Origin of the sequence: Pseudomonas sp. NBRC 111140 (genome assembly GCF_001320885.1) — a bacterium.
Lineage (GTDB): Bacteria > Pseudomonadota > Gammaproteobacteria > Pseudomonadales > Pseudomonadaceae > Aquipseudomonas > Aquipseudomonas putida_P.
On sequence record NZ_BCBQ01000037.1, the window covers coordinates 1 to 53800 of the forward strand.

Annotated in this window: 51 protein-coding genes; 25 read left to right on the forward strand and 26 right to left on the reverse strand. The window is 62.8% G+C overall.

All coding sequences use genetic code 11. The annotated features are described in order from the left end of the window. Positions 1 to 211: 211 nt before the first annotated feature. Positions 212 to 1108 (forward strand): formate/nitrite transporter family protein, encoded by an 897-nt coding sequence (locus tag APH42_RS14090; RefSeq protein WP_060493561.1) that lies wholly within the window; start codon positions 212 to 214, stop codon positions 1106 to 1108. A 3-nt stretch (positions 1109 to 1111) separates the two neighbouring features. On the opposite strand, the gene APH42_RS14095 is transcribed toward APH42_RS14090, so the two are convergent. Continuing rightward, positions 1112 to 2203 carry an MBL fold metallo-hydrolase gene (locus APH42_RS14095; RefSeq protein WP_012273822.1) on the reverse strand — a complete coding sequence of 364 codons (1092 nt, stop codon included), beginning with the start codon at positions 2201 to 2203 and terminating at the stop codon, positions 1112 to 1114. Positions 2204 to 2332: 129 nt separating this feature from the next. Here APH42_RS14095 and APH42_RS14100 point away from each other — a divergent pair, with 129 nt between their 5' ends. Then, positions 2333 to 3406, forward strand: a complete 1074-nt coding sequence (locus APH42_RS14100; protein ID WP_060493579.1) for a diguanylate cyclase — start codon at positions 2333 to 2335, stop codon at positions 3404 to 3406. Between the two features lie 51 nt (positions 3407 to 3457). After that, positions 3458 to 6043 (forward strand): EAL domain-containing protein, encoded by a 2586-nt coding sequence (locus tag APH42_RS14105; protein ID WP_060493562.1) that lies wholly within the window; start codon positions 3458 to 3460, stop codon positions 6041 to 6043. A 19-nt stretch (positions 6044 to 6062) separates the two neighbouring features. Here APH42_RS14105 and APH42_RS14110 read toward each other — a convergent pair whose 3' ends face one another. Both APH42_RS14110 and APH42_RS14115 read right to left on the reverse strand, forming a co-directional pair. Beyond that, positions 6063 to 6392, reverse strand: coding sequence for a DUF2025 family protein (locus tag APH42_RS14110; protein WP_060493563.1), 330 nt, complete (start codon positions 6390 to 6392; stop codon positions 6063 to 6065). A gap of 119 nt (positions 6393 to 6511) precedes the next feature. Further along, positions 6512 to 7426 (reverse strand): LysR family transcriptional regulator, encoded by a 915-nt coding sequence (locus APH42_RS14115; RefSeq protein WP_041166778.1) that lies wholly within the window; start codon positions 7424 to 7426, stop codon positions 6512 to 6514. A gap of 113 nt (positions 7427 to 7539) precedes the next feature. On the opposite strand from APH42_RS14115, the gene APH42_RS14120 reads away from it, so the two are divergent. Further along, positions 7540 to 8298 carry an SDR family NAD(P)-dependent oxidoreductase gene (locus tag APH42_RS14120; protein ID WP_060493564.1) on the forward strand — a complete coding sequence of 253 codons (759 nt, stop codon included), beginning with the start codon at positions 7540 to 7542 and terminating at the stop codon, positions 8296 to 8298. 41 nt (positions 8299 to 8339) lie between these two features. On the opposite strand, the gene APH42_RS14125 is transcribed toward APH42_RS14120, so the two are convergent. From APH42_RS14125 to APH42_RS14150, 7 genes are all read right to left on the reverse strand, one after another. Further along, positions 8340 to 9206 (reverse strand): HlyD family secretion protein, encoded by an 867-nt coding sequence (locus APH42_RS14125; protein WP_060493565.1) that lies wholly within the window; start codon positions 9204 to 9206, stop codon positions 8340 to 8342. A gap of 12 nt (positions 9207 to 9218) precedes the next feature. After that, a complete protein-coding gene (locus APH42_RS14130; protein WP_012273829.1) occupies positions 9219 to 9425 on the reverse strand; it encodes a DUF1656 domain-containing protein in 207 nt (68 codons plus the stop codon). Then, positions 9412 to 11400: an FUSC family protein gene (locus APH42_RS14135; protein ID WP_060493566.1), complete on the reverse strand. Its 1989-nt coding sequence runs from the start codon at positions 11398 to 11400 to the stop codon at positions 9412 to 9414. Before APH42_RS14135 ends, APH42_RS14130 begins: the two co-directional genes overlap by 14 nt. 216 nt (positions 11401 to 11616) lie before the next feature. Beyond that, entirely contained in the window at positions 11617 to 11733 is a 117-nt protein-coding gene (ccoM, locus tag APH42_RS30680) for a cytochrome c oxidase subunit CcoM (RefSeq protein WP_012273831.1), read from the reverse strand. 136 nt (positions 11734 to 11869) lie between these two features. Next, the gene (locus APH42_RS30145) at positions 11870 to 12031 is read right to left on the reverse strand and encodes a hypothetical protein (RefSeq protein ID WP_003254864.1); all 162 of its coding nucleotides are present in this window, start codon (positions 12029 to 12031) and stop codon (positions 11870 to 11872) included. Positions 12032 to 12097: 66 nt separating this feature from the next. After that, positions 12098 to 12427: a hypothetical protein gene (locus tag APH42_RS14145; protein ID WP_012273832.1), complete on the reverse strand. Its 330-nt coding sequence runs from the start codon at positions 12425 to 12427 to the stop codon at positions 12098 to 12100. Positions 12428 to 12490: 63 nt separating this feature from the next. Then, entirely contained in the window at positions 12491 to 13186 is a 696-nt protein-coding gene (locus APH42_RS14150; RefSeq protein WP_012273833.1) for a M949_RS01915 family surface polysaccharide biosynthesis protein, read from the reverse strand. 162 nt (positions 13187 to 13348) lie between these two features. On the opposite strand from APH42_RS14150, the gene rapA reads away from it, so the two are divergent. Next, complete coding sequence (rapA, locus tag APH42_RS14155) at positions 13349 to 16195, forward strand: RNA polymerase-associated protein RapA (RefSeq protein WP_012273834.1); 2847 nt, start codon at positions 13349 to 13351, stop codon at positions 16193 to 16195. Between the two features lie 283 nt (positions 16196 to 16478). Beyond that, the gene (locus APH42_RS14160) at positions 16479 to 18743 is read left to right on the forward strand and encodes a bifunctional diguanylate cyclase/phosphodiesterase (protein WP_060493567.1); all 2265 of its coding nucleotides are present in this window, start codon (positions 16479 to 16481) and stop codon (positions 18741 to 18743) included. Here APH42_RS14160 and APH42_RS29220 read toward each other — a convergent pair. Together APH42_RS29220 and APH42_RS14170 are read right to left on the reverse strand one after the other, a co-directional pair. Continuing rightward, positions 18643 to 19530, reverse strand: coding sequence for an NAD(P)-dependent oxidoreductase (locus APH42_RS29220; protein WP_012273836.1), 888 nt, complete (start codon positions 19528 to 19530; stop codon positions 18643 to 18645). The genes APH42_RS14160 and APH42_RS29220 overlap by 101 nt on opposite strands. A 165-nt stretch (positions 19531 to 19695) precedes the next feature. Continuing rightward, positions 19696 to 20007: a DUF2288 domain-containing protein gene (locus APH42_RS14170; protein ID WP_012273837.1), complete on the reverse strand. Its 312-nt coding sequence runs from the start codon at positions 20005 to 20007 to the stop codon at positions 19696 to 19698. A gap of 359 nt (positions 20008 to 20366) precedes the next feature. Here APH42_RS14170 and APH42_RS14175 point away from each other — a divergent pair, with 359 nt between their 5' ends. The 8 genes from APH42_RS14175 to nhaA all read left to right on the forward strand — a co-directional run bounded on the left by APH42_RS14175 (position 20367) and on the right by nhaA (position 29280). Beyond that, a complete protein-coding gene (locus APH42_RS14175) occupies positions 20367 to 21482 on the forward strand; it encodes a branched-chain amino acid ABC transporter substrate-binding protein (RefSeq protein ID WP_060493569.1) in 1116 nt (371 codons plus the stop codon). 185 nt (positions 21483 to 21667) lie between these two features. Next, a complete protein-coding gene (gene livH / locus APH42_RS14180; RefSeq protein WP_003254876.1) occupies positions 21668 to 22591 on the forward strand; it encodes a high-affinity branched-chain amino acid ABC transporter permease LivH in 924 nt (307 codons plus the stop codon). Next, positions 22588 to 23844 carry a high-affinity branched-chain amino acid ABC transporter permease LivM gene (locus APH42_RS14185; RefSeq protein WP_012273839.1) on the forward strand — a complete coding sequence of 419 codons (1257 nt, stop codon included), beginning with the start codon at positions 22588 to 22590 and terminating at the stop codon, positions 23842 to 23844. The genes livH and APH42_RS14185 overlap by 4 nt, the downstream gene beginning before the upstream one ends. Then, entirely contained in the window at positions 23841 to 24608 is a 768-nt protein-coding gene (gene livG / locus APH42_RS14190; RefSeq protein ID WP_012273840.1) for a high-affinity branched-chain amino acid ABC transporter ATP-binding protein LivG, read from the forward strand. The genes APH42_RS14185 and livG overlap by 4 nt, the downstream gene beginning before the upstream one ends. Continuing rightward, on the forward strand, positions 24609 to 25310 hold the full coding sequence (locus APH42_RS14195) for an ABC transporter ATP-binding protein (protein WP_003254879.1): 702 nt from the start codon (positions 24609 to 24611) through the stop codon (positions 25308 to 25310). It begins immediately after the preceding gene. 106 nt (positions 25311 to 25416) lie between these two features. Next, complete coding sequence (locus APH42_RS14200; protein WP_012273841.1) at positions 25417 to 26091, forward strand: COG3650 family protein; 675 nt, start codon at positions 25417 to 25419, stop codon at positions 26089 to 26091. Positions 26092 to 26194: 103 nt separating this feature from the next. Beyond that, a complete protein-coding gene (locus APH42_RS14205) occupies positions 26195 to 27802 on the forward strand; it encodes an NAD(P)/FAD-dependent oxidoreductase (RefSeq protein ID WP_060493570.1) in 1608 nt (535 codons plus the stop codon). A 302-nt stretch (positions 27803 to 28104) separates the two neighbouring features. Continuing rightward, positions 28105 to 29280, forward strand: a complete 1176-nt coding sequence (gene nhaA / locus APH42_RS14210) for a Na+/H+ antiporter NhaA (RefSeq protein WP_012273843.1) — start codon at positions 28105 to 28107, stop codon at positions 29278 to 29280. 69 nt (positions 29281 to 29349) lie between these two features. Here nhaA and APH42_RS14215 read toward each other — a convergent pair whose 3' ends face one another. Further along, on the reverse strand, positions 29350 to 29814 hold the full coding sequence (locus APH42_RS14215; RefSeq protein WP_009684613.1) for a glycine zipper 2TM domain-containing protein: 465 nt from the start codon (positions 29812 to 29814) through the stop codon (positions 29350 to 29352). A 147-nt stretch (positions 29815 to 29961) separates the two neighbouring features. On the opposite strand from APH42_RS14215, the gene APH42_RS14220 reads away from it, so the two are divergent. After that, positions 29962 to 30195 carry a hypothetical protein gene (locus tag APH42_RS14220; protein ID WP_012273844.1) on the forward strand — a complete coding sequence of 78 codons (234 nt, stop codon included), beginning with the start codon at positions 29962 to 29964 and terminating at the stop codon, positions 30193 to 30195. 114 nt (positions 30196 to 30309) lie between these two features. Here the strand turns inward: APH42_RS14220 and pdxH are convergent, their stop codons facing one another. The 5 genes from pdxH to dinG form a co-directional block, all read right to left on the reverse strand. Beyond that, positions 30310 to 30957: a pyridoxamine 5'-phosphate oxidase gene (gene pdxH / locus APH42_RS14225; RefSeq protein ID WP_012273845.1), complete on the reverse strand. Its 648-nt coding sequence runs from the start codon at positions 30955 to 30957 to the stop codon at positions 30310 to 30312. A gap of 18 nt (positions 30958 to 30975) precedes the next feature. Next, positions 30976 to 31953, reverse strand: a complete 978-nt coding sequence (locus tag APH42_RS14230; RefSeq protein ID WP_012273846.1) for an OmpA family protein — start codon at positions 31951 to 31953, stop codon at positions 30976 to 30978. A gap of 99 nt (positions 31954 to 32052) precedes the next feature. Then, the gene (locus APH42_RS14235) at positions 32053 to 33198 is read right to left on the reverse strand and encodes a serine hydrolase domain-containing protein (protein WP_060493571.1); all 1146 of its coding nucleotides are present in this window, start codon (positions 33196 to 33198) and stop codon (positions 32053 to 32055) included. Between the two features lie 109 nt (positions 33199 to 33307). Further along, positions 33308 to 35542, reverse strand: coding sequence for a beta-galactosidase (locus APH42_RS14240; RefSeq protein WP_060493572.1), 2235 nt, complete (start codon positions 35540 to 35542; stop codon positions 33308 to 33310). 79 nt (positions 35543 to 35621) lie between these two features. Beyond that, complete coding sequence (gene dinG, locus APH42_RS14245; protein ID WP_012273849.1) at positions 35622 to 37766, reverse strand: ATP-dependent DNA helicase DinG; 2145 nt, start codon at positions 37764 to 37766, stop codon at positions 35622 to 35624. 98 nt (positions 37767 to 37864) lie between these two features. On the opposite strand from dinG, the gene APH42_RS14250 reads away from it, so the two are divergent. After that, positions 37865 to 38329: a CopD family protein gene (locus APH42_RS14250; protein ID WP_060493573.1), complete on the forward strand. Its 465-nt coding sequence runs from the start codon at positions 37865 to 37867 to the stop codon at positions 38327 to 38329. Between the two features lie 71 nt (positions 38330 to 38400). Here APH42_RS14250 and APH42_RS14255 read toward each other — a convergent pair whose 3' ends face one another. From APH42_RS14255 to APH42_RS14270, 4 genes are all read right to left on the reverse strand, one after another. Then, positions 38401 to 39159, reverse strand: coding sequence for a hypothetical protein (locus APH42_RS14255; protein ID WP_060493574.1), 759 nt, complete (start codon positions 39157 to 39159; stop codon positions 38401 to 38403). After that, a complete protein-coding gene (locus tag APH42_RS14260) occupies positions 39152 to 39427 on the reverse strand; it encodes a DUF1145 domain-containing protein (protein WP_012273852.1) in 276 nt (91 codons plus the stop codon). The genes APH42_RS14255 and APH42_RS14260 overlap by 8 nt, the downstream gene beginning before the upstream one ends. Positions 39428 to 39525: 98 nt before the next feature. Continuing rightward, positions 39526 to 40245, reverse strand: coding sequence for an OmpA family protein (locus APH42_RS14265; protein ID WP_060493575.1), 720 nt, complete (start codon positions 40243 to 40245; stop codon positions 39526 to 39528). Between the two features lie 89 nt (positions 40246 to 40334). Then, positions 40335 to 41027, reverse strand: a complete 693-nt coding sequence (locus APH42_RS14270; RefSeq protein WP_060493576.1) for an OmpA family protein — start codon at positions 41025 to 41027, stop codon at positions 40335 to 40337. A gap of 159 nt (positions 41028 to 41186) precedes the next feature. On the opposite strand from APH42_RS14270, the gene APH42_RS14275 reads away from it, so the two are divergent. Genes APH42_RS14275 through APH42_RS14290 form a run of 4 tightly spaced genes read left to right on the forward strand, consistent with a single transcriptional unit; the run spans position 41187 to position 42844 of the window. Then, on the forward strand, positions 41187 to 41681 hold the full coding sequence (locus APH42_RS14275) for a DUF6231 family protein (protein WP_012273855.1): 495 nt from the start codon (positions 41187 to 41189) through the stop codon (positions 41679 to 41681). A gap of 2 nt (positions 41682 to 41683) precedes the next feature. After that, complete coding sequence (locus APH42_RS14280) at positions 41684 to 42160, forward strand: YchJ family protein (RefSeq protein ID WP_012273856.1); 477 nt, start codon at positions 41684 to 41686, stop codon at positions 42158 to 42160. A 2-nt stretch (positions 42161 to 42162) separates the two neighbouring features. Further along, positions 42163 to 42639: an LEA type 2 family protein gene (locus APH42_RS14285; protein ID WP_012273857.1), complete on the forward strand. Its 477-nt coding sequence runs from the start codon at positions 42163 to 42165 to the stop codon at positions 42637 to 42639. 7 nt (positions 42640 to 42646) lie between these two features. Then, positions 42647 to 42844, forward strand: coding sequence for an SEC-C metal-binding domain-containing protein (locus APH42_RS14290; RefSeq protein ID WP_009684590.1), 198 nt, complete (start codon positions 42647 to 42649; stop codon positions 42842 to 42844). 30 nt (positions 42845 to 42874) lie between these two features. Here APH42_RS14290 and APH42_RS14295 read toward each other — a convergent pair whose 3' ends face one another. The 4 genes from APH42_RS14295 to APH42_RS14310 are packed head-to-tail and all read right to left on the reverse strand — an operon-like array spanning position 42875 to position 46480. After that, complete coding sequence (locus APH42_RS14295; RefSeq protein ID WP_012273858.1) at positions 42875 to 43777, reverse strand: pyridoxal-phosphate dependent enzyme; 903 nt, start codon at positions 43775 to 43777, stop codon at positions 42875 to 42877. Then, on the reverse strand, positions 43774 to 44985 hold the full coding sequence (locus tag APH42_RS14300; RefSeq protein WP_012273859.1) for an MFS transporter: 1212 nt from the start codon (positions 44983 to 44985) through the stop codon (positions 43774 to 43776). Before APH42_RS14300 ends, APH42_RS14295 begins: the two co-directional genes overlap by 4 nt. Next, positions 44982 to 45770, reverse strand: coding sequence for an alanyl-tRNA editing protein (locus tag APH42_RS14305; protein WP_012273860.1), 789 nt, complete (start codon positions 45768 to 45770; stop codon positions 44982 to 44984). The genes APH42_RS14300 and APH42_RS14305 overlap by 4 nt, the downstream gene beginning before the upstream one ends. Next, on the reverse strand, positions 45767 to 46480 hold the full coding sequence (locus tag APH42_RS14310; RefSeq protein WP_041166578.1) for a serine O-acetyltransferase: 714 nt from the start codon (positions 46478 to 46480) through the stop codon (positions 45767 to 45769). Before APH42_RS14310 ends, APH42_RS14305 begins: the two co-directional genes overlap by 4 nt. Positions 46481 to 46652: 172 nt before the next feature. On the opposite strand from APH42_RS14310, the gene APH42_RS14315 reads away from it, so the two are divergent. From APH42_RS14315 to APH42_RS14335, 5 genes are all read left to right on the forward strand, one after another. After that, complete coding sequence (locus tag APH42_RS14315) at positions 46653 to 47993, forward strand: PLP-dependent aminotransferase family protein (RefSeq protein WP_060493577.1); 1341 nt, start codon at positions 46653 to 46655, stop codon at positions 47991 to 47993. Between the two features lie 103 nt (positions 47994 to 48096). Beyond that, the gene (locus APH42_RS14320) at positions 48097 to 50538 is read left to right on the forward strand and encodes a penicillin acylase family protein (protein WP_012273863.1); all 2442 of its coding nucleotides are present in this window, start codon (positions 48097 to 48099) and stop codon (positions 50536 to 50538) included. 135 nt (positions 50539 to 50673) lie between these two features. Beyond that, positions 50674 to 51690, forward strand: coding sequence for a ligase-associated DNA damage response exonuclease (locus APH42_RS14325; protein ID WP_012273864.1), 1017 nt, complete (start codon positions 50674 to 50676; stop codon positions 51688 to 51690). Continuing rightward, entirely contained in the window at positions 51687 to 53345 is a 1659-nt protein-coding gene (locus APH42_RS14330; protein WP_060493578.1) for an ATP-dependent DNA ligase, read from the forward strand. The genes APH42_RS14325 and APH42_RS14330 overlap by 4 nt, the downstream gene beginning before the upstream one ends. A gap of 116 nt (positions 53346 to 53461) precedes the next feature. Continuing rightward, positions 53462 to 53800 (forward strand): succinylglutamate desuccinylase/aspartoacylase family protein (locus APH42_RS14335; RefSeq protein WP_177336853.1); only part of this gene is annotated, 339 nt, incomplete at its 3' end.

The window sequence follows — 53800 nt, forward strand, 5'->3', positions numbered from 1 at the left end:
ACCACCGCTTTCTTTCGAAAGCTAACAACTTCAACAACTTACCGCTTGCCCCGAAGCGTTTGTCGCTGCGAGGAGGCGAATAATACGCGCTTTAAAATCAGAGTCAACACCTTGTTCTGAAAAAACTTTCCATCACCGTTTTGCCGCTACTCGGCAACTAATGAAAGCGTCGTGGATCTGTAAAGAAACACCCCCACGGAGCGTAGCGGCCATGAGCGATGCGCAGAGCGAGAAAACCCCCGGCCTGTCTGCAGACGAAGAACAGGAGGTCAGCCACAACCAGCCGCCAAGGGCGGCAGTGCTGCATGAGATCATTCGCAGCCAAGGTGACCAGGAACTGGAGCGCACCCTGGCCGCGCTGTGGTGGTCGGCACTGGCCGCCGGCCTTTCCATGGGGCTGTCACTGATGGCCATGGGGCTGTTCTACGCCCGCCTGCCAGAAGGCGACGGTGCCCAGGTAATCGCCAGCATCGGCTATAGCACGGGCTTTCTTGCCGTGATCCTGGCCCGCCAGCAACTGTTTACCGAAAACACGCTCACTGCCGTGCTCCCCGTCATGACCTCCCCTACTCTGGCCAACTTCGGGCGCCTGCTTCGTCTATGGGGCGTGGTGTTGCTTGGCAATCTGGCCGGCACCCTGCTGGTGGCCTGGGTGATGCTGGAACTGCCGATCTTCGACAGCAAGACCGATGTCGCCTTCTTGGAGGTCGGCCGCAAGGTAATGAAGAACGATATCAGCCAGATGTTCGCCAAGGGCATCGTCTCGGGCTGGATGATCGCCACAATGGTCTGGATGATCCCGTCGATGGAACACGCCAAGATCTGGATCATCCTGATGATTACCTACCTGATGGCCCTTGGCGATTTCACTCATATAGTAGTGGGCTCGGTCGAAGTGTCCTACCTGGTCTGGGCTGGGGATGAAACCTGGCGAAGCTTCTGGCTGGATTTTGCCCTGCCGACGCTGGCGGGCAACATCATCGGCGGCAGCTTCATCTTCGCCCTGATCAGCCATGCCCAAGTGCGCAGTGACAGCGGCAAGCCGCCCTCGCGACTCCTGGACGACGACCAGGCTCAGCCCTCGCCCCGCAGGGACGAGCACAAATGATACTCAGCGCGCCGCTACGGTTCGCTCATGCCCTTGGCCCCGCTGGCGCGCGGGCCGCGGCTGCCACCAGTTCTGCCCGGCATGCGGTGAGCCCAGGCTGACCCGTTCCCCCATCTGCGGTGTGCTCAGGCGCACCTGAGCCTCATTGGCCAACGCAACAATACGCTCGAAAGGCTCCTGCCAGCCATGGATGGACAGGTCGAAAGTGCCGTTGTGAATCGGCAGCATCCAGCGGCCGCGCAAATCCAGGTGGGCCTGCAGGCTCTGCTCCGGCTGCATGTGCACAGCGGGCCAGGCCACGTTGTAGGCACCGGTCTCTATCAGGGTCAGGTCAAACGGCCCGAAGCGCTCGCCAATCTGCTTGAACCCCTCGAAGTACCCAGTATCGCCACTGAAGAACACCCGCACATCCTCATCGACAATCACCCACGACGCCCACAAGGTCCGGTTACTGTCCAGCAAGCCGCGCCCGGAAAAATGCTGTGCCGGGGTGGCGACGAAACGTACGCCATCCACTTCGCTCTCCTGCCACCAGTCCAGTTGCCGCACCTTCGCCGGCTCCACGCCCCAGTTGATCAAGCGGTCGCCCACACCCAATGGCGCCAGGAACACCCCGGTGCGCGGCGCCAACTGGCGAATCGCCTGCTCATCAAGGTGGTCGAAGTGGTCGTGCGACAACACTACCGCCGCCAGCGGCGGCAGCTGGTCCAGCCCCAGCGGTGGCGCATGGAAGCGCAACGGGCCGGCCCACTGCACGGGAGAGGCCCGCTCGGCGAAGACCGGGTCGGTAATGAAGAAACGCCCACGCAATTTGAGCAATACCGTGGAATGGCCCAGGCGCCACAAGCTGTGGTCAGGGGCGTCGAGCACTTGCTGGCGGGTCATGGGCTGCAGGCTGATCGGCGTGGCTGGCCGGGTTTCTGGCGGTTTGCGCAAGAACAGGTACTTTAGCCCAATGCGCAACTTTTTCAGTACACCTTCCTGCGGCAACAATGCCTGGTTGTGAAAACGTCCGTCCCGCTGTGGCGCCGGCTCGCCGGCGGGGTTGGCCAAAGGAACCATCAGCAGTACTCCGAGCAACAGGAAAGCCTTCATGTTACCCCACAGTGATCGGATCAACCGTGAAATGGCTTGTAAGGTCATTTTTCGCCGATGAAACACTGTTCAACAATATTCATGCAAGTTATGCGATAAACGGCACCCCGGCAGAAGAACATGACCATGATGGACAACCGCAGCGGCAAAGGCCTTTCTTTCGTCAAGCGCATCTACCTGCCGCGTGTCATCGGCCTGGGCATCGGCCTGTTCAGTGTCATGGCGGCCATTGCGCCGCTGTCGCCACCCACCTGGGCATGTCTGCTGGTACTGTTCAATGGGCTGTTGTGGCCACACATCGCCTACCTGTGGGCTGCCCGCTCGGCAGCGCCGTACCAGGCAGAACAACGCAATTTGCTGCTGGATTCGCTAATGGGCGGGTTCTGGACCGCCGCCATGCACTTCAACCCGCTGCCCAGCGTGACCGTGCTGTCGATGATGACCATGAACAACGTCGCCGCCGGCGGCAAACGCATGGTCTTTCGCGGGGTGCTGGCGCAGCTGGCTGGCATGCTTGTCGCCCTTCTGCTGCTCGGCCCCGGCTTGCAACTGACCGCCACCCCCCTGCAGGTCTATGCCTGCCTGCCAATGCTCACGCTTTACCCGCTGGCCTTGGGCTGGGTGTGCTACCAGCTGGCGATCAAGCTGGGCGACCACAAGCGCCGGCTGAGCGCACTGAGCCTCACCGACAGCCTGACCGGGCTGCTCAACCACGGCGCCTGGAAAGACCTGCTGCTGCTCAAGTTCCAGGCCTGCAAGCAGCAACAGGGGCACGCGGTGATTGCCCTGATCGACATCGACCACTTCAAGACCATCAACGACACCTTCGGCCATGTGGTCGGCGACTGTGTCTTGCGCCAGCTCAGCGTCGAGCTGCGGCGCAACCTGCGCGAAGGCGACCAAGCCGGGCGTTACGGCGGCGACGAGTTCTGCGTGATCCTGCCCGATACCAGCGAAGCCCAGGCCTGTCATGCCATGGAGCGCCTGCGCGAGCAGGTTTCCAGCTACCGCAACCCACAGCTACCCCACTTGCGCATCAGCCTGAGTATCGGCCTGTCACCATTCGAGGCCGGCCTGGAGTCCCCGGAGCACTGGCTCGAACAGGCGGACAAGGCGCTGTACACCGCCAAGCACGCTGGCCGCGATCAAGTCAATTTTGCCCGCGCTGACGCTGCCGCGCTCAAGCTGGCCTATCCTGATTGAACCTCCTTCCTGACTGCCTGGCGGGAGGTTGCCTGAAGGAGCCGCTCGCGCATGGCCAGGACCGCCAACCTTCCACCCGCCAGCCCTACACCACGCTTTCAGGTGCGCCACCTGATTGCCGGTTTCAGCACAGTGTTCGGCCTGGCCTGCCTGGTCATTCTCGGAGCTCTGTTCAATATCGCGACCACGCTCGACCAGCAGGAGCGCCAACGCAGCGCCTTCCATGCAACCCAGGCGCTGGAACAACGGTTGCTCGCCTCGCGCCAGTTTCTGTCCAGCTATGCCGTATGGGATGCAGCCTTCGAGCACCTGGCAGGTGATGTCGACTGGCACTGGGCCTACGAAGAAAAAAATGTAGGTGAGTCGCTGTACAGCGCCAGCGGCTACGAAGGGGTGTTTGTGCTGGAAGACGACCGTACCACCTATGCCTTGTTCAAAGGCCAGCCCAGCCAGGCCGGCGCCAACACTTATATAGACGCACCGCTCCAGCCGATCATTGACCAGGCCCGTGCGGCGGCAATTGCGCGCGAGCAGGTCACCCACTTCGTGTTGTTCAATGGCTGGCCGGCCGTACTCAGTGCAGCGGCCGTGCGCCCTGACCGCGACGTCACCGACAGCGAGGTGAGCCAGGCGCCAGTGATGCTGTTCGTCGACCAGCTTACCGAAGAAAAACTGGCGCAGCTGGGCAAAGGTGCCGGCCTGACGGGCATGCACGTGGAGAAGGAAGATAAACAGCAGCATGGCCACCTGCGTATCGACCTGGGCGACACCGGCTATCACCTGTCCTGGAGCAGCCCGCTGCCTGGGCACCAACTCTTGTGGGCAGTATTGCCAGCTCTGTTGAGCGTGCTGCTGATACTCGGCTTGGTCATGCTGTACCTGTGCCGCCATGCCTTGCGCAGCTCACGAGCAGTCGGCCTGACCCTGCTCCACCTGCAACAGAGCAACCAGGCACTGGAGGCCAGCGAGCAACGTTTTCGCGCGGTAGCCGAGTCGGCATCCGACTGGATCTGGGAAACCGACCGGCAACAACGCCTGACCTACCTGTCGCAACGCTTTGCCAACGTCACCGGCTACCCGGTAGACGACTGGCTGGGCCACCCGCTCAACCAGCTGCTGGCCTGCGATACCACACCGTTGTCGCCCTGGCTGGACGTATTGACTACCGCCGACCCGCAGCAGTTGGCCAACCTGCGGTGCACCTACCGAGACCCGAATGGCCAAAACCGTTATTGCCGGATTTCCGCCCGCGCCATCTGGCACGACGGCAAGGCGCTTGGCTTTCGAGGAACGGCCAGCGATATAACCGACGAAGTCGACGCCCACGCGCGCATCCAGCACCTGTCGCTGCACGACCCACTGACCGGGCTGGCCAACCGCAACAAGCTGGCCAGGCACCTGGAACAGGCACTGCTTCGCGGCAATGACTCACCGCCGCTCACCCTGCTGCTGCTGGACCTGGACAACTTCAAGCCGATCAACGACTCGCTCGGCCATGCCGCTGGCGATGCCGTGCTACAAGAAGTGGCAACGCGCCTGCGCGACACCACCCGCGATGGCGACCTGGTCGCGCGCCTGGGCGGCGACGAGTTCATCCTGGTACTCGGCGGCATGGACAACCGTAGCGAAATCGACCGCTTCTGTGCGCGGCTGATTGGCCTGCTGCAGCAACCCATCATCTTCGACGGCCAGCAGTTGCACATTGGCGCCAGTATTGGCGTTGCCCAGACCCGCACTCAAGGCTTCGATGCCGGCGAGCTGATTCGCTGCGCCGACATTGCCCTGTACCAGGCCAAGGCCGACGGCAAGAACACCTGGCGCTACTTCGCTGCCGAAATGAACCAGCAAATCCAGTACCGTCGCCAATTGGAGAACGACCTGCGCCGGGCTTTGCGCAATCAGGAGTTCGTGTTGCATTACCAGCCGCGCTACCGCCTCGGCGACCTGCGCATCGTCGGAGTCGAAGCGTTGCTGCGCTGGCAGCACCCACAGGAAGGGTTGCTGGGGCCGGATACCTTCATCCCGCTGGCCGAGCAGAGCGACATCATCGTTGCGCTGGGCCGCTGGGTACTGCGCGAAGCCTGCCGTACCGCCCACGACTGGCCCAACGATGTTCTGGTTTCGGTGAACCTGTCGCCTGCGCAGTTCCTGCGCAGCGATGTGGTGGCCGACGTGCGCGAGATATTGCTGGACACCGCCTTCCCGGCCCAGCGTCTGGAGCTGGAAATTACCGAGAACGTGATGCTCAACGACATCGAGGGCGCGCTGGGCACCATGCTGTCGCTCAAAGAGTTGGGCGTGCGCCTGAACATGGACGATTTCGGTACGGGCTATTCGTCGCTGGGCTACCTGCGTACCTACCCGTTCGACAGCATCAAGATCGACAAGCGCTTCATCAGCGGCCTGAACAACAACGGCGGGAGCGACCGCGCCGTGGTCCAGGCCATCATCAATCTCGGTGAAGCGATGGGGCTGACAGTGACAGCCGAGGGTGTAGAGAGCGAACAGCAGCTCAAGGCGCTGGAAAAGGACCGCTGCCATGAAGTGCAGGGCTACTACATGAGCCGCCCGTTGGACAGTGCAGGGCTGCAGGCGCTGCTGCAGCAAACATCCAAAAACACAGCACAGCCCTTGTAGCAGCCGCGCAAGGCTGCTCCTACACGGGCTGCTGCAGGCTGCGCTCAGCGACGATTTCCGGCAGGTCGCCCCGGCGCAGGTAGGCGCGCAGCGGCTCGCCGATATTCAAGCGGTCATCCACATGCTGCTCCAGCAACAGCGCCAGCCGTTCGCGGCATAGCGCCATACGCTGCCCTTGCTCGGGCCGCCAGACGAACTCGCTGCAGGGGGTAATACTGGCATCGGCCACGTCCATGCCGAACGAGTCCTCGGAGAAACGCACGATATGAACGCCGCGCTTGTCGTGAAAACCGACAAAGCCCTTGAGCTGGTCGGCGGCGTTGCAGATATCCTGGGAACTAATGGCCATGACGTAACCTCGCAATGAAATCGGAAGATACGCACGCCTGGCGGGAATGGGTCGCCTCTGCCGGGCAACTCGCAGAGGGCAGCCTAACGCAAGTGGCCTTCCATGCGCCATGGCTTTGCTCAATCACTGACCACTGCATCGACCTGGGTGTGCAGCACTTCACCCAGCCACTGCATGAACGCCTGTACCCGGCGTGGCACATGCCGTTGCCGGGCATACAGCAGCGACACCGGCATGGCCGGCGCCTGCCAGTCTTCCAGCAGCGAAACAAGTTCGCCTCGCTGCAGGTGCTCGGCCACCCCCACCGCAGGCACCTGAATCAACCCCAACCCGGCCAGGCAGGCCGCCGAGTAGGCTTCGGCATTGTTGACCGTCACCACACCGGCCATGGCCTGAAATTGCAACTCACCGCCTTGCAGGTATTCGAAGCCGGCGCTGCGCGCACCCAGGGTGCGCACATAATGCACCAGCTGGTGATCGGCCAGGTCCTGCAGAGTACGCGGGACACCATAGCGAGCCAGGTAGGCGGGGCTGGCACAGTTGCGCATGCTCAGTTGCCCAACCGGCCGTGCCACTACATCCAGATCCTGCAATGCGCCAATGCGCATCACGCAATCAAACCCTTCGCGCAGCAGATCGACCTGGCGATCGGTGCAACTGAGTTCCACTTCCAGTCTCGGGAAGCGCTGCAGAAACTGCGGTAGCGCCGGAATGATGACCCGGCGCGCCATCATGGTTGGCAGATCGATGCGCAGGCGCCCGGCCAGCTCGGCATCATCGGCACTGAACAGGCTCTCGATCTCGTCCATGCCCGACAGCAGGTCCTTGCTACGCTCGTACAGCAAGGCGCCATCCTGGGTTGCCTGCACCCGGCGTGTGGTTCGGTTGAACAACTGCGTGCCCAGCAAGCGCTCAAGTGCCCTCACCTGCTCCGATACGGTCGAACGTGGCAACCCCAGGCTCTCGGCAGCCTGGGTGAAACTGCTGACCTCGCTTACCCGCACAAAGGTGCGCAACAACTCCAGCTTGTTCACCACGTGGCCCCTACTATTCGGTTAAAGCGAACAGTATTTCCATATTTTCAGGATTTAACAGCGACATACCGACCAATAACCTGTCCTCATTCACCCACCATGAGGTTTTCACCATGATCCGCAAAATTGCCCTGATCACCGGCGCCAGTCGCGGCCTCGGCCGCAACGCTGCCGAGCACCTGGCCGCACGCGGCATCGATGTCATCGGCACCTACAACAGCAAGGCAGATGAAGCGCACGCCGTGGCGGCCCGGCTGGAGCAGGCCGGAGTCAAAGCGGCCATGCTGCAACTGGACGTCAGCGACAGCAGCAGCTTTGCCGGTTTCGCCGAGCGCCTGGGCACGACCCTGCAACAACACTTTGGCCGCGAGCGTTTCGACTTTCTGGTGAACAATGCAGGGATTGGGTTGAACGTGCCGTACATCGAAACCACCGAGGCGCAATTCGACCAGTTGTTGAACATTCAGCTCAAAGGGCCGTTTTTCCTCACCCAGCGCCTGCTACCGCTACTGGCGGACAATGGCCGCATCGTCAACATTTCCACCGGCCTGGCGCGCTTTGCGTTGCCGGGGTATGCCGCCTATGCCGCGATGAAAGGCGCAATGGAGGTGCTGACCCGCTACCAGGCCAAGGAACTGGGCGCGCGAGGCATTCGCGTGAACATTCTGGCGCCGGGTGCGATCGAGACCGATTTTGGTGGCGGCGCAGTGCGGGACAACCCGCAGGTGAATGAGTACATCGCTGGCAACACGGCATTGGGGCGGGTGGGGTTGCCGGATGATATCGGGGCAGCGATTGCGCTGCTGCTGGAAGACGGCAATGGCTGGATTACCGGGCAGCGGCTGGAGGTATCGGGCGGGATGTTTCTCTGAGTTCGGCATCTTGGGGCCGCTTTGCGGCCCCAGGGCCTTCACTAGCGATCCTGATCCTCACGCACTTGCACACTCGCGGTCATCCCCGCACTCAGGGTCACCCCTTCCGGCACCTGATCCAGGCGAATCCTCACCGGTATCCGCTGAGCCAGCCGCACCCAGTTGAAAGTGGGTTCCACCTCCGGCAGCAACTGGCTGTCCGGGTTGCTGTTGCGGTCGGTGATGCCGCGGCTGATGCTCTCTACATGCCCCTGCATCGGCTCGCCCGCGCCCATCAGCCAAACTTTCACCGAGTCCCCCACGCCAATGCGCGGCAGCTTGGTTTCCTCGAAATAGGCCTGGATGTAAAAAGTTGAATCATCCACCAGGGCCATCACCGCTTGCCCGGTGTTCACGTAGTTGCCTTCGGCCAGACGCAGGTTGGTGATATGCCCGCTGCGCGGTGCCCGCACTTCACTGCGCGCCAGGTTGATCTTGGCCACCTGCAACTGCGCCTCAGCCTCGTGTAGCTCGCCACGCGCGATGGCGGCATTGATCTGGGCGTTTTCACGCAACTCGGCACTGATCGCCTCGGGCCCCAGGGCAGTTCGCCTGGCTGCCTCTCGCTCGCGCAAACGCAGTTGCTGGGCGCGAGTTTCAGTCACGGCGCTGGCCTGGTCGAAAGCGGCCTGGAAACGCTCACGGTCGATACTCATCAACAGGTCGCCGGCCTTGACCTGCTGGTTGTCATGCACTTTGAGTTCGCGCACCCAGCCGGACACATCAGGTGCGATTACCACCACATCGGCACGCACCCGGGCATCGCGGGTCCATGGGGTAAGCATGTAGTACTGCCACAGTTGGTAGCCGGCCAACACGGCCAAAGCCACCACACACAGGGTTACCAGAGTACGTACGGCCGCACGCATCGAAACACTCCTTTATAACGCTCCCAGCAGGCGCACCACCAGGAACAACACACAAACGAACAGCGCCGCGTCGAACAGCGCTTCGTGCCAGATCCAGCGCCCCAACGGTGTAGCCTGCACCACCAGGCGCAGCAGGCCGGTGAGCAGCAGCGCCAACAACACATAAAGCAGAAACGGGCTGAGCAGCACGCCGCCCACTTCCCACTCACGCAACCCCATGGGTTTCCTCCTGCCAGCGACACCACTTGCCCCAGCTTTTCTGCAACTGCAGCACCGCCCCCTCGGCCAGCCGTAGCGGGTCGCTGGCAGGCAGGCGGCGCAACGCAGCAAGGAACTGTTCACTGGCAGTATCCAGGCGCTGACCACGCCCGGCAGCCGGCCCTTTGGCCAGCACTGCCTCCACTTGTTGCAGGTACTCACGCTCGGCTAGCCCCAAGGGGGCCTGGGCGACAGCCAGACACATGCGCAGGTGCACCAGTTCGTCGCCGATATCCAGCCCGTGCAGGCCATCATCCCAGCGTTTGCGCTGGTCTTCCGGTAATTCGCTGGCATGCCGCGCCAGTTGCATCAGGCGGTCGGCCATGCGCCCGCCAAACCAGCTGTCGGCCCCGCGCAAATCGCGCCGGGTAAGGCGCACCAAGTCGCTTTGGGTTGCCGCGCGCAAGCGCCGCCCCAGCCAGGCCGGGTGGCGAAACACCAATAAACGAAAGGCCATGACCGCCGCCGATACCCCCACCAGCATCGCCAGGGCACTGTTCAGCAGGGTCGCCACGCCGAACTGCATGGCGTTAAGCGGCGACACCAGCACAATGAAGTGCAGGCAGTAAGAGGTGGCGGTGGCCCCGGTACGTGGGTGGGCCATACCCAATGCGCCCAGAAACAGCGGCACACCCATACCCAGGCAGAGCATGGCGAAGCTGCTCCATTGCGGGAGCAAGATCTGCCCGACCAAAAACGCCGCAGGTATCGCCAAAAAGATCCCCCGCAGAAAGCTCAGGCCAATTTGCGCACCATTCTCGCGGCTGGCGAACAGGCTGCAGACCACACAGGTCAGCACCAGGCCACCCGGCGCCGAAGGCCAGGCCGTGGCCAGCCAGAAGCCGCTCATGACCAGAAAGGCCAGCGCGCTACGCGAACCGAACAGCAAGGCCAGCGACCAATCACGGTGTGCAGCCAGACCCTGGGACACATCCTTGGGTGCCCTGCCAGCCTCCACATCCTCCAGCGCCTGGCTGGCAGCCATGGCGTAATCCAGCAGCAGGGCCATGCGCGCCAGGCAGAAGTGTTCCGACGGGCTGATCTGCTCATTGTGAGCGGCATCCCAAATGCGCTGGCGTAACAGCAACAGGCTGGGCTGATCGGGTTTGCCCAGCAGCGTGCGCACCTCCTCCAACCAGGGCGCCAGACGCCCGGCCTCCCGCTCATCCAGTTGCCGCCACTGGCGGCGCACCGAACGGGAGATGCGCAACAGCACCATCAGCTTCTGGCTAAGGCCGCGAATGGCACGGGCACGCTGGCGCCCGCGGTTGCCCTCGAACCAGGCATGCTCACGTTGACTGTCGATGGCAACGATGCGCCCCAGGCTGTCCAGCAGGCCTTTACGCGCCTCGTCCTCACCACCCAGCATGGCGCTGGCGGCTTGCAGGCCGTTCTGCAAAGCCTGCCGTGCTTGCCCGCCCAGTTGCTGCTCGACCCGCATGGGCCAGAGCAAGGCACTGCTGGCTGTAGCGCAGAAAATGCCCAGGCAAATCTCGGTGCAACGGGCCACGGCCTGGTCGAACACCTGCAGCGGGTGGTCGATGGCCGGCAAGGCAATGATCGCCGCGGTGTAGCCGGCCAACACGAAGGCGTAGGCCCAGGCGCTGCGCAACTGGGTGGACGCGGCGGTACAAAGCGCCAGCCACAAGGCCAGGCTAAGCAGAAACAGGCCAGGTGTCTGCGCGAACAGGCCAATTAACACTACCGACATGACGGTGCCGACCAAGGTACCCGCAAACCGCGCCAGGCCTTTCTGAACCACCATGCCCGATAGCGGCTGGGCGACGATGAAAGCCGTCATCAGCGCCCAAGCGGGTTGCTCCAGGCCCCAACGCATCGCCAGCCACAACGCCAGGCCACCACCGAGCAAAGTCTTGATGGCGAACTTGAGGGCGAGGCTGCTGGGGGCGAACAGGGCCTGAAGGGTGATGGGCACGAGGCGGACCTTGCGGGGGAATGGTCTTACTGAAACGATAGACAATGGTGAGCAGGATAAAGTGGAAACGATTAATTAGCTAGCTAATCATCTAAGCAACCCATCTCAGTCAACCTATGCCGACCCTTTCGCGCACAGGCAACACAAAAATTGCAGGCAAAAAAATGGGCGACCGAAGTCGCCCTAAATGCCTTGCGTGCTCGTATACCCGGAAGGTCAGCGCGGCTTGCGCTTTTTCGAGTCCTTCCAGATGAAAATGCCCAGACCGGCAAAGAAAGCGAACATCAACCCGACCGTTACCACACCGGCGATAACCACGTTGTCGAAGAACATGCTGGCCTCCCCATTCGTTTGCCGTTGTCCGATGGAGGGCAAGTTAACCAATGTGGGGACTGGGAAAATTGATCGGGGTCAATGGTGCCCGGGGCCGGGCACGCGAGGCGGGTGCAGGGTTGACCTGCGTCAAGTTTCAGCGCTTCTTGGGCTTGCCCTTGGGCTTCTTTTTCTTGCTGGTGCTCAACGGCAGGGCCTGCTCGAATGCGTTGCGCATCTCGTTCAGGCGTTTTTCCTTGAGGTCGTGGACGCGCTTGGCGCGTTCGGCATCGAAATCGATGAGGTTGTCTTGGCTCATGGGTGGCTCGACGATCAACTGAGAATTGCATGATGAAGCCAGCGGCAGGCGCTGACCAGCCCTGCGTCAGACTTCGATGTCCACCAGCAACCCCTGCCGTACATGCTCGCCCATCAATGGCGCCACTGGCACGGTGTTGTCGGCGTTGACCTCGTCACCCGGTAAGGCGTTGTACCGCTGCTGATCACCCTTTTGCCGACGTTGCTGCTGGCGACGCTGCTCGTCACGCAGCAACAGTGCCTGCTCCTGCGGGTCGCGCTGCTGCTTGAGGTCGATGGCACTTTCACCGGACGCAGGCTGGGCCGGCACCACAGGCTTGATGTCGGGGGTTGGCTTGACCGGGTCCTGTTGCGAGGTCACCGGGGCAGCACTGAGCGGGATGATCGGCGGCAGCATGGACGTTCTCCTATGCCCCATGTATCGGCAGGCGTGGGTTTACCTTGATGTTGTGGGCAACATTTACTCGGCTTCGTCGTCAGGCTCATCGTCGCCTGGCGGGCTGGCTTCGCTCCAAGGCCGCTTGTAAACCTGCTGCCAGACCGCGTCCATATGATCACGCAATACTTGCGGCGCGTTTTTCAGCGAGGCGCTGTCCTCGCGCTCGCCACCGACGGGGTCCTCGCCCGCCGGGGTGATCAGCGACTGGCCGGTAATGGTGTAGCTGGCCTGCCCTTCGCGCATCTCGATGGCGATGTCGTGCGGGTCGATACCGCCACCGCAGAAGGCATGGCTGGCCACGGTCACCTCGGCTACACCATCCTTGTTCAGGTCGCTGACGTCACTGACGTCATTGTAGAAGTCCACGTCCAGGTCCAGCCCCGGGCACGTGGTTTCCTGCTCGATCTGCCAACGCGCCTTGAAGGCGTCACTCTCAGCCGTGCGCCCGTACAAGGTGGCCTTGAGCACCACCTTGTCCACTTCCTGTTCGCTTTCCGGGTCGCTGGCCTGGCCATCGCTGCGGCTCAACACCAGTAGGCCTTCGCCGTCGCGATCACGAAAATGCACGCTCTTGATCGGCGTCTGTACGCCGAGTACCTCAAGCTGCTCCATCGGAATGGGGGGCAAGGTCTCGAAGTTTTTCTGCTCGCAGGCGCTCAGCAGCAGCAGGCTGCCCACGGCCATCGAAGCGCTGATCCAGCGATGCTTGGCAGACATGTTGATGCGAGGCCCTCGTCGGCTGCACGGTGCGAGACGATGAAACGGCTAGACTGACTTACTTCCTGTTGTCGTTCGGCACCTTTCGGTGCGTTCGCACTTTGGTCTGACCGGCCGATCCGTTAACATAATCGGCTTTTTCATCGCGGGAGTTCAGGCAGTATGGCGCAGCAGTATCAACCGGGGCAACGCTGGATCAGCGACAGCGAAGCAGAGCTCGGCCTGGGTACCATCCTGGCGCAGGATGGCCGCCTGTTGACCGTGCTCTACCCGGCCACTGGCGACACCCGCCAGTATTCCCTGCGCAATGCGCCGCTGACCCGCGTGCGCTTCTCGCCAGGTGACCAGATCACCCACTTCGAAGGCTGGAAGCTAACCGTCCGCGAGGTCGAGGACATCGACGGGCTGATGGTCTACCACGGCCTGGACGGGCAAAACCAGCCGCGTACCCTGCCAGAAACTCAGCTGTCGAACTTCATCCAGTTTCGCCTGGCCAGCGACCGCCTGTTCGCCGGGCAGATCGACCCGCTGTCGTGGTTCAGCCTGCGCTACAACACCCTGCAGCACACCAGCAAACAGATGCAGTCGGCGCTGTGGGGCCTGGGCGGCTGCCGCGCACAACCCATCGCCCACCAGTTGCACATCGCCCGTGAAGTCGCCGACCGCAGCGCTCCGCGCGTTTTGCTGGCCGACGAAGTGGGCCTGGGCAAAACCATCGAGGCCGGCCTGGTCATTCACCGCCAGCTGCTGTCTGGCCGTGCCAACCGCGTACTGATCCTGGTGCCAGAAAACCTCCAGCACCAGTGGCTGGTGGAAATGCGCCGGCGCTTCAACCTTCAGGTAGCCCTGTTCGACGCCGAACGCTTCATCGAAAGCGACGCCAGCAACCCGTTCGAAGACGCCCAGCTGGCGCTGGTAGCGCTGGAGTGGCTGGTCGACGACGAAAAAGCCCAGGACGCGCTGTTTGCCGCTGGCTGGGACCTGATGGTCGTCGACGAAGCTCACCACCTGGTCTGGCACGAAGACCAGGCCAGCACCGAATACAGCCTGGTCGAGCAACTGGCCCAGGTGATCCCGGGCGTGCTGCTGCTCACCGCCACCCCCGAGCAGCTTGGCCAGGACAGCCACTTCGCCCGCCTGCGCCTGCTCGACCCTAACCGTTTCCACGACCTGGCGGCCTTCCGCGCCGAGAGCGAGCACTATCGCCCGGTCGCCGAAGCGGTACAGGAACTGCTCGACGAAGGCCGCCTGTCGCCCAAGGCCCACGCCACCATCCAGGGCTTCCTGGGTGCCGAAGGCGAAGCCCTGCTGGCCGCGGTCAACGATGGCGACACCCAGGCCAGCGCGCGTCTGATCCGCGAGCTGCTGGATCGCCACGGCACCGGCCGCGTGCTGTTCCGTAACACCCGTGCGGCGATTCAGGGCTTCCCCGAGCGCCAGTTGCACCCCTACCCGCTGGCCACACCCGAGCAATACCGCGACCTGCCAGCCGGCGAGCACGCCGAGCTGTACCCGGAAGTCGCCTTCCAAGCCCAAGGAGAAGCGGCCGACGACGAGCGCTGGTGGCGTTTCGACCCGCGCGTGGATTGGCTGATCGACACCCTGAAGATGCTCAAGCGCACCAAGGTGCTGGTGATCTGCGCCCACGCCGAAACCGCCATGGACCTGGAAGACGCCCTGCGCGTGCGCTCCGGCATCCCGGCCTCGGTGTTCCACGAAGGCATGAGCATCCTCGAGCGCGACCGCGCCGCTGCCTACTTCGCCGATGAAGAGTTTGGCGCCCAGGTGCTGATCTGCTCCGAAATCGGCAGCGAAGGCCGCAACTTCCAGTTCGCTCACCACCTGGTGATGTTCGACCTGCCGGCGCACCCCGACCTGCTCGAACAGCGCATTGGCCGCCTTGACCGGATCGGCCAGAAGCACACCATCCAGTTGCACATCCCGTATCTGCAGGACAGCCCGCAAGAGCGTCTGTTCCAGTGGTACCACGAAGGTCTCAACGCCTTCCTCAACACCTGCCCCACCGGCAACGCCCTGCAGCACCAGTTCGGCCCACGCCTGCTGCCGCTGCTCGAGGGTGGCGAAAGCAAGGCCTGGGATGCCCTGGTGGCCGATGCCCGCGGCGAGCGCGAGCGCCTGGAAGCCGAACTGCACACAGGGCGTGACCGTCTGCTGGAGCTCAACTCCGGCGGTGCCGGCGAAGGCCAGGCGCTGGTCGAAGACATTCTCGAACAGGACGACCAATTCGCCCTGCCGATCTACATGGAAACCCTGTTCGACGCCTTCGGCATCGACAGTGAAGACCATTCCGAGAACGCACTGATCCTCAAACCAAGCGAGAAGATGCTCGATGCCAGCTTCCCGCTGGGCGACGACGAAGGTGTGACCATTACCTACGACCGCGCCCAGGCGCTGTCGCGCGAGGATATGCAGTTCCTTACCTGGGAACACCCTATGGTGCAGGGCGGCATGGACCTGGTGCTGTCCGGCTCGATGGGCAACACCGCCGTGGCGCTGATCAAGAACAAGGCGCTCAAACCGGGCACCGTGCTGCTGGAATTGCTGTTCGTCAGTGAAGTGGTGGCACCGCGCAGCCTGCAACTGGGCCGCTACCTGCCGCCGGCGGCATTGCGCTGCCTGCTCGACGCCAACGGCAACGACCTGGCATCGCGCGTGGCCTTCGAAACCCTCAACGACCAGCTCGAAAGCGTGCCACGCGCCAGCGCCAACAAGTTCGTCCAGGCCCAACGCGATGTACTGGCCAAGCGCATCAGTGGCGGCGAGGAGAAGATCCTGCCCATCCACGTCGAGCGCGTTGCCGAAGCCCAGCGCCGTTTGGCGGCGGAGGCAGACGAAGAGTTGGCCCGCCTCGTAGCCCTGCAAGCGGTCAACCCAAGTGTGCGTGACAGCGAAATCGACGCCCTGCGCAAGCAACGCGAAGATGGCCTGGCAATGCTGGAGAAAGCCGCCCTGCGCCTGGAAGCCATTCGCGTGCTGGTGGCTGGCTGACACCTTGGTGGCCTGACCAGCGTTCTGTAGGAGCAGCCTTTGCTGCGAAAGGGTCATTTGCCTTGCACATTGTTGCGAGGCATCCGGCCCCTTTGCAGCACAAGGCCCCTACAGCCACATCCCCTTCGTTTCTATGCCCTCTGGCGATTAATCCGATAACCAAATCGTACAAATCAATGTGCCATTAGTCAGGAAGGCTTAAATACTCCTTCCTATACTGCCTCTGGACAGTCTGCACAGGGTGGTTGCGCAGACGAGTGAAAACTCGATCAAGAGGCATTCCATGGAATGGCTGGGGCTGCAACTGTTCGCTGATCTTCCGGCAACCGGGCGCATCGTCATCGATTGTCGGCATGAACCGTTACTGGTTCTACTCGCCTACTTCGTCGCCAGCGCGTCCTGCTTCGCTACCCTCGACATGGCCGAACGCCAGTCACACAGCGACGACCCCACCGCACACCGGCAATGGAACATGCTCGGCGCCTGCTGCCTGGCCGGCGGCATCTGGGCCATGCACTTCATCAGCATGCTGGCCTTCCAGGCCCCGGTGGAAGTGCACTATGACGTCTCGCTGACCATCCTCTCGCTGCTCATTGCCCTGGGTGTCGCCTGGCTGGCCATGCACAGCCTCGAACGCAGCCAGATGCGCGCGTATCACTTTGTGCTTAGCGCTGCGCTGATTGGCCTGGGCATCATCCTGATGCATTTTGTCGGCATGGCCGCAATGGAAACCGGCGCCGTCCAGTACTACCAGACCGGCCTGCTGCTGGCCTCTGCCGCCATCGCCCTGCTCACGAGCCTGGCCGCGTTGTGCCTGGCTCACTATTTGCGCAATGGCAGCGGCACCCTGTACCAGGCCATGAAGTACGGCGCCAGCCTGCTGCTGGCAGGCGGTATCGTTACCACCCATTTCACCGCGATGTCGGCCATGACCCTGGTCATCCCGGCCGATACCGCACTGCGTCTGCCGTCTGGCGACAACAGCCTGCAACTGGCGCTGGGCATTGGCTTCATCACCCTGCTGATCAGTGGCGCCAGCATCAGCGCCGCGCTGGCCGACAAGAAGCTGCAGAGCAAAGAGCACGATCTGCGTCGGGTCAGCGTGCTGCTCAGCCAACTGGACCAAGCCCGCGCGTCACTGCAGCAGGCCGCGCATTACGATGCCCTGACCAACCTGGTCAATCGCCGTGGTTTCAACCAGGTGTTCGCCGAACGCCTGGTCGAACACCAGGCCAACGAAAACCGCCTGGCGGTGATGTTCCTCGACATCGACCATTTCAAGCGCATCAACGACAGCCTCGGCCACGACGCCGGTGACGAGCTGCTCAAGGTGATCGCCAACCACATCAAGGCCGCTACCCGCAGCCAAGACCTGGTTGCGCGCTTGGGTGGCGACGAGTTCTGTGTGGTCACCAGCCTCAACAGCCGCGACGAAGCCCGTCACCTGGCCCAGCGCATCATGCAACGAATGAAAGACCCCATCGACCTGGGCGGCCGGCGCATGGTCATGACCACCAGCATTGGCGTGAGCATCTTCCCGGACGACGGCAGCACAGCCGAAGAGTTGCTCAAGCATGCCGACCTGGCCCTCTATCAATCCAAGGACAACGGCCGCAACAGCCTGAACTTCTTCAACGACAGCCTGAAGGCCAGGGCTTCGATTGCACTGCAACTGGAAGAAGAGCTGAGACTGGCCCTGCTGGAAGAGCGCGGGTTGTGCGTGCACTACCAGCCCATCTTCGACCTGCGCAGCGGGCAAGTGGCCAAACTGGAAGCGCTGCTGCGCTGGCAGCACCCGCAACACGGCCTGCTGGGGCCCGACCGTTTCATCGGCATTGCCGAAGCCAACGGCCTGATCATCGACCTCGACCTGTGGGTACTGCGCCACGCCTGCGCCGACCTGGCCTACTTGCAGCGCCACGGCTACGGCGAACTCAAGGTCACGGTCAACTGCTCGGCAGTCACCCTCAGCCACGACGAACTGCCCAACGAAGTTGAAAAGGCGCTGTTCCATGCCGCCCTGGCGCCGCGCCAACTTGAGCTGGAGGTGACCGAGAACGCACTGATGGGCGATATCCAGCGTACGGTCAGCCTGCTCAAGCGCGTGCGCGCCCTGGGCGTGGCGCTGTCGATCGATGACTTTGGCACTAGCTACTCGTCACTGGCCTACCTCAAGCGCCTGCCACTGGACGTGCTGAAAATCGACCGCACTTTCCTGCAGGATGTGCCGGGCAGCCAGAAAGACCGCGAAATCGTCCAGGCGATCATCGTCATGGCGCATACCCTGCACTTGCAGGTCGTCAGCGAGGGCGTGGAAACCGCCGAACAACAGGCCTTCCTGGAAAGCCACGGTTGCGACTACCTGCAGGGCTACCTGCTGGGGCGCCCCGTGCCGCTGGCAGAGCTGCGGCCGCTGCTGGAGCGGCTACAGCGCCAGAACGGCGTACTCACGCCTTGTTGCGGTACAGCTCCACCAGGGTCGCCGGGTCTTTTTGCAGGTAACCCTGGCTACCGTGCAGGCGCATCAATTGCGCGGCGAGGCCGCTGAGCGGCGTCGCCGAGCCTTGCTCACGGGAGAACTTGACCGCGCCATCCAGGTCCTTGAGCAGCGTGCGTACATGCCACTTGATCGGCTCGAAGCGGCTCTCGGCCATCTGCGGCGCCAGGATCTGCAACGGCTTGGAATCGGCAAAGCCACCGGCCAGCGCTTCGGCAATCAGTGTCGCGTCTACGCCCGACTGCTCGGCCAATGCCACTACTTCGGCAATCACCAGGGCATTGCAGGCTACGATCATCTGGTTGCAGGCCTTGGTCACCTGGCCCGCGCCTACCGCCCCCATGTGCGTCACGCGCTGGCCAAGCACCTGCAGCACCGGGTGTGCACGCTGCAAGTCGGCCACCTCACCACCGACCATGATGGCCAGTGTGCCTGCTTCAGCACCTGGCGTACCGCCAGATACCGGCGCATCCAACCACGCCATGCCACACAGTGCTGCCAGTTCGGCTGCCATTTCACGGGTGGCGGTTGGTTCCAGGCTGGAGAAATCGATCAGCAACTGGCCGCTGCGCCCGCCCTGGGCAATGCCTTGCTCGCCGAACACCACCTCGCGCACCACTGCTGTGTCGGCCAGGCACAGCAGCACCATGTCGCTGTCGCGGCACAATTGGGCCGGGCTGCTGGCCAGGCGCGCGCCGGCAGCGACCAGGGCGGCACACTTGTCTGGGCTACGGTTCCATACCGTCAGCGGATATCCCGCTGCCAACAGACGACGGCACATGGGCAGGCCCATCAGGCCGATGCCGGCGAATCCAAGCGAAGGTAGTTGTGAGCTCATCAACGTCTCCAGACAAATTCGATATCAATCCAGGCCGCAAGGCAGCCCCATTACGCATCCCGTAAACTGTTACCGCCACGCCGAATTGTTACTTACCTCTACCCGCCTTGCACGGCTTCAAGCACCAAAACGGGGCTGCTGCGTATTTTTGCGCACCAAAAAAGATCACGCCTCTTCCGTGTGCTTCACCTGGATCACGATGAACGGCGAAACCACCACCGCCCAGATCTCTGGATCGCGGCTTTGCAGGTCCAGTGCCTGCTCGGCCGAGACCGGCCCAACGGTGCCATCACTACGCCACTTGGCGAAGATCTCGCTGCGATTCTCGGCCATCGCTTCGGCAACGGTGATCAGGTCCAGGCTGGGGTCGACCCAAATCAGGTCACCCTTGGCCCAGAAACGTTCCAGTGCTTTCCACTCGATGATTGCCGTCTCGCCAAGCAATTTGGCATAGAGGGTGCTTGTTTGATCAGTCATGGGTGGTATCCGCAAAAATCGCCAATTAAAAAAGGCCGGCATTTTTGCAGAAAAACCCGGTTTCAAATATGTAATTTGGTCGATTGACCCCGAAGTTGTGGGGCGGGGTCGCAGATGCAGGCAGTTTGATGGCGCCTTTCTGTATCTTTCTGTCGATCAAGCGACAACCCAGGAAGCAGGCACTTTTCGACCGCTTTTCAAGCGCTCGAACAGCGCTCTACACTGTACCGGTACAGTTCCGGGACATGTTCCGGGGGAAGGTGGGCTTGCGCGTTGGCACAGCCACGCCGCAAATCCCGCCCGGTCTGTAGCCCTGGCCGCCAGGACTATAAGAATTACAACAGAATGAGTGGAGCACTATGATCAAGATTTCCAAGCTGTTCGCCGCAATGGTTCTGGCCGGGGTAGCCAGCCATTCGTTTGCCGCCGATACCATCAAGATCGGCATCGCCGGTCCTAAAACGGGTCCTGTGACCCAGTACGGCGACATGCAGTTCATCGGCGCCAAGCAAGCCATCAAGGATATCAACGCCGCGGGCGGCGTCGATGGCAAGATGCTCGAAGCCAAGGAATACGACGACGCCTGCGACCCTAAACAGGCCGTGGCAGTCGCCAACAAAGTGGTCAACGACGGCGTCAAGTTCGTCATCGGTCACCTGTGCTCCAGCTCCACCCAGCCAGCGTCCGACATCTACGAAGACGAAGGCGTGATCATGATCACCCCGGCCGCCACCTCGCCGGAAATCACCGCCCGTGGCTACAAGCTGATCTTCCGTACCATCGGCCTGGACAGCGCCCAGGGCCCAGCCGCCGGCAACTACATCGCCGACCACGTCAAGCCGAAAGTGGTTGCGGTACTGCACGACAAGCAGCAGTACGGTGAAGGCATTGCCACCGCGGTCAAGCAAACCCTCGAAGCCAAAGGCACCAAGGTTGCCGTCTTCGAAGGCCTGAACGCCGGCGACAAAGACTTCTCCTCGATCATCCAGAAGCTCAAGCAGAACAACGTCGACTTCGTCTACTACGGCGGCTACCACCCAGAGCTGGGCCTGATCCTGCGCCAGGCCCAGGAAAAAGGCCTGAAAGCCAAGTTCATGGGCCCAGAGGGCGTGGGTAACGACTCCATTTCGCAGATCGCCCAGAACGCCTCCGAAGGCCTGCTGGTCACCCTGCCGAAGTCGTTCGACGCCGACCCTGAGAACAAGAAGATCGTCGACGCCATCAAGGCTGACGGCAAGGACCCAAGCGGCCCGTTCGTATTCCCGGCCTACTCGGCTGTCGAGCTGATCGCCCAAGGCATCAAGGCCGCCAAGTCCGACGACACCGACAAGGTGGCTGCTGCCATCCACGCCGGCTCGTTCAAGACCCCTACCGGCACCCTGTCGTATGACGAGAAAGGCGATCTGAAAGACTTCAAGTTCGTGGTCTACGAATGGCACTTCGGCAAGCCGAAGACCGAAGTCTCCCCTCAGTAACTGCGTGACTAAATAGCTGACCGTAGAAGCCCACTGTGCGAGCAGTGGGCTTTGTTTTACGAGGTTCATGGGCCCGATCCCCGCGATCCGGGGCGGGCTCACCTGAAAATCTTAAAACCGTCACCCGCGGTTTCCTGGCCTACCCCCGCCAGCGAAATGCAAATCAGGTTTTTAGGAGCGCTGTAATGCCTGAGATCTACCATTTCTTCCAACAACTGGTTAATGGATTGACCATCGGCAGCACCTATGCCTTGATCGCCATCGGCTACACGATGGTGTACGGCATCATTGGCATGATCAACTTCGCCCATGGCGAGGTGTACATGATCGGTTCCTACGTGGCCTTCATCGCCCTGGCGGGCCTGGCCATGATGGGCATCCATTCGCTGCCGATCCTGATGACCGTCGCCTTTGTCGCGACGATCTTCGTCACCAGTGCCTATGGCTACAGTATCGAACGGGTTGCCTATCGCCCTCTGCGCAACAGCAACCGGTTGATTCCGCTGATTTCCGCCATCGGCATGTCGATCTTCCTGCAGAACACCGTCTTGCTGTCGCAAGACTCCAAGGACAAATCCATCCCCAACCTGATCCCCGGCAGCTTCTCCTTCGGGCCAGGCGGTGCTGAAGAAGTACTGATCAGCTACATGCAAGTCCTGGTGTTCGTGGTCACCCTGGTGGCCATGACCCTGCTCACCCTGTTCATCTCCCGCTCCCGCCTGGGCCGCGCCTGCCGCGCCTGCGCCGAAGACATCAAGATGGCCAACCTGCTGGGCATCAACACCAACAACATCATCGCCCTCACCTTCGTCATCGGTGCCGCCCTGGCAGCCGTGGCAGCCGTGCTGCTGAGCATGCAGTACGGGGTGATCAACCCCAACGCCGGTTTCCTGGTGGGCCTGAAGGCCTTCACTGCGGCGGTGCTGGGTGGCATCGGCAGCATTCCGGGCGCCATGCTCGGCGGGCTGGTGCTGGGTGTAGCGGAAGCCTTTGGCGCCGACATCTTCGGCGACCAGTACAAGGACGTGGTGGCATTCGGCTTGTTGGTTCTTGTCTTGCTGTTCCGGCCGACCGGCATTCTGGGCCGCCCGGAGGTTGAAAAAGTATGAACAAAAATCTCAAACAGGCGTTCTTCAGCGCCTTGCTGGTATGGGCCGTGGCCTTCCCGGTACTGGGCCTGAAACTGAGCATCGACGGCATCAGCCTGGCCGTGCACAGCCAGGGCTCGTTCACCATCAGCATCATCGCCGTGTGTTCGGTGCTGATGTTCCTGCGTGTGCTGTTCGACAAGCAGTGGAGCTCGGTGATGGGCCGCCGTTCGGATCGCAAGCTGATCCCGCCGGCCGTCAGCAACTACCTGACCCTGCCCAAGACCCAGCGCTATGTGATCATCGGGTTGATCGTGGCGGCACTGGTGTGGCCGTTCTTCGGCTCGCGCGGTGCGGTCGACATTGCCACGTTGATCCTGATCTACGTGTTGCTGGGCCTTGGCCTGAACATCGTGGTTGGCCTGGCGGGCCTGCTCGACCTTGGCTATGTCGGCTTCTACGCCGTCGGCGCCTACAGCTACGCCATGCTCTCGCACTACCTGGGCTGGAGCTTCTGGGTGTGCCTGCCGATTGCCGGCCTGATGGCCGCCACCTTCGGCTTCCTGCTTGGCTTCCCGGTACTGCGCCTGCGGGGTGACTACCTGGCGATCGTGACCCTCGGCTTCGGCGAGATCATCCGCCTGTTCCTGCGTAACCTCACCGACTGGACCGGCGGCCCCAACGGCATCAGCAACATCCCCAAGCCGGAGTTCTTCGGCCTGACCTTCGAACGCCGCGCCGCCGAGGGCATGCAGACCTTCCACGAGTTCTTCGGCCTGGAATACAACTCGATCAACAAGGTCATCTTCCTCTACCTGGTGGCCCTGCTGCTGGCGCTGCTGGCGCTGTTCGTCATCAACCGCCTGCTGCGCATGCCGATCGGCCGCGCCTGGGAAGCCCTGCGCGAAGACGAGATCGCCTGCCGCGCACTGGGCCTCAACCCGACCGTGATCAAACTCTCGGCGTTCACCCTGGGTGCCTGCTTCGCCGGTTTCGCCGGTAGCTTCTTCGCCGCGCGCCAAGGCCTGGTGACGCCGGAGTCGTTCACCTTCATCGAGTCGGCGATCATCCTCGCCATCGTCGTGCTTGGCGGCATGGGCTCACAACTGGGCGTGATTCTCGCGGCCATCGTGATGATCCTGCTGCCCGAGCTGATGCGTGAGTTCAGCGAATACCGGATGCTGATGTTCGGTGCGCTGATGGTGTTGATGATGATCTGGCGTCCGCAAGGCCTGCTGCCTATGCAACGTCCACACATGGAGCTGCGTCGATGAGCCGCGAAATTCTGCAAGTCAGCGGCCTGAGCATGCGCTTCGGCGGCTTGTTGGCGGTCAACGGCGTGGGCCTGACCGTCAAGGAAAAACAGGTGGTGGCGTTGATCGGCCCCAACGGCGCCGGCAAGACCACCGTGTTCAACTGCCTGACCGGTTTCTACAAGCCCAGCGGCGGCACCATCCTGCTCGATGGCCAGCCGATCCAGGGCCTGGCCGGCCACCAGATCGCCCGCAAGGGTGTGGTGCGGACCTTCCAGAACGTGCGCCTGTTCAAGGAAATGACCGCGCTGGAAAACCTGCTGATCGCCCAGCACCGCCACCTCAACACCAACTTTTTCGCTGGCTTGTTCAAGACCCCGGGCTTCCGCCGCAGCGAAAAGGAGGCCATGGAACGCGCGCAGTACTGGCTGGAAAAGGTCAACCTGACCGAGTTCGCCAACCGTACCGCCGGCACCCTCGCCTACGGCCAGCAGCGCCGCCTGGAAATCGCCCGCTGCATGATGACCCAGCCACGCATCATCATGCTCGACGAACCGGCCGCGGGCCTGAACCCGAAGGAAACCGAAGACCTCAAGGCATTGATCGCCTACCTGCGCGAGTCGCACAACGTCACCGTGCTGCTGATCGAGCACGACATGAAGCTGGTGATGAGCATCTCCGACCATATCGTGGTGATCAATCAGGGCACCCCTCTGGCCCACGGCACACCGGAAGAGATCCGCGACAACCCTGATGTGATCAAAGCCTACCTGGGGGAAGCGTAAATGCTGAAGTTCGAAAACGTTTCCACCTTCTACGGCAAGATCCAGGCGCTGCACAGCGTCAACGTGGAAATCAACCAGGGCGAGATCGTCACCCTGATCGGCGCCAACGGCGCCGGTAAGTCGACGTTGCTGATGACCCTGTGCGGCTCGCCGCAGGCGCACAGTGGCAGCATCAAGTACCTGGGTGAAGAACTGGTCGGCCAGCCGTCCTCGCACATCATGCGCAAGAGCATCGCCGTAGTGCCGGAAGGCCGCCGCGTGTTCGCCCGCCTGACCGTAGAGGAGAACCTGGCGATGGGTGGTTTCTTCACCGACAAAGGCGATTATCAGGAGCAACTGGACAAGGTGCTGCAGCTGTTCCCGCGCCTGAAGGAACGTTACATCCAGCGTGGCGGCACCATGTCCGGTGGCGAGCAGCAAATGCTCGCCATTGGCCGGGCGCTGATGAGCAAGCCCAAGCTGCTGCTGCTCGACGAACCTTCGCTGGGCCTGGCACCGATCATCATCCAGCAGATCTTCGACATCATCGAACAGCTGCGCCGCGATGGCGTGACGGTGTTCCTGGTGGAGCAAAACGCCAACCAGGCGCTGAAAATCGCCGACCGGGCGTATGTGCTGGAGAACGGCCGGGTGGTGATGCAAGGGACAGGCGAAGCGCTGTTGACTGACCCGAAGGTGCGCGACGCGTACCTTGGGGGTTGATCGGGAAAGGGCCTTCGGGCCCTTTTTCATGCCTGCTGACTTGTGATCCCAGCACACCCTGCGTAACGTGGCCAGCTCTTTGGCAAAGATCCCCGGAGCCCGCCCCATGCGCCTCACCCCCACCCTGCTGCTCACCGCCCTGCTGCCCCTGTTCGCCGGCTGCCAGCTCATGGCCAACGCCCCAAGCGACCCGAACATCGGCACCACGCGCATGCAGGGCGAACTACGTGCCGCCAACGGCCAGTTGCTGTTCAAGCCATGCAGCGAAAACCGCACGTTCGTGATCAATGATGTCGGCGCCACTGGCATCCTGCAGGAGGCCGCCAACCTTGCCAAGGACGCCAATGACAAGCTGTTCGCCGACGTCCGTGGTCGCCTGACCGGCAGCAAGCAGGCCAACAACGACGGCCAGCTGGAAGTGCGTCGCCTGTACCGCCTGGAACCCTCCGCCCGTGCCTGCGAAGACCCCAACTTCAAGCAGCTAACCCTGCGCGCCGACGGCCAGGAGCCGTTCTGGGCGGTGAAAGCTAGCGGCAAGGGGATGATCATAGAGCGCCCCGGCAAAGACCCGCTGCCCCTGCCGTTCCTTGAAGAAGAAGTGCCCGGCGGCGGCCTGACCCTGAGCAGCGAAGCCAACGGTCAGCACGTGGAACTGTGGGTCGCCCCGCAACGCTGCGTCGACAGCATGAGCGGCGCCGTGCGCCACCTGCGCGCCGAACTGCACATCGACGGCAAGACCTTGCAAGGCTGCGGCTACTACGGTGGCGCACGCGACAACTGATCGCCGGGCACTTTTATCCTGCCAGTCAGGGCGGCGAACAGCTTATACTTGGCGGTTTGTGTAAAGCCGCCGGCCGTCCATGGCCGGGATACTGGACCCTGCCATGCTACGAATCACCGAACTGAAGCTGCCCCTGGACCATCCTGACGAAGCGCTGCGTGAAGCCATCGTCCAGCGCCTGGGCATCCGCGACGAGCAATTGCTCAGCTTCAACCTGTTCAAGCGCAGCTACGATGCGCGCAAGAAGAACAGCGAACTGCTGTTCATCTACACCATCGATCTGGAAGCCAGCAACGAAGCCGAACTGCTCAGCAAGTTCGCCGACGATCGCAACATCAGCGTGGCACCAGACGTGACCTACAAGTACGTCGGCCACGCCCCGGCCGACATGCAGGAGCGCCCGATCGTGGTCGGTTTCGGCCCGTGCGGCATCTTTGCCGGCCTGCTGCTGGCACAGATGGGGTTCAAGCCGATCATCCTCGAACGCGGCAAGGAAGTGCGCCAGCGCACCAAGGACACCTGGGGCCTGTGGCGCAAGAGCGTGCTCAACCCAGAGTCCAACGTGCAGTTCGGCGAAGGCGGCGCCGGCACCTTCTCCGACGGCAAGCTGTACAGCCAGATCAAGGACCCGCAGCACCACGGCCGCAAGGTACTGGAAGAGTTCGTCAAGGCCGGTGCCCCGGACGAAATCCTGTACATCAACAAGCCGCACATCGGCACCTTCCGCCTCACCGGCATGGTCGAGCAGATGCGCCAGGACATGATTGCCCTGGGTGCCGAAGTGCGCTTCCAGGAGAAGGTCACCGACCTGCTGGTCGAAGATGGCCAGTTGACTGGCGTGGTACTGGAGAGTGGCGAGCAGCTGCACTCGCGCCATGTGGTCCTGGCCCTTGGCCACAGCGCCCGCGACACCTTCCGTATGCTGCACGCCAAAGGCGTGTACATGGAAGCCAAGCCATTCTCGGTCGGCTTCCGCATCGAGCACCCGCAAACGCTGATCGACAAGGCGCGCCTGGGCAAGTACGCCGGCCACCCCAAACTCGGTGCCGCCGACTACAAGCTGGTGTACCACGCCAAGAACGGCCGCTCTGTATACAGCTTCTGCATGTGCCCAGGCGGCACCGTGGTCGCGGCTACCAGCGAGCCGGGCCGAGTCGTTACCAACGGCATGAGCCAGTACTCGCGTAACGAGCGCAACGCCAACTCCGGCATCGTCGTCGGCATCGACCCCGAGCGCGACTACCCGGGTGGCCCGCTGGCCGGTATCGAGCTGCAGGAACGCCTGGAGGCCCATGCCTACGTGATGGGTGGCAGCAACTACCAGGCCCCGGCGCAACTGGTGGGTGACTTTGTCGCCGGCCGGCCATCGACCGCACTGGGCAGTGTCGAGCCGTCCTACAAGCCGGGCGTGACCCTGGGTGATCTGGCGCCAAGCCTGCCGGACTTCGCCATCGAGGCGATCCGTGAGGCACTGCCGGCATTCGACCGCCAAATCAAAGGCTACAACCTGCATGACGCGGTGTTGACCGGGATCGAAACGCGTACCTCGTCGCCCCTGCGCATTACCCGGGGTGAGGATTACCAGAGCCTGAACCTCAAGGGGCTGTTCCCGGCGGGTGAAGGCGCCGGCTACGCGGGCGGGATTCTGTCCGCGGGTGTGGATGGTATCCGCATTGCCGAGGCGGTAGCACGGGATATGCTCGGCCTCTGATTGCTTGAGGCCTTCCATGGCCTCTTCGCGGGTAAGCCAACTCCCACAGGGGTAGCGATGTCACTGTGGCAACGGGCTTGCCCGCGAGAGGGCGCTGGCAGACTTCAGAATAACCCGGCCCCAAGACCAGCCTTCCCCTCACCCCCTCCTCCTCCATCTGCATCTGCATCTAGGCTTCACTAAGCCAAGGCAGCAACACCATATAACAAAAACGAATATAGTTTTTGTTTTAAAGAATATCGCCACAGGCTAGGGTGTACGCCCGTACCATTCGTAAACTGCTCATGGAGAGCCTATAGCCCGTGCGTAGCCTGTTCACCCGTTTTTTCCAGCTTGAAGCCGCCAGCGGCCTGCTGCTGATCGCCGCCGCCGTTCTGGCCCTGATCATCAACAACTCGCCACTGTCCTACCTGTACAGCGGGCTGCTCGACGTGCCCGTCGCCGTCCAGATCGGCGCGCTGAACATCGCCAAGCCATTGCTGCTATGGATCAACGATGGCCTGATGGCCCTGTTCTTCCTGCTGATCGGCCTGGAGGTCAAGCGCGAGGTGGTCGACGGCCACCTGTCCAAGCCATCCCAGGTAATCCTGCCTGCCACTGCTGCCGTTGGCGGCATGGTGGTGCCGGCACTGATCTACTGGTTCATCAACCGTGACAACCCGGCGGCCGTGGCCGGCTGGGCGATCCCAACTGCCACCGACATCGCCTTTGCCCTCGGCGTGCTGGCGCTACTGGGCAAGCGCGTGCCGGTGTCACTGAAGCTGTTCCTGATGACCCTGGCGATCATCGACGACCTGGGTGCGATCATTGTCATCGCCCTGTTCTACTCCGGTACCCTGTCGAGCGTATCGCTGCTGCTGGCGGCGGCCTGCCTGGTGGTGCTGATAGCGATGAACCGGCTTGGCGTGGTCAAGCTTGGGCCATACATGGTCATTGGCCTGATCCTCTGGGTATGCGTGCTCAAGAGTGGCGTGCATGCCACCCTGGCCGGTGTCGCCCTGGCCTTGTGCATCCCACTGCGCACGCGCAACGCCGAAACGTCACCGCTGCTGGCCCTGGAACATGCCCTGCACCCTTGGGTGGCCTATGCCATCCTGCCACTGTTCGCCTTCGCCAACGCCGGCGTTTCGCTGGCTGGCATGACCGTAGAAAGCTTCACCCACCCCGTGCCGATGGGCATCGCCGTCGGCCTGTTGCTGGGCAAAACCGTAGGTGTTTTCGGCCTGACATGGCTGGCGGTGAAGCTGCGCCTCGCCGCGCTACCTGCTGGTGCTGGCTGGGGGCAAATACTGGGGGTGGCGATACTCTGCGGCATTGGCTTCACCATGAGCCTGTTCGTTGGCTCGCTCGCCTTCTCCCCAGGCAGTAGCGAATACGCCGGTATGGACCGCATGGGGATTCTTACCGGCTCGTTCTTCGCCGCAGTGATCGGCTACGCCGTCACCGCCATGGCCAGCCGCAAGCCCCGTGTTGGTTGATTTGGCTGAGGCATGAAAAAACCCCGACTGGCAGCAGCCAGGTCGGGGTTTTGTTTTACTGCGCTACGGTCAGTGCGAAACGCGGCTGGTACCGTCAACGGTCATGATGCGCACGCGGTCACCCACGCGGAAGATTTCGTTCTCCTGCACGGCCTGCACATAGGCGCGCATGCTGCCGTCGTCTTCACGTACGGTAATTTCGACACCTTGGGTACGAGTCAGGCCTTCTTCGGCAGCGGAGCCTGCCAGGCCACCGGCAACAGCACCGATCACCGCAGCGACGATGCTGCCACGGCCACCGCCAACGGCGCTGCCAGCAACGCCACCCACGATGGCACCAGCACCACCGCCGATCGGGGTCTTGGTACCCTCGATCTTGACTGGGCGCAGGGACTCGATGGTGCCCATACGCACGGTTTGCACGCGGCGGGCCTCGTCACGGGAGTAGCTGTCACCGGTCAGGCTCGAGGCACAGCCTCCCAGCAGCAGCGACATGGTGGTAAAGGTCGCCACCAGCAAAGCGGATTTACGCATGGGTAAAGTCTCCATAAGTCAGGTGCTCATTAGACGCTGCACATTGACGGCTGTCACGGTACAAACGTAATAAAATTGTTTTCATTCAGCCGGGGTACAGCCTGCCGGGCTGTGTCGAAGGCCTTTCAAGTGAGACCAAGGATAGCCATGGATTACTTCATCGTCGTGGTCGCCACCGTTGCGGGGCTGTATTTCCACGGGTGGCTGTATGTGCGCATGCGTCGCTGGATGGACCGCGACCTGGCGTTGTCGCTGGCGGGTGCCGATCCTGATAAGCGCGCGTTCATGCTGGAAAGGTTGGAACAGGCGCGACAGGAGAAGGTGGGACGCAAGCAACTGGCAGGGTGGTTGGAGCGGGAAGCGGCGGAGTATCCGGGGTAGCCTGATCGATCGTCGTGGCCGCTTTGCGGCCCTATCGCGACACAAGGCCGCTTCCACAGGTACAGCGCGATCGCCTCTGTGGGAGCGGCCTTGTGTCGCAGCAGCCCCGGGACCTCAGGGCGCCAGCCGCTCCCGCTGCCATTGCCCATTCACGAACCGGTAATTCAACCGGTCATGCAAGCGGCTCGCCCGCCCCTGCCAGAACTCGATGCGCTCAGGCAACAAACGGTAGCCCCCCCAATGCTCAGGGCAGTGCGGCTGGGTGTCGGAAAAGCGCGCTTCGGTAGCCTTGACCAGGCCCTCGAGCTCTTCACGCCCGGCAATCACCCGGCTCTGCGGCGAGGCCCAGGCCCCCAGGCGGCTGCCCAGCGGGCGCACCTGATAGTAGGCATCCGACTCCTGCGCCGAGACCTTCTCCACCCGCCCTTCGATGCGCACCTGGCGCTCCAGCGCCGGCCAGAAGAAGGTCATGGCTGCAAAAGGGTTGGCCTGCAATTGCTGGCCCTTGGCGCTTTCGTAATTGGTGAAGAAAGTGAAGCCCTGCTCGTCGAGCCCCTTCAGCAACAATACACGGCAATGCGGGCGGCCTTCGCCGTCCACGGTGGCCAGGGTCATGGCGTTGGCTTCCACCGGCGCCTGCTCGGTTTTCACCGCATCGGCGAACCACTGGTGGAACAGGACGAACGGCTCCCCCGGCGCCTGGGCTTCAGCCAGGCCATCACGGGTGTAGTCGCGGCGCATATCGGCCAGGGATTGGGTCATTGCTGCGTTCCTTGACGATCAGTTGGTCTTCGCAGGGCTATTGGCAGCTACTTTTTTATCGGCGGTAGCTTTCTTGGCAACAGGCTTGGCCGGCGCCGCTTTCTTCTTGGCTGTTGCCTTCACAGGTGCTTTGGCCTTGGCCACGGGCTTCTTCGCCGCAGGCTTGGCAGCCGGCTTGTTGTCGGTGGCCTTGGCAGCAGGTGCCTTGGCATCCTGTACCGCCACCATCGAGGTCGGCGCAGGTGCCGGAGCAGCCTGCTGATACTTGGCCAACAGTGCGACCATGGTGTTTTGCGGGGTCAGCAGCATTTCCACGCGGCGGTTCAGGGAGCGGCCCTCGGCGCTGTCATTGGCCGCACGCGGCATCACCGAGCCCATGCCCTTGAGGGTCAGGCGGTCACGCTGCAGGCCGCTGAGGCGGAAGATGGCCGATACCGAAGCGGCGCGCTCCAGGCTGAGTTTCTGGTTGGCAGCGGCAGCACCGCTGCTGTCGGCATGGCCCAGTACCAGCACGGCAGTCTTGGGGTCACCTTCGACGGTCTTGGCCACGCGGGTGATCGGGCCGAGGGTCATGGGCAGCAGCATGTTCGGGCGGTCAGGGTTGTACGAGCTGTCAACCGGCAAGGTTACCGCCAGCACATTGTCGCGGCGCTCAAGCTCCAGCTTGCTGTCCTTGATCGCTTCGCGCAGCTTAGGCTCGTATTCGTCCAGCCAGGCCTGGGTGGCCTTCTGGTCAATTTTCGGCACCACGGGGCCCTTGGCCTGCTTGTCATCGCCACCAAACGGCCACCACCAACGGCTGGCGCTCTCCGATTTGGCGTCAGCCTTGGCCACGTTTTCAGTGACGGCTGCCTTCACTTCCTGCTCGGCGACCTTGTCCGAACCGAAAGGCCACCAGTTGGAGCCACCTTCCTTGGAGCCGTCCGGGGAGTGGCTGGCGCAGCCGGTAACGGCGGTCAGGCACAGGGCGAGTGCTAAGGTTTTATGTGAAGACATCAGCGATACACCATGAAATAGAAAGATATTTTGCCTAGGCACTTCAGGCGTTGGCATTGAGGATAGTCAAAGGGGGTGGGCAATACCCGCATTACCCGATCAAAGGCAACTGGCAAGGACGCGTACCAACTTTTGCGCGCGTGGGTCCATCAGCACATAAGGGCCGAGGGTATTGACCACGAAACCGAAGGCCACATCGTGCTCCGGGTCGGCAAAACCGACCGAACCACCGGCACCGGGGTGGCCGAAGGCGCGGGCGCCGAGGCCAAAGGTGGCGTTGGCCACCTCGGGCTGGTCGAGCATGCAGCCCAGGCCAAAGCGGGTTTGGGTGAGCAAGGTACGGTCCTGACCCAGGCTGTGTTCACGGGTCAGTTCATCGAGCAGTTCAGATTCGAGCAGGCTGCCGTCAAGAAGCCCGGCATAGAAGCCCGCCAGGCTGCGTGCGTTGCCATGGCCATTGGCCGCTGGCTGTTGCATACGACGCCATTCAGGCTTGTTGGTACTGGTCAGGATCGCCGGCGGGTTGGTGAATGCACGGGTCGACAACGCCTCTGGCTCACGCATGGTTACCTGTAGCAAGCGCTGCGCTGCGGCATCCCCCGGGTTGCCTTTGCCACGGGCGATATGCGCCACGCGGTGGAACTCTTCGTCTGCCAGGCCAACGTGGAAATCCAACCCCAACGGGCGGGCGGTGCGGGCCACGATCGAGTCGCCAGGGCCACGGCCATCGGCGCGGCGAATCAGCTCGCCGATCAGCCAGCCGTAGGTGATGGCGGCATAGCCGTGTTCGGTGCCGGGTGTCCACCAAGGTGTCTCGGCCGCCAGGGCATCGACCATGGTCTGCCAGTCGTACAATGCCTCGGCCGGCAGCAGCTCGCGAATCGCCGGCAAGCCGGCACGGTGGCTGAGCAGTTGGCGCAAAGTGACCGACTGCTTACCGGCCTGGGCGAACTCGGGCCAGTAGTTGGTCACCGGGGCATCGAGGGCCAGCTTACCCTCGCCGACCAGTTGCAGGGCGGTGACGGCGGTGAACGTCTTGGTGCAGGAGAACAGGTTGGCGATGGTATCGCTGTGCCAAGCCTGCTGGCCGTCTTTGTCGGCACTGCCGGCCCACAGGTCAATAACGGTTTCGCCCCCCACCTGGATGCACAGTGCGACACCACGCTCCTGGGGATCATCGAACAACGCGGCAAAGGCTTCGCGCACGGCTTCGAACTTCAGCTCATAGTGACCCTGGATCTGCACCCGCTGTACTCCGTACGACCATGTCCAAAAAAGGTGTGCATTGTTTCAGTAGTTGGGTGTTTTGCAAACTGGCTTGGGCCAAATGGTCGCGACGAACGGTAACTGGCGCTCAGGGCGCCGGTTTATCCAGCAGCGCTCGCAATTGGCCCATGGCCTGCAGGTTGCTTTTGCGCACGGCGTCAACAAACCCTGGGTACGGCACATCGGTGATGGCCACCAGTCCAAGGTGACCGTTTTCGCCGTCAAGCAGGCGACCGCTGGCCGGCTGATCGAGGTACTGGAACCAGTGGGCGCCAACGATCATCGGTTGCGCCAGGGCGGCCTTGAGGAAGTTGCCGTAGGCCGGGCCGCGATCCTCTTCCCGCGCCAACTCCAGCGGCCCCGGCCAGAACGGCCCGCGATCGCGCGAGCCGAACTGGAACTCGGACACCAGCACCGGCTTGTCCAACTCGGCCAGGCGAGCGAAGTCGTAACCGTCCTGAGGCTTGAGGGTATAGAAATTGAAGCTGAGCACATCGCAGAACTCTGCACAGGCTTTGACCGCTTCTGGCGTGCTGATGGCATAGCGGCCACCCAACAGCAGGTGATTGGGCGCATGCCACTTCAACGAATCGGCAATGGTCTTGAAGTAGGTCTCGGCAAATACCTGTTGGAAATGCTGGTAATCACGTTCGATTTCCGGGTGCTCCGGGTTGGGCAACGGCGCCTCGAAGCCTGGATCTTCCATCAGTTCCCAGGCGGCCAGCTCGATGCCCCAGGCCTTGGACAGCCCTTCCTGGTTGCGATACTTGTCACGCAACTGCTTGAGGAATGCGCGCTTGGCCGGCACGTCGGTGGTCAAGCGCAAGGTGCCGTAGGCCAGGCCGTAACGGGCTTTGGGGTCGCTTCCGGGAGCAGCCCAGGCCAACTCGTTATCGGCGAAGTAACCGATCAGCCAGGGGTCGTCACGGTGATCGCGGGCGGCAATGGCCACTGCACGCTCGGTGGCCATGGCGAAACGCGGGTCAAACGGATCGGGCATGCTGCCCCACCAGTCCATGCCGGTACTGATGCTGGTGTAGTCGCCCACGATCGACAGCGGCACGGTGTATGGCAGGCGCCTGGCCTGACCAAGGGCAGGCTCGCTCCAGTTGCCGATGGTGTTGAAACCCCAGGCCTGCAGGCGGTCGAGCGCGTGCGTCTGCCAGCGGGCCGCATCCAGCGCCAGCGGTGGGCAGTTGGCGGGCTGGCCCTCCACTGCGGGCGGGCAGGGTTTGCCATAGGTACGTTGAAGGTTGGCAGCATAGAAGTCGAACCAGCGCCCCTGTTTGAAATTGCGCCCTTGCGACGAGGCATTGCCATCGTCGTTATTGCCCTCGCCATAGAAAGCGGCCAGTGCATTGCCCTCAGCGGGCAGGGCCTTGAACATGCCTTCACGCCCAGCGACATAGGTACGCCCGCCGTCTGCCGCCACGGCGTTTACCCCCAGGGAATAGAAGGGGTGCCCTTCCGGCGTTACCAGGTACCAACGGCCATCACGCTTTTCGGTGCGGAAGAAGCCTTTGGCGGCGAACGCCGGCCCGGCCAACAGGCCGCCGTAAGGGTCCAGCTGCTGTTTGCCGCGCTCTGTCAGCCAGCCCTTGAGCTGTTGCTGTTCACGGGTATCGGCTGCCTTGAGCTGTTCGTCATTGGTAACCTTCTCAGGCCAGTTACCGCGCGTGGACTGGCCATAGGTATCGATCAGCTCATGGTAGGCAGCCTTGTAAGCCTGGTCGTCATCCTGAATGCCGACTCGCTCGATCAGCAGGTTTTGCGCGACCTTGGGGTTGGGAATGCTCAGGCTCACCGAGGCCACCTGCTTGAGGTCGACTGCCCCGGCGCTGCTGGTCAGCAGCAGGCGCTGCCCGCCATAGTTCCAGGGCATCGGCGGGCCGGCACGCATGCCCTGGTTCAACGGTGAACTGGCTGTCAGCGGCACCATCACGGTTTGCGCGGGGCCGGCCGGCAGGTCGATACGGCTGGTCAAGGTGCGGCCATCGCTGCCTTGCACCGTGACATCCACGGTCAGCGCCCAATCCATGGCACTTTGCAGGCGTAAGGTCAGGAACTGCCCGGCGGACCAGTCCCACGCCCCGCCTTGCGGGCTCAGGCGCAAAGTCGGCCGCTGGGCCGGGTTGAACACCACACGCCGCAACACTTCGCCCTCGGCCGTCTGCTCCGCGTTGTACTGCGGCATGCCGGCATCCTCGGTCACCACATTGACCACCGAGGCCGGGCGCACGAAGCTGAACAGCGTCTGCTGCCCGGCCAGCAAGGGCGAGCTGAACAACAGGGCGAAAACGGCGGGCAGGGTACGGCGGACCATAAGGCTGGGGCTCTCCTTCAGGGCCGTCATGGCCCAAGACTGAGTAATGGACAACGCGCCGGAGCAAGTGCTCCGGTGCTCAGGAAATCTCCCGCCGGAACGGCGGCAGCGCATTGAGAATAGCCTTGCCGTAACGCTGGGTGACCAGACGCCGATCGAGCAAGGTGATGACGCCGCGATCCTGCTCGGTACGCAGCAGGCGGCCACAGGCCTGGATCAACTTGAGCGACGCGTCCGGCACGGCAATTTCCATGAACGGGTTGCCGCCGCGGGCCTCGATCCACTCCGACAAGGCAGCCTCCACCGGGTCGTCGGGCACGGAGAAGGGAATTTTGGCGATGACCACGTGCTCGCAGTACGCACCCGGCAGGTCGACACCTTCGGCAAAGCTGGCCAGGCCGAACAACACGCTGTGCTGGCCATCATCGACCCGTGCCTTGTGCTTGTTCAGGGTTTCCTGCTTGGACAGGTTGCCCTGGATCAGCACCAGCTTACGCCAGTCGCGGTCCAGGCCGTCGAACACATCCTGCATCTGCTTGCGTGACGAGAACAGCACCAGCGCGCCACGGGCATCTTCGACGATGTTCGGCAGTTCGCGGATGATCGCCGCCGTGTGCGCCGCCGCATCGCGTGGGTCGGCCTGCAAGTCCGGGACCCGCAACAGGCCGGCATCGCCATGCACGAACGGGCTGGGGACCACACAGGTGACGGCATCTCGCGGCAAGCCCGAGCGCATGCGGAAGCGATCGAATTTGCCGAGCGCGGTCAACGTCGCCGACGTTACCAAGGCGCCATGGGCAACGCTCCACAGGCTGCGGCGGAGCATTTCGGCAGCAAGAATGGGGCTGGCGTTGACTTCGATGTCGAACATCGCACCGCTTTCGGCCAACGTCAGCCAACGGGCCATGGGCGGGCTGTCTTCCGGGTCTTCGGCGGTAAAGGCCGTCCACAGTTCCCAGTTGCCCTGGGCACGGGTGACCAGGCTGCCGAACAGCGGATACCATTCTTCGGCCTGGTGGCTGGCAATGCCGATGCTCACCTCACCGTCCATCCCTTCCTTGAGCAGGTCGGCCAGGCGGGTGAACAGGTCGTTGAGGCGGGCGAAGCCCTTCTTCAACTCGATGCCCACCTCGCGAATCTGTTCTGGCACCACCCCACCCTCAAAACGGTAGCGCGGGCGCTCACGGCCTTCGGTGTCCTCGCTGGGGCGGAAGTCGGCCACCTGTTCGCACAGCGTGAACATGAACTGTTGTTGGGTGCGCACTTCCCGCGCCAGCTCCGGCACCTGCTCGATGTATTTGCCCAGGTCACCGGGCAGCGGGTGCTGGGCCAGAAGCTTGGTCAGGTTCTTGGCCGTCTGCTCAAGCCAGTCGCCCGTGGAACGCAGCCGCGAATAATGGGCGAAGTGGCCGATGGCCTTGTCTGGCAGGTGGTGGCCTTCGTCGAACACGTACATGGTATCGCGCGGGTCGGGCAATACCGCACCACCGCCCAGGGCCAGGTCGGCCAGGACCATGTCGTGGTTGGTGACGATCACGTCGACCTTGCCCATGCCTTCGCGGGCCTTGTAGAACACGCACTGCTGGAAGTTCGGGCAATGACGGCCCGTGCACTGGCTGTGGTCGGTGGTCAGGCGTGCCCAGTCCTGGTCTTCCAGGGCCTCGGGCCAACTGTCACGGTCACCGTCCCAGCGGTTGCCGGCGAGCTTCTCGATCATGCTGTTGAATAGCTTCTGGCTGCGTTCGTCGACTTCGATACGGAAGCCTTCTTCTTCGAACAACTGGGCGGTGGCCGACTGGGCATGGCCTTCCTGCAGCAGGATGTCGAGCTTGGACAGGCACAGGTAGCGGCCACGGCCCTTGGCCAGGGCAAAGCTGAAGTTGAGCCCGCTATTGCGCATCAGGTCGGGCAGGTCCTTGAAGACGATCTGCTCCTGCAGGGCCACGGTGGCAGTGGCTATCACCAGGCGCTTGCCGGCGGCCTTGGCGGCCGGAATGGCGGCCAGGCTGTAGGCCACGGTCTTGCCGGTACCGGTGCCCGCTTCCACGGCCACCACGGCTGGCTCACCGGCACGCCGGCCTTCATCGTCGCAGGCAATGTCGCCAAGCACCTTGGCCACTTCGGCGATCATCAGGCGCTGGCCGTAGCGCGGCTTGAGGCTCTTGGCTTCGAGAAAACGCGAATAGGCGCCCTGAATAGTGGCTTTGAGTTCGTTGCTGATCATGGTCTGCAGGCGCCCGGAGGGCTGGATATATTTTCAGTGTTTCACACGGGGCGGCTATCATACCCCGCTATTGCCCTTTGTGCCGCATGGAGATCCGGATGCTCGCCTTTGCCCTGCCCTACACACTGCATGTTCTAGCCGCCCTGGTATGGGTCGGCGGCATGTTCTTCGCTTGGCTGGTGCTACGCCCGGCAACGGTTGCAGCCCTTGAAGGGCCTGCCCGCCTGCGCTTGTGGGTGGAAGTTTTCCGACGTTTCTTCGGCTGGGTCTGGCTGGCGGTGGCAATCTTGGCGATAAGTGGTATCGGCATGTTGCACATGCGCTTCAGCGGTTTCGAGACCGCGCCTAAGTACGTGCAGGTGATGATCGGTGGCGGGATCGCCATGTTTGCCCTGTTCATGCGCATTCAGGCGTTGCTGCTGCCAGAACTGAAGGCGGCGGTGCTGGCCGAAGATTGGCCAACGGGTGCGGCGGTGCTGGGGCGGATTCGGCGGATGGTGGGTATCAACTTGCTGCTGGGCCTGGCCGTGGTGGCTGTGGCCAGTTCGCGCCTGATGATCTGACAGGTTTCACGCGGTCCCTGCAGGAGCGGCCCATCACGACACAAGGCCACTTCTACAGGGGACAGCGAGGCTCAAAGGGGCTGCAGAATCAGCTCACCCGCAGCGCCAGCCAGGCCGGGCTGGCCCGGCTGGCCCGGTCGCCCATTGGCCCCAGCATCGGTGCTGTACACCAGGCACCCTTTGCTCGCCCCACCTTTACCGGCCTTGCCTGCCGCCCCTGGCTTACCCGGTGCACCGCCATCCAGTCGCACGACAATGCGCTCTTGCGGGAAGCCCTGCGGCACGCTCAGGCGAATACGCCCACCCGGCGCACCATCATGCCCGTTGCCACCATCATCACCATTGGCACCCCGGCTGGCCTGGCCCCAGGTGCAGCCACCGGCCTGGCCGTTGGCACCATCCAGGCCCACATAGCCCGGCGCACCAGCACCGCCACGGGCATCGATCGCTACTCGCTCGGCATCCAGCTCAGCCAGTTTCAGGTCCAGGCTACGGCCTGAACGGGCTGCACGCTGGTAACTGCCCGCTGCCCCCGGTGCACTGAATTCACTGCCTTCGCCCAACCGCGCGCTGCGCGCTTCTATCAGCAACGGGTTATCGGAAGGTGCAATGGCGATACGCGCATCACGCCCCAGTTCAAGTTGGTCGACCTTCAGTTCCGCGAGCGAGGCAGGCAACAGCAGGGTCGCCGCATCAGCGACACGCAGGTGCGTGAGGTGCACACTGGCTGACTTATCGGGCAGGCGCAGCATGGAATTGGCAGCGACTTCCAGGCTTTCGGCCTGGGCAAGGGGAGCGGCCAACATGGCCAGCAACATCAGATTACGCATTACGCGGCGCCTCCTGCGCACGGGGAATGGACATGACATGGAAGATACCCGTCAGCAGGATCTGCAACCGGTCGAACCAGCGGTGGCTGCGCCCACGCAGGCTGCCATTGAAGAACAGCACTTCGAGCAGGTGCAGGCCGAACAGGAAAATACCAGCGGCATTGATCAGCAGATTGAAGGGCAAGGGTTGTGGCATCAGCTGATTGAACAACACCACACCCCAGAAAGCGACCGTCAGGACCTTGCCCAGGCCCAGGATGAACTTCATACCCCGCCCCTATCGATTGTTGTTATGTCGAGACGCCCCGATCGAGCGGGCCGTGCGCGCCACATTAACTGCAATGCCAAGGCAGGCGCCAGCACCACTCAGTTGAGGTGCAGCTCCACCCGTCGGTTGCGCGCGCGGCCCTCCTCGGTTTCGTTGTCGGTGACCGGCTCGCTTTCGCCACGGCCCTGGCTGGTGACCTTGCCCGCCTCCAGGCCCTGGCCAATCAGGTACTCGGCCACGCTGCTGGCGCGGCGTTCGGAGAGCGCCTGGTTGTAACTGTCGGAGCCCACATTGTCGGTGTGCCCGATCACACGGACCTTGGCCACGGTTGGTGAATCGAGTTTCGCCACCAGGCCTTGCAGGCGTTGCTGGGCCGCCGGCGTCAGGTCGGCGGAATCGAAGGCGAACATCACCGCGCCGTTGTCATCGAGGATGATCACCTCGGGCGAGGGTTCGGCCGCAGTGGCCGGCGGCGCGGCAGGGTACTCCTTCAACGGGCAGCCCATGTGGTCGACCGCCGTATTGGCCGGGGTATCAGGGCAATGGTCGCGGCGATCGAAAATACCGTCGCCGTCTTCGTCACCGTCCTGGGCATAGCAAATCAGCCCTCCGGCGATGGCGCCCAGGGCACCGCCACCGGCGGCCCAGGTAGAACTTTCGATGGCACCCAGGCCACCACCGACCAAGCCGCCCAGCAGGCTGCAGATGGGCCAGGTCCTTTGGTTGAGTGGCGCGCTGCCATCGCTGTGCGTGGCGCAGCCCGCAAGCAGGCTGGCAGCCACCAACAGCGGCAATGCCGCCTTCGACGTCACACTCATGCTGAATGCTCCTGTGTCATTGGCCACGAACGGCTGACCGGCATGAAGACGCGCCCGTGCCACTGCTCAAGGCACGGGCGCACGCCGCTTCACCGCTGGATCTTGATCTCGGTACGACGGTTCATGGCACGCCCTTCGGCCGTGGCATTGTCAGCTACCGGTTGGGTTTCACCGGCACCGACCACCGAAACGAAGCTGCTGCGCGGTACACCGCTCTCGACCAGGTAATCGGTCACCGAGTGGGCGCGACGCTCAGACAGTTTCTGGTTATAGCTGTCGGAGCCGACACTGTCGGTATGGCCGCTGACGCTCAGCCGGGCAGATGGCGCTTCCTGCTTCAGGCGCGTGGCAATGGTATTGAGGCGCTCTTTGTCGCTGGAGGTCAGACGCGCAGAATCGAACTCGAAGTGCACATCGCGGATGACGATGACTTCTTCCTTCTGCACCACCACTTCCTCGACCACCGCTGCCGGCTCTGGCGGGCATCCGTTGGCATCGACCTGCACGCCACGCGGGGTGCCTGGGCACTTGTCACGGCTGTCCGGCACGCCGTCGCCATCCTCGTCGCCATCGCCATGGGCCCAGCAATAGCCCGCCGCCAGGCCACCGCCCAGCAACGCGCCCCAGCCAGCCCAGCTGGAACTCTCGATGGCGCCCAGAGCGGCGCCGCCTACACCCCCGACGGCGGCACACTTCGGCCAGTCGGTTTTTTGCAAACCTGCACAACCAGTCAACACACTGGTGAGCAGTACCAGGGGTAACGCTGTGCGTACTATGCTCATTTCATTGCTTCTCCTAGGGGGAATCGGCATAAGGCCGATCTCTGGGAGTAAAGACCGCCCATTCCATCCCTGCCAGCAATAAGCCACGACGTAGGCACATGCCTCTTTGCCCGCACGCTGCGGCCCGCTAGTCTTGGACGACTTGAACGAGGATTGGCAATGACCGACGGTTTTTCCCAACGCACCCCACAGCAGGCTTTGGCAGCCCTGCTGGAGCGCTTCACCCCACAACGCCTGCTGCTGGTGGGCACGCGCTTTCCGGCGCTGGACGCCTTCGCCCAGGCGCACCCGCAGGTGACTATCGCCACCGCAGCCCCGGGCCCGCTGCCGGCCGAACTGGCCGCCCAGCGCTTTGACCTGGCGGTACTGGTGGACTGCCTGGAACACCTGCCCAAACGCACCGGCCTGGAGCTGCTCGGCGGCATTCGCAACCTCAATGCCAGCCGGGTTGCCGTACTGGCCGACCTGGCCGCCTGCGGCTGGCAGGACACCGACTTTTTCGCCCTGGCCCTGTCAGCCAGCGAGAAATTCTGCCGTGACCAACAGGTTTTGAGCCTGTTCACCTATGATCTACATGACTACAAGCAGGTCCCGGACTGGCTCAACGCCAGGTTCTGGGCCAACCCTGAAAACTTCGGCAAGTACTGGTGGTGATGATGAGTGTCTCGGTCTGCCCTTGTGGCAGTGGCAACCTGCTTGACGCCTGCTGCGGGCATTACCATGCCGGCACCCCGGCACCGGATGCCCAGGCACTGATGCGCTCACGCTACAGTGCCTACGTGCTGGGCCTGGTCGACTACTTGGTGGCCACGACCCTGCCGGCCCAGCAGGCCGACCTGGACCGCGCCGCCATGGCAGCCTGGAGCGCCCAAAGCACCTGGCTGGGCCTGGAGGTAGAGAGCGCCGAAGTGCTGGGCGGCCAGCCGGAACACGGCTTTGTCACCTTCACCGCACGCTGGCACGACCAGGACGGCGATCACCAGCACCGCGAGCGTTCGGCGTTCGTACAGCATGCCGGGCGCTGGTACTTCATCGACCCCACGGTCGGGCTGAAGGCCGGGCGCAACGACCCCTGCCCCTGCGCCAGCGGGCAGAAGTTCAAGAAGTGCTGCGCCAGTTACGTGGGGAGCTGAACATGATCGACCGCGCCCGTCTGCTGTTGCTCGGTACGCTGATGGCATTGCTGACGGGCTGCGCCAGTTGGGGTGGCGACGACTGGCGCGAACCCGAAGTGCACCTGGTCGAGGTCGAAACGGTCAAGGCCAGGCTGCTGGAGCAGGAGTTCGTGTTGCACCTGCGGGTCGACAACCCCAATGACAGCCGCCTGTTCATCCGCAACCTGTCGTATGCCGTTCGCCTCAACGACCTGCTGCTGGTGCAGGATGAAACCAGCGTATGGCGCAGCGTGGGCGGGCACGCCCAGCGCACCTTCAAGATCACCGCGCGAACCAACCTGTGGCAGCACCTCAAGCCACTGGCCAAGCTGCTACGCAGCAAGCAGCCGCTGCATTACACCCTGCAGGGCGAACTGGCGACCGGGCTGCTCATCCATCGAGACCTGCACTTATCGCGCAGTGGTGAGATAATCCCCGGCGATCACATCCCGGAGTAACCCTGCAATGTCCCAACAACCCCACGTTCATGGCCCTGACTGCAACCACGACCATGATCACCACCACGATCACGGCCATGTGCACGGCCCGCACTGCAACCACGGCCACCAGGAGCCGGTACGCAACGCCCTGAAGGACGTTGGCCGTAACGACCCCTGCCCGTGCGGCAGCGAAAAGAAGTTCAAGAAGTGCCACGGCGCCTGATCTGACCTGCCCCCTGCTGTGGGCTTGTGCCTACGCGGCTTTGCGTCGGTTCGTCCCCAGCAGGTCCTGGTACCACAGGCCGGCGTCATAGGCGATGGTCACCAAGGTGGTTGCGGCATAGCGCGGGTGCTGGGCCATACGTTGGGCGACCGCAAGGCAGGCTGCGGCGGTATTGCCGACGAAAATGCCACTTTGCATGTAGAACCAGCGCTGCGCGGCCAGCATTTCGGCATGTTGCACCTGAGCCCGTTCGTCCACCAGCGACCAGTCCATGAACGGCGGGCAAACGCCCACCGCCATGCCTTCAAAGCGATGATCGGCGAACACCCCAGCCCGCGAGTCACAGCCGCTGGGGTCGACCAGCACCGTCGACACCTCGAAGCCATGGTCCTTCAGCCCCAGGGTAATACCCGTGAAGCTGGCGCCAGTGCCTGCGCAGCCGACAAACAGGATCTCCCGCCCGGCCCCAGCATTGGTCAGTTGCACGGCCAGCTCGCTGGCTGTCTGGTAGCGATGCGCCTCGACACCCACCGGGTTGTTGAATTGATCGGTATAAAAGTATGACTTGCCCAGCGCGGCCTGGTTTTCCAGGTGATGCATCACCACATCCTTGGGTGTGGCACCGGCCATCAGCATTTCCTTGCCAATCAGCCGTGCACCGAAGCACTCCAGCAGGTCCCGCTTGGTCTGGCTGAAACTCAACCCGACTGCCAGCTCAACGGCGACTTGGTGCTTGTGGCAAGCCGCCAGCAAGCCAAAACCGAAACTGCCGCCGGTTTTTTCGATGACGGTTGTCACACCGGGAATGATATTGCCATTGCGCACGGCATGCTCGACGATGCGCCGGGCCGCACGGTATTTGTGGCTACCGCCCGGGTTGTTCATTTCCAACTTGGTGTAGATGCGTTCGCTGACACTGATGAGCTCGCTCATTTGCGGCTACCTTCCATTGAAGTATGCAAGCAGGCCTTGTTCTGCAGCAGGCCGGCAGTGGCGACCAGCAGCCCGATGCACAGGACCATGCAGATGGCATTGGTGCCGTCCCAGCCAACCGAACTCAGCAACAGCGAAGGGCTGAATGCGCCGAGGGTGGCGAAAATGGCAATCGCCAGGTCGTTCTTGCCCTGCATCTGCATCGCCGCCGGGCTGTTTTGCAGCGACTGGGCGAGCAAGGCACCGCCGCCTACATACGTCAGGTTCCAACCCAGCCCGAGGGCAATCAGCGCCAGGGTCATCATGGCGTAGCTGTGCGACCAGATATTCATCGCCGAACAGCCGATCAACAGGGCCAGGCCCGCGCAAATGGTGGTCCTGATACCCAGCCGCTGGATGATGGCACCGGTGAAGAACGACGGGGCGAACATGGCAATCACATGCCACTGGATCGCCAGGCGCACGTCAGAGAAGTCCTCATGCATGTGCTTCATGTGCATCGAGGCCTGGATCATCAGCAGGTTCATGATCCCGTAGCCCAGCGCGGCAACCGCCATGGCCACCATCACGCTTGGGCTCGCAGGCTCAGTGCGGGCGCTAGACGACTTGGCTGCGTTGTTGACCGCACGGGCCACCCCTGCATCGTTGGGCAGGCACAGGGCGATCAGCAGTGACAGCAACGCCAGGCCGACAAACGCGGCATAACACAGCGAAAACAGTGGGTAACCGCCCACATCCCGCAGCCACTCGGTGAGCGTCGGCCCGACGACAGCAGCAATGACGCCCCCTGCCACGACCAGCGAAAGGGCTTTGGGCTTCAGGGCCTGGGAAAGATTATCGGTGGCCGCGAACCGGTTGAAGTTGGCGAACGCGATATACACACCCAACGCAGAATGGCTGAGTACCAGGGTTGGAAAATGCTGGTGCTCCACCGCCAGGAAGCCGCTTACACCAGACAACGCCAAGGGGATCGCCCCCAGCATGAAAGCCTTTTTGCGGCCAATGCGGCCCATCAACCTGGAGACCGGATAGGTTGCCAACATCAGGCACAGGAACTGGAACCCGTACGGCACCGTGGACCACGCAGCGTCAGGCGCCAGCGCCGCGCCAACGATGGCGGCCATGGTCACCGACATGACAGCAGTCGTCAGGTTGATCGACTGTGCGGTGAAATACAGGTACGTGCGCCGCGGTAGCGTGCTGTTCATAGGGCGTGCTCGTGATAGGTGGACAGGTCGATTTCGGCCTCGGGGAACACGCAGATCAGCCGTTCCTTGCCTTTACCCAGGCGTTTGCGCCTGACACTCAGGTGCCCGATGCGCCGAGGTGAATCGAGGTGCGTGCCACCACACGGGATCTCGATGCCGTTGTAGGTCCACAAGCGCGCGTCTTCCAGCCCATCGACCGCGTAGTGCTCGATGGGCGCTTCGCAGCCGATCAGTTCATTGGCCCGCCGTTCTATTTCAACCACGTCTTCGGCGGTGAAGGCGTCCTCGACCAAGAAATCGAAACGTGCCGAGTCCTCTTTGATGTGACAGCCGATGGTCCATTGCTTCAACTCTTCTCGCAGCCCGATGGCGGCGGCATACAAGAAGTGGCTGGCACTGTGAGACAGCGTCAGCCGTTCGCGCCGTTCAATATCGATGGTGACGCGGGCCGGCATACCTGCGGTGACTTCATCGAGCAAGTGCAGGTCATCGGGGTGCAGGCTGTGAATAATGATGCCGCCCAGCTTTCCGCCTTTGAAACCTTCAAGGCGAATGGGGCTACCGTAAAGTTTTTTAACCCAGATGAAGCGTACGGTACCGATGGGAAGTTCAATGGTACCCATGTCTGCCTCCTGGCCACCGCCTTCCGGGTAGGCCACGGTACTTTGCAACTCGATACCGTCACTGTGCACCCGCGTTACTTGCGTGTTTGCACCGGCCTGGTATTGGTCTTTGTAATACAACTTCTCGGTGTTGCGTAAAACTTCATAGTTGAGAGCATTCATGGTTCAAGTACCACCTGCAATGATGTTTTTATCTGTACCCGAGCAGCGGCGGGGACATCTTTGGTAATAATGCAACCCGGCCCGATAAACGCGCCGTCGCCGACGTGGATAGCACCCAGCACACTGGCGAAAGCGCCGATCTGTACCCGGTTGCCAAGGGTCGGGTGCCGGGCGCTGGAAGGGTTGTCACTGATGCCTCGGGCGCCCAGGGTGACACCGCCGAGCACGTAGCAATCGTCACCAATGGTCGAGGTCTCACCAATGACGGTGCCCATGCCGTGATCGATGATGAAGCGCGCACCGATGCGGCTGCGGAAATGGATCTCCGCCCCCGAGAGCATCTTTCCGCGCCTGGAGATCATGGCAGCCAGGCATTGGCCGCCGGCGCCGTAGGTGGAGGCCGTATTACGGTAAATCCAATGGGCAAGTCGATAGTGCAAAACCGCCGAGTAAGAGGTGTAGGTTTTTGCAATGAATACCAGGTCACGGCCAGCCGCCGGATCTTTCTGGGCAAAGGCCTGCAAGTCGGCATGGGCCTGTTCAGAAACACTTTCAATAACCAATGTTTCTTTCAGCGCCTCGAACTCGTCGATTGAACAGCACTCCAACAACGCCGAGGTCACAAGGTTTTTTACAACTTTGAATGACGCCAGTTCATCAGGCACAGGGAGCCTGGCAATCACGGCTGATTGCATGTCCATAGTATGCATGGGCTTGATATCCAGTTGTCTGGTGTGCACAGACGCTAAAAGTGCTGCCTTTGCTGGCAGCCGAAAGTTCCGACAAGGGGATAGTGGCATGTACTGGCCATTTGCAAACGAACAGTCGACAAGCATTTCCGTTAACTGTTAGGCTTTTTTTTCTAACGGTTTCGGACCTGCCATGAACCCCAGCAGCCTTCATCACCTGTTGAAACAACGCCTGGATGCCGGCGAGTGGTTGCCAGGGCAACGCATGCCCTCCATCCGCAAGCTGACGGCTGCGGTCGACTTCAGTTACCACGACGTCGTATCGGCCTATGCCCAGCTGGTCAGCGAAGGTGTGTTGACGGCCTCACCCGGCCGTGGCTACTTCGTCGCAAACAGGGCCCGGCAAGCGAGCGTTATCCACGAACCCGAGTGCATGGCCGGTGATCCGCTGTTCCGGCTGCTGCAGGGCGGCCAGCATTACACCAAGCTGGGCAGCGGCTGGCTGCCCCCTGCATGGCGAGACACCGAGCTGCTGGCCAAGGCCATTCGGCGCACGGCGCGGCTGGAGCAAAGCTCACTGGCAGAGTACGGCGACATCCAGGGCTACCTGCCCATGCGCAAGCAGTTGTGCGTGCACATGAAGCGGCTGACCCGTGTCGAAGCCCGCCCCAACCAGTTGCTGACCACGCTGGGTGCCACGCAAGGCCTGGACCTGGTCGCACGGTTGTTGATCAAACCAGGCGACCACGTTTTCGTCGACGAACCCGGCAACGGCAACCTGATCAAGCTGATCCAGCTGGCGGGCGGGCACGTGGTCGGCATTCGGCGAACCCAGGACGGGCCGGACGTGGAAGAAATGAGAAGCTACCTGGCCACGCACAAGGTCAAGGCGTTCTTTTGCAACAGCACGTTCCACAACCCGACCGGTAGCAACATCAGCCCCCATAACGCCTTCAGCGTCCTGCGCCTGGCGGTGGAGCACGAGTTTTTCGTGGTCGAGGATGATGTGTATGGCGACTTCAGCCCTGCCGTGCGCCAGACCTTTGCCGAGCTGGACAACCTTGACCGGGTTATTTACGTCGGTAGCTTCTCCAAATGCCTGTCGGCATCACTGCGTGTGGGTTTCATTGCCTGCTCGCAAGACCTGATCGAACCACTGACACGCCTGAAACTGCTGACCTGCGTCGCCGTGCCGGCGTTTTGCGAACGCTTCGTCAACACCATATTGTCTGACGGCACCTATGCCCGACACATGAAGGACGTGCAGCAGCGCCTGATCCGTCAGCAAGTGCAGACCCAACGCTTGTTGCTCGAGCGCGGCTGGCAGTTCGATATTGCGCCGCAAGGCGGCATGTTCCTCTGGGTCTACCACCCGGGCCTGCCAAACCTGCAACCTTTCATGCGCAAACTGGAACAACACAAGATCTTGTTGATGCCCGGTTCAGCATTTGCGGTCAGCCGTGACTACCAACGCTACGCGCGTATCAATTGCACGCATTTTTCCGACACCTTGGCTGACCACTTCGACGTTTGACCCGGCGTAATCAAATAAACCGACCTGGGACCTTGCACGGCGCCTGCGCGCTTACTACCTTAGCGCCTTTCCAAACCAGCCTCGCCTTGCAGGAGCCCTTGTCATGGCAGCCCCCGCCTTTCCTCCCTTCCGCCTGCGGTTCACCACCGCTGCCACGCTGCTCGGCATGCTCGGGCTGGCCGGCTGCCAGACGGGCGGCTACCAGGACAGCGTGCCACCGACCAGTGGCGTGCAGCCACTCAAAGGCCTGGCGCAGAATGTTTCGGTACGGCGCAATGCCATGGGCGCGCCGCTGATCGAAAGCAGCAGCTTCCATGATGCGCTGTTCAGCCTGGGCTATGTGCACGCCGGCGACCGCATCGAACAGATGGTCGCCATGCGCCTGCTCGCCCAGGGCCGCCTGGCCGAACTGGCCGGCAGCGAAGCGCTGGATATCGACCGCCTGATGCGCGCCGCCAACCTCAAGCAGAGCGCGGCCCAGCAATACGCCGACGCATCACCACGGCTCAAGCGCTTCTTCGAAGTGTATGCACGCGGGGTAAACGCCTACCTGTTCCGCTATCGCGACAAGCTGCCGGCCGCCCTGGCCAGCAGCGGCTATCGCCCCGAATACTGGAAGCCCGAAGACTCGGCGCTGATCTTTTGCCTATATGCCTTCAGCCAGTCGGTGAACCTGCAGGAAGAACTCAGCGCCCTGACCCTGGCGCAGAAAGCCGGCAGCGACAAGCTGGCCTGGCTGCTGCCTGGGGCCCCCGACGAGCCGTTGGCCGAAAGCGAAGTGGACAAGCTCAAGGGCCTGAACCTGGCCAGCCAGTTGCCGGGGCTGCCAGCCCTGGCGGCTGCCAGCCAGAAGCTGGCCGACCTTGACCTGCTCGGCAGCCCGGGTTCGGCCAACCTGGCCCTGGCCCCGCAGCGCAGCCGCAGCGGCAAGAGCCTGCTGGCCAGCGACAGCCGTGCCGCCTGGGCCCTGAGCCCGGTACAAATCAACACCAGCAAGTACCAGGTTGCCGGCCTGTCGTTGCCTGGCTTGCCGATCGTGCTGGCCGGCTATAACGGCAAGCTGGCCTGGAGCAGCAGCGCGGTAATGGCCGACAACCAGGACCTGTTCATCGAGCAGCTGCGCCGCCAGGGCAGCCAGCTGAGCTACCTGGCCGACGGCAAATGGCTGCCAGCTCGCGCCCGTAGCGAAACCTTCTTTGTGCGTGGCCAACGCCCCCTGCGCGAAGTGATGTATGACACCCGCCACGGTACCTTGCTGGCCCAGCCAGACAACGCCAGCCTTGGCTTGGCGCTGAACCTGCCACAGTTCAAGGGTGACCGCAGCCTGGATGCACTGTTCGACCTGACCCGGGCCAAGAACGTGGAACGGGCCTTCGACAGCACCCGTGAAGTCACTGCTGCTGCCCTCAACTTCGTGTTCGCCGAACCTGAGCACATCGGCTGGCAAGTCAGTGGCCGCTACCCCAACCGCCGCGAAGGCCAGGGCTTGTTACCTTCGCCGGGCTGGGATGGGCGTTACGACTGGGACGGCTATGCCGACCCGATGCTGCACCCGTATGACCAGGACCCACCTGCAGGCTGGATCGGCCACGCCAACCAGCGCAGCCTGCCGCGCGGCTATGGCATGCAGCTGTCCAGCACCTGGTATTACCCCGAACGCGCCGAACGCCTGGCCCAGCTTGCCGGCAACGGGCGCCACGACAGCCGCAGCCTGATGGCCCTGCAGAACGATCAGGTGACCTTGCTGGCCGACAAGCTCAAGCAGATGTTCGACGCCCCTGGCATGGCCCAGCCGCTTAAGCAGGCGATCGACGCCCTACCGGCAGCCCAGCGTGACAAGGCCCGGGACACGCTGGCCCGCCTGAAGGCCTTCGATGGCCGCTTGAGCCCGGTGTCGGCGGATGCCGCACTGTACGAATTGTTCTTGCAGGAGGTCGCGCGGCAGACCTTCCTCGATGACCTGGGCCCGGAGTCTGGCCCAGCCTGGCAGGCGTTCGTCAGCAATGCGCGCTTGTCGTTCTCGGCGCAGGCCGATCACCTGCTGGGCCGCGACGACAGCCCGTTCTGGGATGACCGCAATACTCCGCAAAAAGAAGACAAGCCCGCCATCCTCGCCCGCAGCCTGGCCAGTGCGATGGATACCGGAATCGCGCAACTGGGCGCCGACCGCCGCGCCTGGCAATGGGGCAAGCTGCACCAATACCGCTGGCCGGCACCGGCCTACCATGGCCTGGGCGATGCCATCAGCCGTTCGCCCCTGGCCGCTGGCGGCGACTTTTCCACCCTGGCCCTGACGCCATACGCCTGGGGCAGCGACTTCGCCACCCGCCTGCCAGCCTCGGCGCGGATGATCGTCGATTTCGGCCAGGCCGAACCGTTGCAGGTGCTGACCAGCAGCGGCCAGTCAGGCAACCCGGCCAGCGCACATTACAGCGACGGGCTGGATGCCTGGTTCAAAGGGCGCTTCATGAGCCTGCCGCTGCAGCAGCAGAACTTCGGGCGGGCGTATGGCAACCAGCGCCTGACCTTGGTGCCGGGTCGGTAAGGCATTGATCAAATGATGGGCGGGTGCGGGTACCGAGCGCTGCCAGTTTTCCGCCCAACACCCGCCCCCAACCCGTCCGAACTTCCCCCCATCACCACCGCTCCTAACTGGTAACCCAACCAGTGCACATAGCCCATGGACCTTGTCATCGCCCGCCCCGAAGGCCTGTACTGCCCGCCCGGCGATTTCTACATCGACCCTTGGCGGCCCGTGGACCGAGCCGTGATCACCCATGGCCACGGTGACCATGCGCGCACCGGTAATGGCCATTATCTGACCGCCAGCCCTGGTGCCGGTATTCTGCGCAGTCGTCTGGGCCTGGATATCGATTTGCAGACACTGCCCTACGGCGAACGCCTGCTGCACCACGGGGTAACCCTGAGCCTGCACCCGGCCGGGCACGTGCTGGGCTCGGCACAGGTGCGCCTGGAGTATCAGGGTGAAGTCTGGGTTGCATCCGGTGACTACAAGGTAGAGCCCGACGGCACCTGCACCCCGTTCGAACCGGTGGCGTGCCACACCTTCATCACCGAATCGACCTTCGGTCTGCCGATCTACCGCTGGCCCAGGCAAAGCGAAATCTTTGCAGGCATCAATGCCTGGTGGCTGGCCAATCGCGAACAGGGCAAGGCCAGCGTGCTGTTCTGCTATGCCTTCGGCAAGGCCCAGCGGATTCTCCATGGGCTGAATGCCAGCATCGGCCCGATTCTTGTGCATGGCGCCATCGAGCCGCTCAACCGGGTATACCGGGACGCCGGTGTCCACCTGCCGGAAACGCGCTATGCAGGCGATATCCCACGCAACGACCCACTGCTGCGCCAGGCACTGGTGCTGGCCCCGCCGTCAGCCAGCGGCAGCAGCTGGATGCGCCGTTTCGGCGATTACAGCGACGCCTTCGCCAGCGGCTGGATGCTGCTACGCGGTACCCGCAGGCGGCGCGGCGTGGACCGGGGTTTCGTGCTGTCCGACCACGCCGACTGGCCCGGCCTGCTCTGGGCCATTGGCCAGACCGGCGCCGAGCGGGTGATGGTCACCCACGGCTCGGTCAACGTTCTGGTGCGCTACCTCAACGAACAAGGCCTGGATGCCCGCGCCTTCGTCACCGAGTATGGCGACGAGGACGACGTGCCGAACACCGGGCCTTCGCCATGAAAGCCTTTGCCATGTTGTACCTGCGCCTGGACGCGACTACCTCCAGCAACGCCAAGCTTGAGGCACTGCGCGACTACTTCGGCACAGCCCCCGCTAACGACGCCGCCTGGGCAGTGTACTTTCTGGCCGGGGGGCGCCCACGTCAGCTGGTGCCCACCCGCCTTTTGCGTGAAATGGCCACGGCCCTGGCCGGCTTGCCGGACTGGCTGTTCGAAGAAAGCTATCAGGCGGTGGGCGACTTGGCCGAGACCATTTCGCTGCTGTTACCGCAGCACATCGATGGCAGCGAGGAAGGCCTGGCCACTTGGGTAGAGCAGCACTTGCTGCCCCTGCGCGGGCTGCCACCCGAGCATATCCGGCAGCGCTTGCCGGTGCTCTGGGCGCAGCTGGATCGCCCCAGCCTGATGGTGTGCCTGAAGCTGATCACCGGGAGTTTTCGCGTGGGCGTGTCGAAGCTGCTGGTCACCCGCGCCCTGGCGCAACTGGCCGGGCTGGACGCCAAACGCGTAGCCCAGCGCCTGGTCGGTTACACCGACATCAGCCATCGCCCCACGGCGGCCGACTACCAGCAACTGATCGCTCCAGAGACCGCCGAGGAGCACAGCCAGCGTGGTGGGCAACCCTACCCCTTCTTCCTGGCCCACCCGCTGCAAGCCTCCACCGACCAGTTCGATACCCTGCTCGGCCCCCCAAGCGACTGGCAAATCGAGTGGAAGTGGGACGGCATTCGCGCCCAGGTGGTCAAGCGCGAGGGCCAGTTGTGGGTCTGGTCGCGCGGTGAGGAACTGGTTACCGAGCGGTTCCCAGAACTGCACAGCCTGGCGCAGATATTGCCCGATGGCGTTGTGCTCGACGGTGAGATTCTGGTTTGGAAGCCTGGTGATACAGGGGCTGAACTGGCCGTGCAGCCTTTCGCCTTGCTACAGCAGCGCATCGGCCGCAAAACGCTGGGCAAAAAAATGCTGCACGACGCGCCGGTGGTGCTGCAGGCCTACGACCTGTTGGAGTGGCAAGGCGAAGACTGGCGCAGCCGACCGCAGCACGAACGCCGTAGCCAACTGGAACGCTTGGTCGATGAGTACCCGCTTGCCCCCGTGCTGCTGTCGCCGCTGCTGACAGGCCCGGACTGGGCCGACTTTGCCCACCAGCGCGAGCTGTCGCGCAGCCTGGGTGTCGAGGGCCTGATGCTCAAGCAGCGCGAAGCCCTCTACGGCGTGGGGCGCACCAAGGATATGGGCACCTGGTGGAAGTGGAAGATCGACCCGTTCAGCGTCGATGCCGTGCTGATCTATGCCCAGCGTGGGCATGGGCGACGGGCCAGCCTGTACAGCGACTACACCTTTGCCGTGTGGGACGCCCCGGCTGGCACGCCAGGGCGGGTGCTGGTGCCCTTTGCCAAGGCCTATTCGGGGCTCACTGACGAAGAAATGCGCAAGGTCGATACCATCATTCGCAAGACCACGGTGGAAACCTTTGGCCCGGTGCGCAGTGTGACGCCAACGCTGGTGTTCGAGCTGGGCTTCGAAGGCATCGCCCTGTCTCGACGCCACAAAAGCGGTATTGCCGTGCGCTTTCCGCGCATGCTGCGCTGGCGGCTGGACAAGCCGGTGGACGAGGCAGATGACTTGGCGACCTTGCAGGCGCTACTGGCCTGAAGAGGCCAGTGCGGTAATCAGGGCTACACGGATGGAGGCGAAAGGCTGAAAACTATGCTTCTATCTGTGTGCCGACCCGTGTCGCAGACCGTTTTCGCTACGCAGCCAGGACCACCATGCACCATTCAACCCACGACCTGCTCTCACCCGTTCCGGGCATCACCCGCCAACTGCACAGCTTTCACTTCGGCCCCCGCGGTGGCGGCAAGGTCTATGTCCAGGCCTCGCTGCACGCCGACGAACTACCAGGCATGCTGGTGGCCTGGCACCTCAAGCGTCGCCTAACCGAACTGGAACAGCAAGGTCGACTGCAGCGCGAGATCATCCTGGTGCCGGTGGCCAACCCGGTCGGCCTGGAGCAAGTGTTGCTGGATGCGCCGCTGGGGCGTTTCGAGCTGCAAAGCGGCGAGAACTTCAACCGCAACTTCGTCGACCTGTCAGACAGCATCGGCGAC

Bases quoted from the DNA above. Each gene is read 5' to 3' on its own strand.
- APH42_RS14090 (WP_060493561.1), top strand. From the start codon at position 212: ATGAGCGATGCGCAGAGCGAGAAAACCCCCGGCCTGTCTGCAGACGAA.
- APH42_RS14095 (WP_012273822.1), bottom strand. From the start codon at position 2,203: ATGAAGGCTTTCCTGTTGCTCGGAGTACTGCTGATGGTTCCTTTGGCC.
- APH42_RS14100 (WP_060493579.1), top strand. From the start codon at position 2,333: ATGGACAACCGCAGCGGCAAAGGCCTTTCTTTCGTCAAGCGCATCTAC.
- APH42_RS14105 (WP_060493562.1), top strand. From the start codon at position 3,458: ATGGCCAGGACCGCCAACCTTCCACCCGCCAGCCCTACACCACGCTTT.
- APH42_RS14110 (WP_060493563.1), bottom strand. From the start codon at position 6,392: ATGGCCATTAGTTCCCAGGATATCTGCAACGCCGCCGACCAGCTCAAG.
- APH42_RS14120 (WP_060493564.1), top strand. From the start codon at position 7,540: ATGATCCGCAAAATTGCCCTGATCACCGGCGCCAGTCGCGGCCTCGGC.
- APH42_RS14125 (WP_060493565.1), bottom strand. From the start codon at position 9,206: ATGCGTGCGGCCGTACGTACTCTGGTAACCCTGTGTGTGGTGGCTTTG.
- APH42_RS14130 (WP_012273829.1), bottom strand. From the start codon at position 9,425: ATGGGGTTGCGTGAGTGGGAAGTGGGCGGCGTGCTGCTCAGCCCGTTT.
- ccoM (WP_012273831.1), bottom strand. From the start codon at position 11,733: ATGTTCTTCGACAACGTGGTTATCGCCGGTGTGGTAACGGTCGGGTTG.
- APH42_RS30145 (WP_003254864.1), bottom strand. From the start codon at position 12,031: ATGAGCCAAGACAACCTCATCGATTTCGATGCCGAACGCGCCAAGCGC.
- APH42_RS14145 (WP_012273832.1), bottom strand. From the start codon at position 12,427: ATGCTGCCGCCGATCATCCCGCTCAGTGCTGCCCCGGTGACCTCGCAA.
- APH42_RS14150 (WP_012273833.1), bottom strand. From the start codon at position 13,186: ATGTCTGCCAAGCATCGCTGGATCAGCGCTTCGATGGCCGTGGGCAGC.
- rapA (WP_012273834.1), top strand. From the start codon at position 13,349: ATGGCGCAGCAGTATCAACCGGGGCAACGCTGGATCAGCGACAGCGAA.
- APH42_RS14160 (WP_060493567.1), top strand. From the start codon at position 16,479: ATGGAATGGCTGGGGCTGCAACTGTTCGCTGATCTTCCGGCAACCGGG.
- APH42_RS29220 (WP_012273836.1), bottom strand. From the start codon at position 19,530: ATGAGCTCACAACTACCTTCGCTTGGATTCGCCGGCATCGGCCTGATG.
- APH42_RS14170 (WP_012273837.1), bottom strand. From the start codon at position 20,007: ATGACTGATCAAACAAGCACCCTCTATGCCAAATTGCTTGGCGAGACG.
- APH42_RS14175 (WP_060493569.1), top strand. From the start codon at position 20,367: ATGATCAAGATTTCCAAGCTGTTCGCCGCAATGGTTCTGGCCGGGGTA.
- livH (WP_003254876.1), top strand. From the start codon at position 21,668: ATGCCTGAGATCTACCATTTCTTCCAACAACTGGTTAATGGATTGACC.
- APH42_RS14185 (WP_012273839.1), top strand. From the start codon at position 22,588: ATGAACAAAAATCTCAAACAGGCGTTCTTCAGCGCCTTGCTGGTATGG.
- livG (WP_012273840.1), top strand. From the start codon at position 23,841: ATGAGCCGCGAAATTCTGCAAGTCAGCGGCCTGAGCATGCGCTTCGGC.
- APH42_RS14195 (WP_003254879.1), top strand. From the start codon at position 24,609: ATGCTGAAGTTCGAAAACGTTTCCACCTTCTACGGCAAGATCCAGGCG.
- APH42_RS14200 (WP_012273841.1), top strand. From the start codon at position 25,417: ATGCGCCTCACCCCCACCCTGCTGCTCACCGCCCTGCTGCCCCTGTTC.
- APH42_RS14205 (WP_060493570.1), top strand. From the start codon at position 26,195: ATGCTACGAATCACCGAACTGAAGCTGCCCCTGGACCATCCTGACGAA.
- APH42_RS14215 (WP_009684613.1), bottom strand. From the start codon at position 29,814: ATGCGTAAATCCGCTTTGCTGGTGGCGACCTTTACCACCATGTCGCTG.
- APH42_RS14220 (WP_012273844.1), top strand. From the start codon at position 29,962: ATGGATTACTTCATCGTCGTGGTCGCCACCGTTGCGGGGCTGTATTTC.
- pdxH (WP_012273845.1), bottom strand. From the start codon at position 30,957: ATGACCCAATCCCTGGCCGATATGCGCCGCGACTACACCCGTGATGGC.
- APH42_RS14230 (WP_012273846.1), bottom strand. From the start codon at position 31,953: ATGTCTTCACATAAAACCTTAGCACTCGCCCTGTGCCTGACCGCCGTT.
- APH42_RS14240 (WP_060493572.1), bottom strand. From the start codon at position 35,542: ATGGTCCGCCGTACCCTGCCCGCCGTTTTCGCCCTGTTGTTCAGCTCG.
- dinG (WP_012273849.1), bottom strand. From the start codon at position 37,766: ATGATCAGCAACGAACTCAAAGCCACTATTCAGGGCGCCTATTCGCGT.
- APH42_RS14250 (WP_060493573.1), top strand. From the start codon at position 37,865: ATGCTCGCCTTTGCCCTGCCCTACACACTGCATGTTCTAGCCGCCCTG.
- APH42_RS14255 (WP_060493574.1), bottom strand. From the start codon at position 39,159: ATGCGTAATCTGATGTTGCTGGCCATGTTGGCCGCTCCCCTTGCCCAG.
- APH42_RS14260 (WP_012273852.1), bottom strand. From the start codon at position 39,427: ATGAAGTTCATCCTGGGCCTGGGCAAGGTCCTGACGGTCGCTTTCTGG.
- APH42_RS14265 (WP_060493575.1), bottom strand. From the start codon at position 40,245: ATGAGTGTGACGTCGAAGGCGGCATTGCCGCTGTTGGTGGCTGCCAGC.
- APH42_RS14270 (WP_060493576.1), bottom strand. From the start codon at position 41,027: ATGAGCATAGTACGCACAGCGTTACCCCTGGTACTGCTCACCAGTGTG.
- APH42_RS14275 (WP_012273855.1), top strand. From the start codon at position 41,187: ATGACCGACGGTTTTTCCCAACGCACCCCACAGCAGGCTTTGGCAGCC.
- APH42_RS14280 (WP_012273856.1), top strand. From the start codon at position 41,684: ATGAGTGTCTCGGTCTGCCCTTGTGGCAGTGGCAACCTGCTTGACGCC.
- APH42_RS14285 (WP_012273857.1), top strand. From the start codon at position 42,163: ATGATCGACCGCGCCCGTCTGCTGTTGCTCGGTACGCTGATGGCATTG.
- APH42_RS14290 (WP_009684590.1), top strand. From the start codon at position 42,647: ATGTCCCAACAACCCCACGTTCATGGCCCTGACTGCAACCACGACCAT.
- APH42_RS14295 (WP_012273858.1), bottom strand. From the start codon at position 43,777: ATGAGCGAGCTCATCAGTGTCAGCGAACGCATCTACACCAAGTTGGAA.
- APH42_RS14300 (WP_012273859.1), bottom strand. From the start codon at position 44,985: ATGAACAGCACGCTACCGCGGCGCACGTACCTGTATTTCACCGCACAG.
- APH42_RS14305 (WP_012273860.1), bottom strand. From the start codon at position 45,770: ATGAATGCTCTCAACTATGAAGTTTTACGCAACACCGAGAAGTTGTAT.
- APH42_RS14310 (WP_041166578.1), bottom strand. From the start codon at position 46,480: ATGCATACTATGGACATGCAATCAGCCGTGATTGCCAGGCTCCCTGTG.
- APH42_RS14315 (WP_060493577.1), top strand. From the start codon at position 46,653: ATGAACCCCAGCAGCCTTCATCACCTGTTGAAACAACGCCTGGATGCC.
- APH42_RS14320 (WP_012273863.1), top strand. From the start codon at position 48,097: ATGGCAGCCCCCGCCTTTCCTCCCTTCCGCCTGCGGTTCACCACCGCT.
- APH42_RS14325 (WP_012273864.1), top strand. From the start codon at position 50,674: ATGGACCTTGTCATCGCCCGCCCCGAAGGCCTGTACTGCCCGCCCGGC.
- APH42_RS14330 (WP_060493578.1), top strand. From the start codon at position 51,687: ATGAAAGCCTTTGCCATGTTGTACCTGCGCCTGGACGCGACTACCTCC.